Raw genomic sequence first — 57,671 nt, forward strand, 5'->3', positions numbered from 1 at the left:
ATCAGGTGAATTAAAGATGACATAATTGTATTTATATTCCATATTTTAAAAATTACATTTTGAACTGGCAGGTAGTATTGAACCACATTCCAAAGGAACTACCTATATTGCCAGTTGCCATTTGGGTTATTTTACAAAGGTGTTTATATAGTAGCTATCTTTTGTACATCCTCACCAGTTAACCACATGCGCATAAGAATTTTATATTGATAAACTTTTTCATACAATCTAAAAAGTTTTAAATCATCGAGCATTAACAATACTTAGAGCCAAACTCCTTGATTGTATCGACAATCAAGGTTAAGTCATCGAGCGAGAGGCTTTGATGCATCGGCATGCAAAGAGTGTTGTCGACCGCATAGTCTGCATTAGGACAAGATGCATGAACACCATAGCCTGGGACTCTGTGAAGCGGGAAGTAGCGATAAGTAGTGTAAATTCCGCGGTCGCGCAGGTATTTTGCCAGCTCATCTCGCTTACCGTTCTTAACCTGAATGTGATAGAAATAATATGACGTAGTACAACCTGCTGCTATAGGCAGAGGCAGGTCTAGCCAATTGACATTTTTAAGGTTTTCGTTATAGAACTCGTGAACTTTTGAACGTGCTTCCATAAAGGACGGCAGTCTCTTGAATTGCTCAAGAGCCATGGCTGCTGTCACATCATTCATGATGGCACGATGGCCGAATGAACTGATATCGAACTCCCACCACTTCTGAGCTACACTGTTCTCATATCCGCTTTTGGCTTCAAGTCCGAAATAGAGCCACTTCTCAGCTCGCTCTCGTAATTCAGGGTCTCTGAAATGTAAAGCTGCACCATCGCCACAAACAAGAATCTTCATGGCATCAAATGACCACATGCCGATGTCTCCGAATGTTCCTAATGCCTTTCCTTTGTAGGAAGAACATACTCCTGCTGCACAATCCTCTATAACCTTCAGATTGTGGGCATCAGCCAATGCCATAATCTCGTCCATCCCACAAGCAATTCCTCCGAAGTGAAGAAGAAGTATTGCTTTTGTTTTGGATGTAATGCACTTTTCGATGTCTTCAGCACGAGCATTAAGTGTGCGTGGGTCAACATCACAAAGAACCATCTTTGAGCCGTTGGCACAAACTGCATTGCCAGCTCCGACAAAACTGATAGTAGGAAGGATGACCTCATCACCTGGTTTGATGTCGCAAAGGTGCATAGAAGAGAATAACCCTTCGCTACAACAGTTTGTTGTCAGCACTCTATTTGCAGTCGAACCGACGTGTTCAGCCCATTTCTTCTCAAACTCGTTGACGAGTTTACCTTTTCCAATCCAATTGGAATCGAAAACCTCTTTGATGCGGGCTAATTCCTCCCCCCCTAAAGTAGGTTGAAAAACATTAATCATGATAAATAAAATTTAATATTTACATATACCTATGTATTGATTTTGAACATCTTAAAATCTTTATCGATGTCGAAATTCAATCAATTTCTGTAATCTCTTGTACAACATATCTATGGTAATACAGGTAACGAATACAATGGCACATTGCAGGAGTGCCACTCCAATCATATAAGGAGTGTTGAAATAATCGATATTGTCGAACACTCGTTTCCAAAACCATGGATAGACATTTGGATTTTCTGAAATCAAATATACCGCAAACGCACTTTGAGCAAGTAAGTTGATAATAGTAGATGTGTATTCATCTTGCTGAAGAGCAAGAACAAGCCTAATGCACCTATAATCGGCAGGACTGCAAACCTTCCAATGAAGTGGAGACCCAAAAGAACTCCGTAATCATCACAAATATGCAATTGCCTACCTCTCCGAAATATTGCGTAAGCTGAATGAAAACTTTGTTGATAAGATTCGTATTACCTGGTGTTAGTTCCCACGAACCGTGTCCTCCCCAGTAACTTAATACTATTCCAAACATTGCCAGCAAGCGCAACAGTTCTATCCCAGATTGTCTTTGTTGTCCCATTTTATTTCTTTCTGAACTTGTTTATAATAAATGCTAAACTGCTATCTCTTAGGATGTATTGCATGAACAGATATATAACTGAACATACCAATACTTGACATATCAAAGTCATCCACAGAGGGAGTTCTATGAGAGACAGAAGATAGCCACAAACTAACATTATTATGGAAGAGAAAACGGGTTTAATCAAATCTTTAGTTCTCTCAATCAAAGAGTAGTTATAGACTTTATCACTGATAACACATAGCATAAAATTGCCAGCAAACTCGACTACAACATAGCCTATTGCAATAGCGAACACTCCGTATGGAATCATCAAGACGAGGGATAGCAAGTTGATTGCCAAAAGAATCATTTCATAATACAACCCTATCTGGCTTTTCCATAAAGAGAGATACACTTGTTTATCTACAGATGTTATGATACCTGGAATTCTAAGCAAACAGAACAGACTTAAGAATGGAGCACACGGTAGCCATTTATCTGTTAGGACAATTAAAATCAATGGCTTTGATACAAGCGCCACAAGAAGCAGAACAGGTATCATCACAAATGCCGACATACTGACGGAACGGCGAGCCATCTCCTTAATGTGACTTTTATCGTCTTGTGATCTGGAAAAGACAGGCAATAGGACTGATGATATTGAAGTATTTACTACTTGAGTAACAAGACCAGAGTAAGTATATGCCCGGTCATAATACGCAAGTGTAGCAGGCTTGTAAACCTTTCCTATGGTCATCGTACGGATAGTGTCGCCTCCTGCACTTACAAGGTTAGTTCCTAATATCTTAAGGCTGAAAGAATACAATGCTTTTGCGCTTTGTTTTGAGAATCCAAGCCTCAAACGTATTTCTGGAAGCATATTCATAAATATGACTATTGCCAGAATATTCGACAAAACGTAACAAATAAGTGCCCATACTCCACACCCTAAATAGGCCATAGTTATACCTATGACCGCTGATATAGGAGTGGCAAGCAAACTACGGACAAACATAGTTTGGAACATCATTTTTCTCTGCAATAATCCGCTCTGTATGGAATTGAAGGAGTATAAGAACAATGCTATACCCATTACTCTGATTGGCCACACAAGTTCTTCCATATTGTACCACGAATTAATCACGGGTGCCATAAGAAACAAGCCTACATACAGAATTAATGCCACCAAAAGACTAAGCGTAGTCAATGTGGATACATCTATCTCTGATAGGTCTTTCTTCTGGACGACTGCGGCTGACAGCCCACATTGCACAAAGATACCAAGATAGTTGACTATAGCGGTAATAATCGCAAGGCTCGCAAAATCTTCAGGCATAAGGAGACGGGCGAGGATTATCTGAACCAACAAACCTATTCCTTGCACCATTATCCGTTCACCTGATTTCCACAATAATGAACCTATTATTCCATTAGCCTTTGCCATATATCATTAATACAAAGAAACCTCAATATCAAAAGGGGGAGTAAAGTCTTTTAAACATTCGTGTTGTGTGTCTTTCTCGGATAGAATTACTTTGTCCATCGGTATACACCAATCAATACCAAGGCTCTCGTCCTTAATGGAGATGCCGCCATCTGCCTGTGGTGCATAGAAGTTGTCGCATTTATACTGGAAGACAGCGGTTTCACTGAGAACAGCAAAGCCATGCGCAAAGCCTCTTGGTACAAAGAACTGGCGATGATTATCTTCCGTCAACTCCACAGCAACGTGATGTCCGTAGGTGGGTGAGCCTTTGCGGATGTCAACAGCTACGTCAAGAACTTTACCTCTGACACAACGGACTAATTTGGATTGAGTGAACGGAGGTAACTGAAAATGAAGGCCTCTCATTACCCCATAGCTGGACATACTTTCGTTGTCCTGTACGAATAGTATTGGTTTACCATATTGGGGTATAGCAACTTTTTCATCAAACTCTCGTTGTGAGAAGGATTCGACGAAATATCCTCTTGAATCCTTAAACACTTTGGGTTCAATGACAACTACGCCTTCAATGGTAGTTTTGATTACGTTCATTACTTTTCAGTATTAATAATACTTAATCTAACGATGTCTTCATACTTCCCTTCGGCATTGAGAGCCTCATCTTTAAGAATAGCTTCTGCAGAGAATCCTGCGTTCTTAAGCAATTCTACTTCGTCGGGATACTTATAGAATACGTACGAATACACCTTATGCATACCATATTCCGTGAAAGCTTTATCAACAAGCATACGAATAGCCATACTCTGGCTATCTGGTGTCCACTCTGTATCTGTACTGGTGAAAATACACAGCTCACAACGCTTGTTGGTATAGTCCATATCCTTCAGATATACAGTTGCAATAGGGTATGCTACGATAGGGAAATCCTCATTCAAGCGTTCCACCATGAACTGCTTATATTTGCCAGTCTTCACAAAATTCTCATAGAACTCTTTATTTGATTCTTCAGTAATTGTTGCTCGACTGAGACAATGGTTAATCACTCTTTCGTCATTACGCCACTTTACAAGATGAACTCCATCTTGCAATGTGATTGGTCTTAATACTATTTTCATATTTCAATTATCATATTTCATCTTCAAAAGAACGATGACACTTGTCCTCAATAGGAGTACTTTATCAACTGCACAAATGCTATGCTTCCATTTTTTAAAGTCTTCTCGCAAAATTTGCGATTACCATTGGAGTTATTTGATAGATTGATTCATCGTGTTTTGTTTTTATCATGGGTCATAGAGATAGACACTTGATTTATCAATCCTTATCCCAAAATTTGCTTAACATCTTGGTTTTGATGAGTCTTGAAAGGCAGCACAAAGTGGTTTGCAATCAATGCCTGCACACCGAATGCGGAAGCCCTACCTTTATCTCTTTTAAAGTTACAAATTATATCCATATATAGATTTATATTATAATTCTCGTGACACACTAAGCGTCCATTTCTCCTCAAAATTTCTCTAAACTATTATGAAACAAACCGTCAAGAACTAAAGAAATAAAAACATTTTAACTTAACATTCATTTGTTATAATACCCATTGTACCACTCCGCAAACTTACACAGTCCTTCACGCAAAGGGGTCGATGGTTTGAAGTCGAAATCTTGCACCAAGGGTGTTGTGTCTGCATAAGTGACAGGAACATCACCGGGCTGCATGGGGACGAGTTCCTTGTGTACCTCAAAGTCGTATTCAGCTGGAAGCACACCAGCGCGAACGAGTTCTTCTTGCAGGATGGTGACAAAATCCAACAGGTTCTCGGGTTGGTTATTGCCTATATTATATATGGTATAGGGAGGAACGGGCAGACCGTCCTCACCTGTTCTTCTTTCGGGAGCGTGTCGCATCACTCTGACTACTCCTTCTACTATGTCATCAACGTAAGTGAAGTCACGCTTGCAGTTGCCGTAGTTGAATATTTTAATGGTCTCGCCTTTCACGAGTTTGTTCGTGAAACCGAAGTATGCCATGTCTGGACGACCGGCAGGACCATAGACAGTGAAAAAACGAAGACCTGTAGATGGGATATTATATAATTTGCTGTAAGCGTGCGCCATCAGTTCGTTGCTTTTCTTGGTGGCAGCATAGAGGCTGACAGGATTGTCCACCTTATCATCGGTGGAATAGGGTATCTTCTTGTTGCTACCATAGACAGAGGAACTGCTGGCATAGACCAAATGCGCTACCTCATGGTGACGGCAGGCTTCCAATATGTTGTAGAAACCGATGAGGTTGCTCTCGATATAGCTGTCGGGGTTAGTAATGCTGTAACGTACACCTGCCTGTGCGGCGAGGTTGACTACCACATCTATCTTGTTTTCGGTGAAAACATTCTCAATGAGTGCTTTGTCGGCGATGCTGCCTTTGAGGAACGTCCAATCCTTAGACAGACTGTCTATTTCCGTCAGACGTTCGTATTTGAGATTGACATCGTAGTAATCAGTAATAGAGTCGATGCCGATAACTTTGATATTGTCAAAGTCTGTTAGTAACCGTTTCACCAGATTGCTGCCGATGAAACCTGCGGCACCTGTGACAAGAATAGTCTTGCCTTTCAAATCTATATTGTATTCCAACATGAAACTAATCCCTTTTAAAAATGTCACGCGTATATACTTTCTCCCTCACGTCGTCCAAGCACGCATCGTAGCGGTTGGCAATGATGGCTTGCGACTGCCGCTTGAAGGCATCGAGGTCGTTGACTACCTTACTACCGAAGAAAGATTCCCCGTCCACCAGGGTGGGCTCGTAGATAATGGTCGTGGCCCCTTTGGCTTTGATGCGCTTCATGATGCCCTGAATGGCCGACTGACGGAAATTATCGGAGTTGGACTTCATCGTCAAGCGATACACGCCAATAATCACCACCTTCTCCTTTTCAGCTTCCCAATTCGCACTCTCATGGTAATAGCCGGCCTTGTTCAGCACTTGGTTGGCAATGAAGTCTTTGCGGGTTCTATTTGATTCCACAATGGCAGACATCATGTTTTGGGGAACATCTGCATAGTTGGCCAACAACTGCTTTGTGTCTTTCGGTAGGCAGTAGCCGCCATAGCCGAAGCTGGGATTATTGTAGTGCGTACCAATACGTGGATCAAGCCCCACACCGCTGATAATGGCTTGTGAATCCAAGCCCTTCATTTCAGCGTAAGTGTCCAATTCGTTGAAGTAGCTGACACGCAGGGCAAGGTAGGTGTTGGCAAATAGCTTCACAGCTTCTGCCTCCTTCATACCCATGAACAAGGTATCAATTTCTTCCTTTATCGCTCCCTCTTGCAAAAGTTTTGCAAATATCTTCGCATATTCCTCTGCATCGGAATTGCCGATAGATTTAATGGCTATATTCTCCTCATCGAACTCTTTTCCATCAATGATCTTTGGATAGCCTACGATGATACGACTGGGATAGAGGTTGTCGTAGAGTGCCTTGCTTTCGCGAAGGAACTCAGGCGAGAAGAGCAGGTTGAAATGCTTACCTTTCAATTCTGGTTTCAGCTGAAACAGTTGGGCATATTTCTTATAAAGCGACCGTGTATAACCAACAGGAATAGTGCTCTTGATAACCATAACGGCATCAGGGTTCACCTCCAACACCAAGTCTATTACATCCTCAATATGATGAGTATCGAAGAAATTCTTGACAGGATCGTAATTAGTGGGGGCAGCTATGATAACAAAGTCCGCATTCTTATAGGCTGCTTTCCCGTCAAGGGTTGCGGCCAATTTCAAATCCTTTTCCGCAAAGTATTTTTCGATATACTCATCCTGTATCGGTGACACACGACGGTTTATCTTCTCTACCTTTTCGGGTATCACATCCACAGCCACCACATTATGATGTTGTGACAATAGTACTGCCATGCTGAGACCGACATAGCCTGTACCGGCAACGGCGATTTTCAAATCTTTGTATTCTTGCATATCATATTGATTTTTTTTCACAATTAATTAGTTGTTGTTACAACAACCGTAAGCATTCAATTTAGGGCATACCCCTTTGAAAGGGCACACAAGTGTGCCCTAAACAGAGTTTTGTTAATTAATTGGTTTTAAATTTAACATTTGCATGTAGCCAAAGCGATTTTGTCAAGGACCATGTGAACATAATCCCTGCACCCGTTGAAGATATTTTTGAAAATAAATTCGATGAAATTCCAAATAGAAATACCATGAAGCTTCACTATTCCAATCACACTGTGATAAGTTGCAGCCATTTCAGCTCCTGCGTCACTATCGTAATGAAGCGAACTGTTTCGTTGAGTAGTCAGCTTTCGAATGGTTCGCTCAACTTCGTTATCCAAACTTTTTAATAATCTGGTGGAAGGTGGAATCAGAATCTTAAAGGTAAAACAAAAAAGAAGCGGTGGCTTCCGTAGCGACAAAGACGCCAAGGACTTTATGGCGATACATTCAGTCACCTATACGGCAAAAAAGAATCAATATTCACGTTGGTATGCCGTTTTAGCATTGGTCCGATAGGCCAATCGATAAATCGTACCCTTACTTACGTATTCGTATAGATGAGTAGTTACTTGACACTCAAAACGAGTTAAGAATCAATAAAAGCGAGGTTCAATAATCACAATACCCTTTTATGGCAGTTTCTATTATATTCATTATTGGTCTGCAGCTAATTCATCAATTACTTTTAAAAGGTACTGCCCATATTGGTTTTTCAACATAGGCTGAGCCAATTTCTTCATCTTATCAGAATTAATCCAACTCTGGCGAAGAGCAATACCCTCCAAACAGGCTATTTTCAACCCTTGACGTTTCTCAATCACTTCGATAAAGGTACTTGCTTCACTTAGAGAGTCGTGAGTACCTGTGTCCAACCAAGCAAAGCCACGCCCCAAAGTCTGTACTTTCAATTGTTTTTTTTTCAGGAAATACTGATTCACAGTTGTGATTTCTAACTCACCGCGAGCAGAAGGTTTTATGTTCTTAGCAACTTCCACAACCTTATTAGGATAAAAATAAAGTCCAACAACGGCATAATTGCTTTTAGGCACTTTAGGCTTTTCTTCAATGGAAAGACAATTACCTCTTTTATCAAACTCCGCAACCCCATAACGCTCCGGATCATTCACCCAATAACCAAACACTGTTGCCTCTTGCTTTTCATCAGCAACACGGACTGCCTCTTTTAACATAACCGAAAAGCCATTGCCATGAAAAATATTATCACCCAAAACTAAACATACTGAATCATCACCAATAAACTTCTCTCCAATAATAAAAGCTTGTGCTAAACCATCAGGAGAAGGTTGTCCCGCATATTCAAATCGCACTCCATAATCAGAACCGTCACCCAGCAAACGTTGAAAGCTGGGTAAATCATAAGGAGTGGAGATAATCAAGATCTCACGAATCCCTGCCAACATGAGTACAGAGATAGGATAATAGATCATCGGCTTATCAAATATCGGAAGCAACTGCTTACTGACTCCCTTGGTTATCGGATATAAGCGAGTGCCAGAACCACCGGCCAAAACAATACCTTTCATAATTAAAACTTAAAGGGAATTCGATTGATTTTTAACTATTGGCATACAGCCATAACAGTTGGTTGTTGATTGGCAGCAAAGATATATATCATTTTTGAGCCCTAAATTGAGTGCTTACAGATAAGTATCTTACTCAGAAATCACTATCTTTCGTTCATCCCAATTTATTCTTCAACATACTCCCACGGATAAGGATTATCCACCACAGTCTGAAACTCGTTGATAGCCTCTTGCTGTTCAGTAGTAAGTGACACCGAATCCCAAGAAGCGATAATTGCACGGGCTTCGTCAGCCAAAGGCTCGTCGAATACCTCACCATAGCAGGCGGTAAGCAGGCGGAGCTTCAATAGCGAAGCGGGAAGAGTATCGAGGATATCCCAGCAACGATCCAATATTTCCTGGATATGTTCGCGCTTTTCTCCGTGGTCGATGAACGATGCGTTGTAGCCCATCAGGAGAGCGAGACAGACAGAGGCCTGCTCTTCAACCGTAGAACCTTTGATACCGGAATTATACAATGTTGTGGTCAAGCGGTAAACTTCATTGTTACGGCGGGACAAGTCATCGCTGTAAATGGGACTCCCGTCCATGCCCAAATACATCAGGTCGTGCGCGGCACGCTGAAGGGAAGCTACTTCTTCGGAAAGAGTCATAATAAATTTGAATTATGAATTATTTGATTACTTCTATAAGATCAGGATGAATGGTGGCCATGGCAACTGCTATGACACCTTGTATAGCAATGACCACGCGACGATCCCGGGCGCCTTTCACTTTCAGGAAAACACCTTCCTGGCCCTCGAAGTCACCACCCGTGATACGGACTTTGGTTCCTTTGGACAAGTTGAGTTCATCGGGTTGAAAATATAGGAGGTGGTCATTGTAAGTGCCGGCTACAGCGATGAAGCGCTGCATTTCATTGTCGGGGATAATTATCTTCTTGCCGCTACGGGTATCGGTGATATATTGCAAATAAGCAACCATAGACTTGACACGCTTCACTTCGGAAGGACAAGCATGAATAAAAATCAGGTTGTGAATGATAGGAACCAAAACACGGACTTTTTTCCCTTTCTTTATACTTATCTTGTATTGCATGGGAACAAAACAGCCCAAGTTCTCTTTCGCAAGCAACCGCATAGCGTCAGTCTCACGACGGTAGGTGGCACGCATAGCGAACCATATTTCGGTCTCTTTCTCCACTTCCATTATTCGATTATTTCAGAAAAGGACATTCTCCCGGGGCTTTGAACTTCTTGCACACACTTGAAATTCAATCACTTGCGAGTACTTTATGTAATATACGGCAAGCTTTGTACTCTCTTGCCACGGTTTCTTGCAGTTACTCATTACCTATCTGGTAAGAAACTATAAACGAACGAATTACACTAAAAAAACGTGTTTTTAAACGTTCGTCTGATTGAACACTGTTTTTGTATTCATTTATTCATTATCGAGAAATAAAATCAGACAGATAAAAAAAAGATTTTTATTCAGAAGTATCTGTTTGGCAATTAATACATTAAAGCAGAAAGTCAAGAGTGTAAATCATTTTTTTTATTAAACATTTTGCTATTATGAAAATAGCCCTTATCTTTGCGTTCAAATAAACGAACGTTTTTTGAAACATCCCTCCTCTGCCAAACTATCGCATTATAAATCATCAATTTACCGACAAAAAGAAATCAAATTCCACAATTTATCCTGTATTTGCAAGTTTACTAAATTTTTCGTCCATACCTTTGCCATATTTTACACAAATAAAAATCACTAAAATTAAAAAGAGTATGAACTACGAAAACAAACAACAAGAAGAAAAAAAAGAAACTCAAAAAAAACAAAACAGACAACAAGCAAACTTCTGACAATAAAAGACTTAAGTCAAACAGGGGACGAAAAAAGGAGAAACCTATACAAGGGATTGTTTTGAAACACTACGAATGCTTAAAGCTACTAATCACACTCTATCAAAATGGAGCAATGGGTATAAAAAAAGAGACATCACAAATTGCGTTAGCCCGATATATAAATGACAAAAAACTATTAGGGAATATTCGAAACGGAATATTCATTCCATTGAAGCTCAGCACCATTCTAAAGGAAATAAACACCATCTGGAACGAAACGCTACAAGATAAATCCATTGGCATAAAATAGACAAGAAAACATACCATGAATTATTATACTCCAACTTAATCGGCAAACACTCTACCTTCGAGCCGTAAACAATTTATAAACTTTAAAATCGTATATGTATGAAACGAAAAAAAAGGCCGGCATCACAAAGTGAAGCCATGAGACTAAAATGGAAAAGACGTATCGTCTTCGAAAAAGGATACACCGAGTCGTGCGCAGAATGGATGGCGGAACGCCTGGAAGCGTTATTGGATCACATGCAATATGGACATGCGGCAGTGGCTTACCGAAAACAGAACGGGAGTTTCCAACTGGCGAAAGCAACACTGATTTATTACGAAGCGGAGTTCCATAGGGAATATGATCCCACAGAAGTAGAGGGGGCGGTTGTGTACTGGAATGTGGACGAACAGCGGTGGACGACGTTTCAAATGGAGAATTTCATGGAATGGAGACCGATCGTATAGGGGAGGCACCACAGATTACACAGATTTTCACAAATGAATTATTTCTATTTTGAGGAATCAGGAGAAAACGTCTTTGGGAATCCGGTGTAATTTGTGGTAAATATCTTATTGAAAGTACAAACAACTAATCTAAAAAACAATATGGCGACAACATACGACGGGATCAACTATTTCCCGATAGGCGTAAACTTCATGGAAGAGAACGCAATGGAAGTGATAGAAGCAAAATACGGAATAAAGGGCCCGGCAATTGTGCTGAAACTGATGTGCAAGATTTACAAGGAGGGATACTACATACGGTGGGATGAAGAACAGTGCCTGATTTTCGCAAACAAAGCAGGGAGGGAAGTGCAAACAGAAGAGGTGAAGGGAATCATCAAGATTCTGTTCATCAAAGGGATACTGGACGAAAACAGTTATCGGGAAGACGGAATACTGACTTCGGAAAGCATACAAAAGGTATGGCTGGAAGCTACGAAGCGAAGGAAAAGAGAACTGTCGGAGCTCCCCTATCTGATAGTAAAACCGGAAAAGGAAAACGGAAAACCCGATGCTCCTTCTACACCACAGGAAACTCAGCAACCGGAGCTGTTCAAAGAGGAAAAAACACCTGTTAACCCGAAAAACGTAGTACATCATGTAGCCGTTGACGCAAAAAATGCATGCGATTCCAGACAAAGTAAAGTAAAGGAAAGTAAAGGAGAGGAAAATAAAGAATTACCCCCCTCAGCTCCCCCCAAGGGGAAGGAGGAAGAATGGAAGGAGGATTCTGCTTCTCTTCCGATACCGGGATACGCCTTCAATACAATGACGCACAATTACTCGGGACTGATAGACACGCTAAAGAGATTGAGCGTTACCGACACCGGGGAAGTAAACTCCATACTCAAGCTGTCGGACTATGGGAGAAAGGGAACGACGGTATGGAAACTGATTGCAAACACTTGCTGGAGCGATATAGGGGCCAAAGGAAGATATCTGATAGCGGCGCTAAACAAGGCGAAAAGAAGATAGCAGGGAGTGTCAGTCCCCGATTTGTAGTTGACAAAAAAACAAGTATACAGGCTTTTATCCCAAAAGGGATTCAGTGAAACAAAGAAGTAAAGAGTGTGCTTAACAAACTAAAACACAGTGTTTTTAAAGCACAAGATTTCTCTCGCCCAAAGCTTTGTTTTAACGCAACGTTAAAGTTTGTTCTTTAAATGCAAATAGCAAGTGTTTTAAATGCAAAAGGCTTGTTATTTGCACACAAGAATAAAATAACGGAGAAATGGCGTTAACAATGTTAATTGAGGGTAAGTATTCTCACATAAAATTATACCAGTTTCTTTTTCTTCCTGTAGTTTTCACGAAACTCTTTGGGTGAACATTCTTTCTTCTTCTTGAAAATCCGATTGAAATTAGAAAGATTATTAAACCCGCATTCATAACAGATTTCAGCAATAGACATAGTAGAATCAACCAGCAGGCGGGCAGCAAACCCCAAACGAATATCAATGATATAGTCCGAAAGATTCTTACCGGTACGCAATTTAAAGAAGCGACTGAAAGATACCGGAGTCATTCCTACCATATCGGCCAGCTGATTCAGGCGGATCTCTTCCTGATAATGGGCATTAATATATTCCTGCACCTTCTGTACGCGACGACTATCCGAATGAATGCCGATTTTAGCAAAAGAAGAACTTGACAACGTACGAGCTTCTTCGTTGAAAAGTGACAGTTCGTAAAGGATAGTCAGGAATTTGATAACAGCATAAAACCCCTGTTTCTCGGATGCCAGGGTATCGAGCAGAGGATAGATTTTAAGGATGGCCGACATCGGAAAACAAAGACCTTTCTGAGCTTTCTCAAGCATATCACGAATGGAATCGAACTGATTCTTATTGATAAAGCTTTTAAAAAAGAGATCGGAGGAAAACTGGATCGTTATTTCACGGATCTCTTTTGAATGGCAATCGTGCTGCTCCCATACATGTTCCAGGTCTTTTCCAGTAATCAGAACCAAATCATAATCACTGATCACTTCTGCCGAATCGCCGACAATGCGACGTACTCCGGCGGCTTTCTCCGTAAAGTTCAGCTCAAACTCGGCATGGTTGTGAATGGGATAGGTAAACTCCGTTTTATACCGTTCGGCAATATAAAAACAATCCTTGTCAGACAACGGAGTGATCTCCCGGATAATGTTGCTTTGTAGTGCATTCATAGCTAATATAGTATTATTAGCTACAAATATAATACACTTTTTTAATTTCTTCTACTCCACTCCCTAAAATCTTCTCCCGTAGGATTCTGGAATACACGTAATCCGAATTCCGGAATAATGGCAAGCAGATGATCGAATACATCGGCCTGGATTCCTTCGTAAGGTACCCACTCTTTCACAGCAGAAAAAAAGTAAAGTTCGACCGGAATACCTTGTTCGGTGGGCTGAAGATAGCGTACCATGCAAGTGAGATTTTTATTCACGTCGGGAAGACTTCTCAGGTAGTTCGTCAAATAGGCGCGAAACACGCCAAGATTGGTCTGGCGTCGCCCATTGACCAAAATAGAGTTGTCTATGTGATGTTCTTTATTATACTCTTTCACCACCTTCTCGGTCTGCTCCACATAATCGGTCAACAATTGGATTTTCTTATATTTAGCCAGCATTTCGGGGGTACAGAATCTGACACTGTTCATATCGATATTGATAGAACGCTTCACACGCCGCCCACCGGACTCCTGCATACCCCGCCAATTCTGAAAAGAATCACTGACCAGCAGATAGGGAGGAATGGTAGTGATGGTATTGTCCCAATTGCGCACCTTCACTGTATTGAGCGTCACTTCAATCACCGTACCGTCGGCTCCGTATTTGGGCATAGCAATCCAGTCACCTACTTTCAACATATTATTTGCAGAAAGTTGGATGCCGGACACAAATCCCATGATACTGTCTTTAAACACCAACATCAGGATGGCAGCCGAAGCACCAAGCCCGGTGAGTAGCACCATCGGAGATTTATCTATCAATACACTGATAACAACAATTCCTCCAATGAAAAATAGTATCACTTGCGCTGTTTGCAACAAACCTTTCAATGGTCGATCACGAAACTGCTCTCGCTCACTGTATACATGATAAACAGCCGATAGAAATGCGCTGATAAAACGTAGAAAAACCGCAATGATATAAATCATGCAGATACGACGAATAAAATCGAGGGCACTTACATTTGGAATTGCCAAAGGAATCAACACATAAATAATAATGGGGGGGACAAGATGACTGAGATAAATCAGTACTTTACGGTCGAATACAATATCATCCCAGGTTGCCTTGGTCTTTTTCACTAATTTAGCAACCACTTTCAAAAGGATATGACGGCAAATAAGGTCAGCCAGAAAGGCAACACCGATAATCAGTATCAGTGTTATAATAGGACCTACTTCATTGCTGTTAAATCCCCAGGAAACGAATAGGTTATTTATCTTTTCGGTTATTTGTTCCATATAAAAACTCTTTAATATCTTCTTTCAACCATTGATAGAGGTATAAATCTTTGTATGCACTGTTTTTGCGGAGCATTACTTCCACATTCACCTGACTGTTCTGATAACAAGTCAGTTCGTTATGAAATTGTTCATTGTGTTCTGCCAACTTCTTGATTTCCTGTTCACGCTCGCGCCTTAAAGCCGTACAGACGGGAGTCAGCACTTTCATCACTACATTATCCATAATATGATGCCCTTGAACAAACAAATAAGTAGTATCAGGAAGTACTCCGAGCCTTTCAAGTTCGGCCGATAATCTGTCAATCTCTTCGAGCCCCTGCGGAAAGCGTGTAGACAATTCGGACAACTTAGCTGTAACCGAACGTCTCACCACTTCCAGAGAACGTTCCGGATGTCTCAGGCTAACATCGTGCAAGCGAACACAGCCATTAAACTCACTCATGGAAAACGTATAAGTATCATGGCGGCGATAAAACCAGACAGACCATAGGAAAAGCGGATAAACGATCCGGGAGTATCGCTTCATAAACTCGTTGAAATCAATGAGGTGACGGTCATTCAAAGTTGCCTGTACACAAACCTCATGCAAGCTGTCGGCGTAACAATGATAGTTCTCAATGGCATAGGCATAGGTTTGAAAAATATATTTGTTACGGTTAATCTTACGCGAGGTGGAGGTAGCTCCCTGCAACAGAAAGTCATAGTCACTATCTACGCAAGCAATCAGGCTTTTCCCGAGCTCAGCGGTATTGAGAGTATTCATCAACACCATCTTCTTGCCTTTGGCCAACGATGTTGCGGAAGGAAGCATCACTTGAAAATAATGTTCTTCGTCCTCAAACTCTTCAAGCAGGGTACGCCAGAAAGCTACATCATCATAACTCTCAACATAAGCAACGATTCGGCGGCGTGCCTTTTTAGAGTACAGCTTATGGGCTGCACTGAAGTAGGAAGAGGTCAGATTATCTTTAAGACTAATTGCCATAGGTCGTGTTTTGGTTAAATGCTATTTATAACTGGTTGCAATATCACTGACTTCGGTTACTGCATCGAGCCATCCCTCCATGATGACTGCAGGCGAATGAGTGGTAAGTATAATCTGTACATTCGGATTCAGTTCACGGATCATCGCAATCAATCTTTGCTGCCATTCGATGTGCAATGAAGCTTCGGGTTCGTCCATAAACAAAACGCAATGGGCATTGTCCTGTACAAGTACGGTAAGCAGGATCACCAACATCTGTTTCTCACCGGAAGAAAGCTTATAAGGAAACAGAAGTTCACCATCCTGATAAAAAGCAATATCATTGCGTTTACGGTCTATTTTTTTACGGGTATAGCTGAACAGTTCATCGACCATGTCTTGAAAACGGCGCTTGGCTACTGAAAGAGTAGCTGCTTTGCCGCGCTCTTCTTCGTTATTACTACTCAGCAGATCGATCATCTTATTGCCGATATTGACCTGGTAGTCAAGGTAGCGGCGCTGTAACAGGTAAAGTTGCCAGTCGAGCTCGGATTTCACATTCTTATCTGCCATACGGGCTGTGAAGTCTCCCATAATAAGCGGACGATCGTAACTGCGGATCACGTCATACGGAATGTAAGTAGCTTCCGGATTATCAAAAAAGACACGTACCCCGTTTTTTTCATCGCTCTTTACTTCGCCTGATAACTGTTCAAGATAACCGACCGATCGATTCAGGATAGTAGTTTTTCCTACTCCATTGATACCGGATAGTATATTGACATCCGGACGAAGGTCCCAGACTATGTTGAACCGGTCCCATAATCCGTTTATTTCAATTCGTTTGATATAATTGGCTGATAGTTCCATAAATGGTTGCATTTAAATTAAACAAATATAGAAAATTCAAACGATAAATTAGTTACTTTTGCATCAGTTTTCAATAAAGGTAACATTCGGTATGGAGATTGATAAGAATCTGAAAGGACATGCACTGGCATTTACGGCCAACGTGATGTGGGGATTAATGTCCCCTATCGGCAAATCGGCATTGACAGAGTTCTCGGCACTTTCGGTAACCACCTTTCGCATGGTAGGGGCGGCAGCAGCTTTCTGGATACTTTCCGCTTTCTGTAAACAAGAGCAGGTAGGGCACCGTGACATGCTGAAAATTTTCTTCGCTTCTCTGTTCGCCCTTGTTTTCAATCAGGGAATATTTATATTCGGCCTGTCTCTCACTTCTCCGATAGACGCATCTATCGTAACAACGACTTCACCTATCATCACCATGATTGTGGCAGCTATCTATCTGAAAGAACCGGTTACAAACAAAAAGGTATTGGGAATTTTCATTGGAGCAATGGGAGCATTGATCTTGATTTTAAGCAGTCAGGCGACAAGTGCAGGAGGAGGAAGCATCTGGGGAGACTTACTTTGTATGATTGCCCAACTCAGCTTCTCTATCTACCTGACCGTATTCAAAGGATTATCCCAACGCTATTCGGCCATCACAATTAATAAGTGGATGTTTATTTATGCATCTATATGCTATATCCCTTTTTCTTATCAGGATATAGCGGGCATCGAGTGGAACAGTATTTCGACCGCTGCCATTTATCAGGTACTTTATGTGGTACTATGCGGAAGCTTCATTGCTTACATCTGCATCATGACTGCACAAAAACTGATGCGCCCTACAGTAGTAAGTATGTATAACTATGTGCAACCCATTGTTGCTTCCATAGCGGCGATCTTAATGGGAATCGGAAGCTTCGGCTGGGAAAAAGGAGTTGCGATTGCATTGGTATTTCTTGGAGTCTACTTTGTGACTCAAAGTAAATCGAAGGCAGATTTGGAAGGTGTGTCATAACTCACCACAGATTACACAGATTTACACAAAATGATTTTAATCTACTGACAACCAATAATAATTATCTGTGTAATCTGTGGTGAATACGAATTTTGACACCTCTTCATCGTTATTTCAGATCTTCGAAATAAGTATCGAGTAAGCTCTTGGCAGCAACAAAAGAGGTGAGATTTCCCTTGAGCACCTGTTGCTCCTTTTCTTGCAACATCGATTCAATCTTGGCATTGTGATAAAAGCTGTCACGTAACTGTTCATTGATGCTCTCATACATCCAGTATTTGCTTTGTTCGTTACGACGATATTCAAAATAGCCATTACCTTTCACAAAATCGATGTACTCGTACACCATATCCCATATTTCCTTTACTCCAAGATTATAGAATCCCGAATAAGTAAGTACACGCGGTGTCCATCCGGAATCCGGAGCCGGGAAAAGATGTAAAGCATTACGGAATTGCGCAGCCGCCAACTTGGCTTTGTCAATGTTATTGCCATCAGCTTTATTTATCACAATACCGTCAGCCATCTCCATAATCCCTCTTTTGATACCCTGTAGTTCATCTCCCGTACCGGCCAACTGAATCAACAGAAAAAAATCGACCATTGAATGAACTGCGGTCTCACTTTGTCCCACTCCTACAGTCTCCACAAAGATCTTATCGAACCCTGCAGCTTCACATAGAATAATCGTTTCACGAGTCTTACGGGCCACTCCTCCCAACGAACCGGCAGAGGGACTGGGGCGTATAAATGATTTAGGATGTACAGAAAGCTGCTCCATACGGGTTTTATCACCCAAAATACTTCCTTTGCTGCGTTCACTACTCGGATCAATAGCTAAAACAGCTAACTTACCTCCTTTTTCAAGAACGTGTAATCCAAAGACATCAATCGAAGTACTTTTACCGGCTCCCGGCACACCACTGATGCCTACACGAATCGAATTACCGGAATAAGGCAGACATCTTTCAATGACCTCCTGTGCGGTAGCCTGATGTTCGGGACGCACACTTTCCACTAAAGTTACAGCCTGGCTCAGAATCGTCACATCCCCTTTGACAATGCCCTCCACAAACTCATTAACCGACAACTGGCGTTTTTTTACTTTTCGCTTCAGATAGGGATTTACAGATGACGGTTGTTCAATGCCTGCATTCACAACCAAACCTTTATATGCTTCGTTATTTTCAGGATGTTCCATGGCAGATATTAATTATGTGATTCGTTACTCGTAGCTTTTACATCGATCTCCACTTTCGGCTGTACCGGATCATTGGTGATCATCAGAATTCGCAAGTGTCTCTTCTTCTTTCCAAGGTTCTTTTTCAAGACAGTCACTCTCAGGCGGGTACTTTCGCCCGGCTGCAGTATAGTTTTCTTCAAAGCAACACCTACCGCAGGATTGAATACTTGCAGTTTACTGATCTGCAAAGGAGACTTACCTGTGTTAGTGATAACAATGTCATGTCGGGCTTTGTTTTTCTTAACCAAAACCCGGCTTAAATCAATCTTGGATTCGGACAGACGAATAGCAGGAGCTAAAGCTTTATCTTGCTCGGTCATTCCTGAAAAGTCAGGAAGAAGTATTGCTGACACGGGGATTTCATTTTCCTCACTCACTTTATCACCGGCAAAGCGAGCCAGATAAACAGAAGACTGAGTCAAACCTAAATCCATCAGTTGTTTGGTATCAAGTGTCAGGGTAATGGTTCCTTTCTTACCTTTCAAAAGGACGGTAGGATTAGTTTCCATTTTCAGATAAGGCGGAAGATGCATCAATACAGGTTCGTATGGACGATCGGAAAGATTGACTACCCCCAATGTAATGACCGGTTTCTCTCCGCTGTGTACATCAGGAAAATCTATATCTGTACGGTCAATCCGGATTTGTCCGATTGCATAGGGATGGGTTTTAGTAAAATCCTTGATCTCCTGAACCACCTCTCCATCGAAGTTCAGATAAACCAAACCAGGCTGCGCATTGCTGTAAATGCCGATCGATTTATTGAAATGCCCCAACGCTTTTGCATCAAACGTAGCACTAACCGTTCCTTTTTCTCCGGGAGCAATCGGAGTTTTCGTCCAGTTAGCAACCGAACAGGCACAAGAGGTAGTAACATTAGTCAGTACCAAAGGTTTATCACCAGTATTGGTAATAGTATACTCTACAGAAACCGGACGCTTCCATTCAATCTGTCCGAAATGATGGGTCTCCTTATTAGAAGAGATACGAGGTTGAGCTACAGCCGATAAAGTAATAGTAAGTAAAGTAAATATGAAGAGTAAACTACGTTTCATTCGTTCCTATTTTATTATTGTTAGTTGTTTAAAGTACAAAAATAGGAGTTTTCGTCGAGAATCTGCCACTGATTACATATTTTTAAGCACAGGACATAGTGACGTTCTTTTTAGTATACGCTCTTAAAACAACTATCTACTACTATCCATTATAATAGATATCATTTTCTCGTATTGTTGCCATGACTGCTTATTACGCAAAGGATTTCCCAACCATATTACTTTATTTGACTGGTCTATAACGAAATCTTGATACAAAGGGCTATCAAATATTCCATTTTCTTTCTTAAAACATCCCAATGAATCGAAAAAGACCGGATAACTAACATGCATCTGCCGGAACACTTCATTAACAACAAAAGTATCTTTTTCGTGTACAACCATAAGAATTCCTGTATGTGCGTCCAGTAACTGACGCTTATTGGTTTTCATATACTGCATCTTACCTAAAGCACAAGGTGTACAATTTCCGGAATCAACATAAGATATCAATAAAAACCGGTCTTTAAAAACCTTATTACCAATCACTTTGAAGCTTTTATCGGGAAAAACAATTTCTTTCCCGATAAAAGCTTCAAAGTCCGTATGCACGTTTTTCTTTTTACCACAGGATAGTAAACCAATGACGCAAAGAACTAAACTTAAAATACCGAGCTTTCCCATCAACGACTTCGTTTACCAAGCCAAGAAACGTCATAAGCCCAAATCGTATCTTCTTTGTCCTGAGCGTACAAGATATCATTTTGAGGATTTAAAGTGATCCAAGAGGCCGCCTTATCCAACTGTATCTTATATACAGGCCGCCCTTCCCAATCGAAGACATGGACAGTCTTTGATTTAAAAGGATACTTACCTCCCATTTCTGCCTGATCAATATAAAGGGCAAATATATATCGTGAATTCACAGCCGCACTTGTATAGTAATAGCGTATGCACTCAAGATTTTGTTCTATATCACTGAAGTCAAGCGTATCATCCATCCTGTACCCGACTTGTTTTCCTGACTTCACATCTAATATGGTTATCTGGGCAACCCGCTGCATGGCAATGGCCACTTTAGTCTGATCCGGATGTATATAACTATGATTAGCGTAAAACATGCCACTCAGAACATCATATTTATCATCCTTCAAAATAACCGGTCGGTTGAACAACTTATATTCCTTCACTTTATTCTCTAAAGAATCTTTATACAAATAAAATTTGCGCGGAATATACTCTTTACCTTTGGAATACTGTTCTTCACACTGATTTTGCCCTAATATATATCCATCTTTCAAAAAGAACAGGGTAGTAGCAGGATAAACAAAATATTTATTCCAATCCATGGGAATAATGGTATCGCAAACAGTGACTCCTGTTTCTATAGACTTTGTAATATTCAGCAACCTAGCTGATTTAGTATTATCTCTGACCCATAACTTCAATTCGCCGTTCTCCCTTACAAACTGCTGAGAGTTTTTAAAAGATAAATAGTCATTTGGCCCTTGCCCTTTGGGACATAAAGAAGCGATATGTTTGCCACTATTCACACAAAATACATACATCCAGCAATCACTATATTTATGCGAAGTAAAAAACAATAATGAGTCATACGCTAATACTGAACCATCATAAATATCTTCAAGCTCTACTTTTACCGGAGACAACAAAGTATCGTTATCAAACGATTTGATAACTGTTATATCACCATTAAAGTAAAGATCCGTCTCTTCTTTACAAGCAAAAAAAACAAATCCGACCATGAAAAGGATTAAAATAAACCTATTCTTCCATTTATTTTTTAAAACCATCATTCTAACATTTATTAGTTAACTATCTCGTACAATAAAGAAAACTATATATCCAATCTTTGTGGCCTTCGGTAGTACCAGATGGACAACGGTAAATAACACTTTCGGTAGTTCCTGAATTACACACCAAATAATATTCTCCCGTAGTATCATCTTTTGTAAATTCACTGGAGCTTACACACTTTTTTATCGTAGCTGATGGATTATCCTCATTCCCTATACCATCGCCTTCAGCATTGGCAAGAGATTCAACATTCGCCAATGCAATATCTTTGGCGTTCTTTTTATTATCTACGGATTTAAGAAACACAACTCCTGCTAAAGCGGAGAAACAGAGCACTGTTAGAATAGTAAATAAGATTTTTGTTTTCATAAATAATAAATTAAAAGTTTAACAATCACATTCTGCAAAGATAAGTTTTCTTTGTAACAAAAACCATTTTAATGAAAAATATTACAATGTAATTCAAATATTATAAACTAAAAACAAAAAAAAGAAATGCAGATACTTACATAATCCAAGCATCTGCATTTTAAAAATATAGAGTTCTATTTACTGAGAAACTTCGTAACGGGCAGAAGCTGAGTGGGCTGCATATTCGGGTGCATAGGCACTCTGAATAGTAGCAATTCCTGTTTCGTAACTTCCTGCACGATCGACACGGTAACTATACTCTAAAACATAAGTTCCTTTATTTAAGGTATCGAAAAAGAAATCAGTTGAAGCATCTTTTACTGCTACATAACAACCGACATCACCAACATTGCGATATCCGGACAGGACTTCAATCGGTTCGAGACAGGCAGCACGCTGGTCTTTCAACTGTATAAAATCCATCGTACGATCAAGACGGACAGTCAGACGGACTACCACTTTATCACCAACCTTTAACTGAGTCTTACCAATAATCGGTTGCAACTGACGATTGTTATGAGCAATCGTTTCCACATATAATTTCTTATCTACATCCAGACCGCTCCCTTGGCGAACTACTTTATCAAGACTCTCTTCGAACTGTGCATATACTGCTCCCCAGGCAATACCCGGATCTCGTTTTTCAACAATAATCTCAGCGGCATCTACGGTCTTTCTGTCCGTAAAAGTCCTCCGAACATAGCCCAATCCCGGAACAATCGTTTTGGCAGGACTTACCGTTTCCAACACTTCATTGCCAAGAACAATACGGACATCTCCTTGATTATCCAGTAAATTAGTTCCATTGTAAAGCAGAGCATAAACAGCATCTGCAGTAGCTACCGGAGAATCCCATTGCTGGGTCTGTTTCTGCTTTAAAAGCCACATTTTCATTTCTTCAACAACCTGTGCATCCTCTCCCACTCGTTCAAAAGCTTCCATTACATCCACATGGGCAGGTACTTTCAGGTTATTCCAAGTATATGGACTGTCGGCTGTATCAAAAAACATACCCTGGTCATCTGTCCGAGTGAGATATTCTTTAAGGGATGCCATAAACTCCTGAGCCTCTTTCACCTTGCCTACTTTCTGCAAGATAATGGCCGACCAAGCTTTTTCGGTTACAGACTGCTGAGACAATGACGGAGCAACTCTTGAAAGGAAATAGGTATATGCTTCTTTCATGGATACCGGCACTTTTTCGTCAGAAATAGCAACCAGATAGAGATACTTTAATGCACTTCGTGAAATTCCTTGTGATTTACTGCCGTTTTTTTCGGCTTCACGAATAGAACGATATTCCTGTAAGGCCTCTTTATGAAGATAGTTGAAAGCCGACCGTTGCATATTCAAGGCTGCGCCTTCCAGTGGTTTTCCTGTAAGCAGGGCTATACGTGCATTCTGCTCCACAATAAAATCGGTAACAAAAAGACTACCGTCCATTCCTTTATACCAACTCCACGAACCATCAGGTAATTGGAGTTCCTGTAGTTTCAGTAAGGCTGCTGCATTATTATTACGGATATTATTCAAATCGAATAGAGTGGCAATGCGTTCTTTTTGTTCGCTTTCCGAGGTAGCTTCCATCACCCAGGGAGATTCGGAAAGAAGGATATTCTTCACTTCCTGATTCTTTTCCAAATTACTCAGGAAAGTTTCTTTGGTGCCTCCCCCGAGTTTCCAACTGTCAAAAATAGCTCGAATACGTGGTTGGGCATTCATTATGTAAGAGGCCATTGTGTTGGCATACCAGGAAGTAGCCCATGAAATGGCATCATCATTTCTGGGTTGCGACAACGCTGGCAATGCTTGTACGGCATACCAAGCCGGATTGGCAGTAAACTCAACGGTTAAACGCCGGTTGGTTGCAGTCTTGCTATGATGATTGAAAAGGTCTGCTAAAGAGAAAGTACGCGTTTGTTCACCACGGACAGGCATAGGCAAGGTCTCTGTCAGATTCTCTTTATTGCTGAGAACCGGAAGCAGGTGTTGTTCACCATCGCTGAAATTGCCTCCTTCGGCTATCATCCGGCATCCCAGAACTTCATATTTATCAGTAACCGTAAACAGGAAATCCACCCCGACAGTCTGTCCGGGCCCGGCATTAAATTTCTTTTGCTGGGTAGATATCACCTGATCCGTCATAGGATTGAAAAGCACAAGTTTCACTGTACCCGACATGCTTTTACCTGTGAGATTGCTGACAGAAGCAGCGATGGAAGTATGGTCTCCCACTCGGACAAACCGCGGCAGATTTGGGGTAAGCATAAACTCTTTACTGGTAACAGCAGTAGCATTTATCTGACCCGTCATCATATTCTGTGTGTGGGCATAACCACGGAAATTCCAGGTCGTAAGGCTTTGCGGCATACGGAAAGAGAAGCTGACCTCACCCTGAGCATTGGTATGAAGTTGCGGATAGAAAAAAGCTGTTTCAGCAAAGTTGGTACGTAACTCTATATCTGCAGCCCCATTCACAGCCGGATGGTCTGCCTGATTTACAGCCCCCGCATCTTGTGAAACAGAAATCAACTCGGATTCAAAAAGGACATCGTCTGCGACCTCGCTTTTCATTTGTTGTTTCATAGCTCCCATTCCACGCATACGAGCATAGCGGGTAACCGGAGCGGCGTCATTGGTTATCGACAACACCTCGGCAACAGCATATCCGACAGGAGGTAATACAAAATGATCGTAACTGAACGAAGGTACTTTCAAACTACGCTGACGGAAACCAAAATAGAAATGGTTCGAATCTGCATAGTCCCTCCTCCAATGGGAAACAGGAACGGAAAGATGATAATATAGCTGCAGAGACTGGTCAGCTTTCCAGATTTTATCCAGTGAAGCATCGTACATGGTAGCCAACATCTCGGCCAAAACCGGTGATCCTTGTGGATTCCGAATCGTCAGCTTCCATTCCTCTTCCTGTCCGGGACGTAATTTGTCACGGAATACATCCCAGCGTATATTCAAAGTATAATCGGGCAAACGCTTTGTCAGACTTACTTCCTGTTCGTAAACTATTCCTTTACGAACAAATGCAAAAGTAATGCCCAAACCATTTCCATAAGCTTCCCGATAAGGATACTCAAAACGGACAAGCGAATCGGACAAATGAAGAAGTTTGCTCTCCAGATGCTTGTTACCACTGAATACATCCATAAGTACATAAGCATCCTTTTCGGAAGTTCCAAAGTAGAACAGTGCAGGATGTTCTGCATCAAACCGGGTATTTACCTCATAATACCATAAAGGCATGGACACCGGTGGACGTTTATCATTCAAAGCGAAAAGGATCACAACCTTTTCCGTTTCTGATTTACGTCCCTGGGTATCTGTCACAGAAGCCACAAGTTTATAAGCACCGGAAGGTAGTGTTTTCCAGTCGGACAATAACGTCTCTTCATTGGATCTGAACGAACCTGAAAGGATTGCCTGAGCAGAAACTTTCTGATCTTTCACAGCTTTGGATTCCTCATAATCTGAAATAGAGAACAATTGATAACTGCCTTCGACGGCAACCGGTTTACGTTCCAGATTATTTACCTGAAAAGTAGCTTTTATGGAATCGTCTTTACAGATAAGTCCGTTTATATCGGCAAATAGCAGCAAGGAAGTCTTTCCGGCCCGCAGGCTGATTTCCGAAGTCTGCGTTTCGCCCGCAACATTCGTGACCGAAACCTGTACTTTATAGTCATAATAGGAAGAAGTGTCATCACCATCGTCAAGGTCGGAGCCTGAAGTATCGGGTTTTAGGTCAACAGGGAGCTCAAAATTTCCATCTGCCCCCAGACGCACGGTGTCAGAAGCCAATATGACGGGGTTCACTCCCCACATCCGCCAAGAACAAAGGGAGCGGGTTATGGTATAAGTAACCGGAATATCCTGTAAAGGCACACCGCTGAAAGTCTTCACATTCCCTTTCAATTCGACACGGTCTCCTAAACGATAACTTTCAGTCACCGGCTCAAATGTAATGTCAAATGTAGGACGTTTATAATCTTCAACCTGAATGGTACGGAAACCATTTTGGGTATTCAGGCTGAAAGTGCCGTTCAAACAAACGGATGGTAATACGAATTCAGCGGTAAAAGAGCCGAAATCACTGGTACGCAACTTCTTTGTACCCACTTCCTGCCCATTGGCATCTGTAAGTGTCAGTGTATATTCTCGCCCGGCAAGCACATGGGCAGAATCCGGATACTGTTCATAAGCAATCCCTTTCACATAGACAGTCTGTCCCGGGCGGTAAAGAGAACGATCGGTAAGCAAAGTTACGGCAGAAACCGGCTTTGTATCATCTGTAAAGTTATAATTCCCACCCCATAAATAGATTTGAGGCATAGCCGTATCGGCTCCTTTGGCAGCCGTCAGGTATCTGTACTCTCCTGATGAAGCAAACTGTGCTTTCCCCTCAGCATTAGTGGTAGCGGTCAGAAGCTGTTTGTTCTGTCGGTCGAAGACTGAAAGTAGAACCCCCTCTATAGGCTTCCCACTCATATCATCGAGTACAGCTACCTCACTTAGCTTGGAAGGCAAAGAGCGGGTCAGCACTTTGAAGCGAGTGGAAGACAGAAACTTCGCAGAATTAGAACGAACCTCAGCATCCGGAACAATACGGAGGGCATAGAGGCCTGTTTCAGGAGCTTTCATATGAAATATAGAGTCTTGCATTTTATAGTCACCAGATGGGAAAAGGACATAATGCACCGACGAAAGCAAGCGCCCATGTTTCTTTAAGAATGTTTCATCAGGTACTTCCACTGCATTGGGGCGAGCCGGCAAATTGATCGCATACAACTGAACAGCGAAACTCTTCAGATTCTTAAAACTGACTTTCAAGTCGAATTCCTCACCGGGATAAACCGCTGACGGGGTCTGCACTGTAAAATCCGGGCTCAGGATATCCTGCTTCAGCTCTTTCAAGGCATTAATACGGTGATAAGCCGGATAGCAGGAAATGGCCTCATCACACAATTGCAATCCAGAAGCAGGTACGCCGGCGTTCACTGCCTCCTGGGCCTTAAGTAAATAAACCTCGGCACAAATGTCACGTGACTGGTTCTCGGCAATCAGTTTATTCAATGCTGCCAGATAAGGATCTTGCGTCAGCCCGATTCTACCTTCGGGAGCATGATAAGGACGAAAACCGGGATCGGTGCGCCTTTTCCACTGCAGATAATCCAAGTTAGTAAGCAACAGAGCGTCCGGATTATCGGTCCGGCGATATGAATCCATCATGTGTCGATAAATCCCTTCGATACGTGCATTTATCAGAGAATCACTGCCCAACCCGGATAAACTCTCTAATGAAGCAATGGCACGGGAAGCTAAAAGATGATACATATCATGATGATAATAATCACTTGTTACCCCCAGCTCGACAAAAGGAATGTAACTTCGGGATGAAGTATCGAGCAGTAACAGGGAATCCTGAAACGTTACGGCTGTTTCTGACATCACTTTCGTTACAAACTGATTTTTACTCCACTCCCGAATATCATTTGAGGGAGTCACTTCCTCCAAATCTGTACGGCGGTTTAGTTTCCAACGATTTTGAGAAGCATAATCGGCATACATACTGCCGATAAGCGAATGCAGAACCGCACGGTCCAGTGGCTTATCTGTAGTTTTCACCCACTGCTCTAATCCGTTCAACGACACATAGAAACTATCCGGAGTGATCTCTTCCCTGAATCTCATCTGCCAGACATAGGCTTTCAGCATTTGAGGAGAGTTCTTCTCAATTTCAGCTTTCTTATAAATTTCACCGGTCAACCGGACGATAGTCTCGGGCAAGCTTTTCTGTTGGGCCTGCTCCACTTGCTTCCATAACTTATCGTATGATTGGGCATGTGTCCATGACATCATTCCCATAGAAAGTAACACGATAATACAAATCAGTCTAATCTTCATATCTTAAAAGTTTAAGTATCAATACATAATTAACAAAGTAACAAAATAAAGTTTAAAGATCTGTTCTTTTTCTTATAAAAAAAGAGAACAGATCGGGCATATTTCCATAACCAGCAAGAGTAAAATTAAGGTCTTTTAACGTAAAGTCAAATACTTGTAACTACTCAGATCTATTTTTACCACAATCAATAAAAACATTAAAATTCTGATTTTTCTTGAAGGATCACGAACTAAACAGCTGTATCCGTCCCTACTCTTAAAACCTTGTATCCAAATTTATTATAATGAATCTCCGTTTATTTATCCCGGTCCGCATACCCGATCCCGGGTGGCGGGGATGGGACAAAGAACGGAGCATTTCGGACTAAACAGCAAAGGAAAACAAAATGCTCTAAACAGACTATCCGGTTAATCAATACGCTTCTCAGTATTGTATATCAGCATCTTAACATTTGAAAGACGATGGAAGATACGGGTGGAAGATGGAAGATCGAAATGATTTTTTGTAGGAACCTTCTTGAAGTATATGCTGGCGATTGCCGCATGATTATTCAATGGAAAAAATCCGAGGTGAAACGAATTCTCGTCTTGGGCAATGCACCTCATGGGCCAATGGGTGAAGTAACTCCCCAATAAAAAAGTGGGGAACACTTTTATTTAGTGTATCCCCACTTCATCATTTCATTTCTGCCGGCTTCTCTTAAACATCTTTCCAGCAGATGCATTACTACTTTTTTCATTGCTTCAAATACTAATAATAATTACCTTAATTAATAAACACACATCGAAAACCTAAAGGGGAGAACGCTTAAAGCGTTACATATCCCCAGATGTTAGGATTGGCATTTGCCAAATTCTTTAATAAACTTCTTACAATCTTCATAATCTTTTTACCTAAAAAAACTGTTACCTAAAAACTATGTTATCCTAATTCTTATGTTTTACAGCACAAAAATAAGGCCTAAATAGATACGTTGTACTCAAAAAGGGAAGAAAAATATGTTTTAAAACATATTTCTTGATGTATATCAAGAAAATTGGTTTCTATTGGCAATCATATGACAAAACCGGACATAAATAAAGTCAGAAAGGCAGGTTGCCATTGACAATTCTGCATTTGGATGACAAGTCGTCATGAAACAGGAAAACAAAAAGAGAGCCTTAAAAAAGAAGAGAGGCAAACGCTTGTAACGCTTGCCCCTCATTCGTATATTCGCTGATGAACCTTTATTTAATCGGTGTCTGTTCTAACGTAGCAACCAGAAAATCATAGAATTTCTGCACAGTCGGAATCAAGGCTCTTTCATCAGGAGAGTGCGGTGAACGCAGTGTAGGACCAAATGAAATCATATCCAGTCCAGGAATAATAGCCCCAATGATACCGCATTCCAACCCGGCATGAATAACTTTCACTTCCGGCTCTGTACCAAACTGCTTTTTATAAGATTCTTTCATTGCATGCAGAATCGGAGAATCGATGTCGGGTTGCCATCCGGAATATCCTCCCGTCATCTCCACTTTCATACCCGCCATAGAAAAGCAACATTCAAGGCTGGTAGTCAGACATTCTTTCATGCTGTCGCTGGAACTACGTGCCAGAATCTTGAAAGAAGCTTTTCCACCACCAATATTAATGATTGCCAGATTTGAAGAGGTTTCTACTGTATCGGGAATTGTAGGAATCATTCGCATCACACCATTCTGACAAGCAAAAATAGCATCGATCAGATTATCCTGAATCTCTTCAGGTACTTCTCCTGCAGGCAGTTCTACCCGCTCGGCAGTGAAGCTGATAGGAGTTTCGATTGCTTTATACTCTTCATTGAAAATATCTTCGCAATACTTCACTAAACCCAATAGTTCTTCTTCATTTTCAGCGGGGATAGTTACTACTGCATGGGCTTCACGAGGAATGGCATTCCGCATATTTCCACCTTCCCAAGTTGCCAGGCGAGCTTCATAACTTGCTACAGCTTCACGCACAAAACGTACCAGTAATTTGTTGGCATTGGCACGTCCCTGATTGATTTCCAGTCCGGAATGACCGCCACGAAGACCTTTTAAACTTACCTTAATGGCAATATCACCATCTTCCGGAGCCACTTCCTTATACTCAAGAGATGCGGTAACGTCCATACCACCGGCACAGCCGATATAAAGTTCACCTTCGTCTTCAGAATCGAGATTAAGCAGTATTTCTCCATTCACAGTACCCGGTTTCAGACCAAAAGCACCAAACATACCTGTTTCTTCATCCTTTGTAATCAAAGCTTCCAACGGTCCGTGTTTCAGATTCTGATCTTCAAGAACAGCCATGATAGCAGCTACTCCCAAACCATTATCGGCTCCAAGTGTAGTACCTTTAGCTTTCACCCATTCACCATCTATATAAGTTTCAATCGGATCTTTCTCAAAATCGTGAACAGTATCATTGTTTTTCTGTGGTACCATATCCATATGTGCCTGAAGGATTACTCCTTTTCTATTTTCCATCCCCGGAGTGGCAGGTTTACGGATAATCACATTGCCGGCTTCATCTACAAAGGTTTCCAAGCCGAGACCTTTACCGAAATTTACCAGAAACCCGGTAATTTTTTCCATATGTCCCGACGGACGCGGAATCTGCGTCAAAGAATAGAAGTGCTTCCATACATTTTGTGGAGCTAAATCAAGAATTGTGCTCATAAATGAATTATTTATAGGTTTTAAATCAATTTCTAAAGGTCAAAGCTACTAAAAAGAATGGAAAAGAAAGAATTACCGGAAGAAATTCAAATAAAAAAAGTTCAAAAACCGGATTTACAGATTAAATATGTATAGCAATAACACACATATTGTTTTAAGTCAGCAAAGCGCATTTCCTGAAACACAATTGTTATCAGCAAATATTATTTTCGTCGGAGAAAGGAAATAGCCGTCAACCCGTAAATGCCTAATAAAACGACCAATAAGGTTTGAATGCCATGAACGATCAATGCAAATATTCCGGCATCTGTCGCATTTACCCCATAAAGCATCATCATGGTGATCACTGCAAAATGCCACGGACCGGCTCCATTCGGAGTAGGAACAATTACGGCAAATGTTCCTCCGACAAACATGACCAATGCAGCAAGAAGTCCCAGATGTGCCGTAAAAGCAAAACAATAGAAAGTGAAATAAAAATGGAGAAAATAGCTGAGCCAAATCAAAAAACTATAAAGCAGGAAAAGCGGAAGATTTTTCACATTCCGCAGTGACATAATGCCTTCACAAACATTCAGTACAACTCCTTTCACTTTTTCGAAAAAAGAAAGGGTACGAATCAAATAATAAAATAGCACAACAACTCCTATTCCACAAAACAGAATGATATAGAACCAAACAGACGTAAGTAAATGCATCAATGAAGGAATCTTCGTACCGGTTTGTTCAAGAAAGGTGACAAATACAGGCATTTGCAACAAAACCGTGATACCGGTAATCAAAAGAATAGTCAGTGTATCTACCAGACGTTCGGTTACCACAGTACCTAAAGATTTAGCAAAGGAAACATCATCGTATTTTGCAAGTATCCCACACCGGCTCACTTCCCCTACCCGCGGCACCACCAAACTGGCTGCATACGAAATGAAAATGGCATTGACGCAATCACTTCTTCGGGGAAACGCTCCCAAAGGTTCCAGCGTCTGACGCCAACGCCAACCACGAAACACTTGTGCCGATATGCCGAAAAGAAGTGAAAAAGCCATCCACCACCAGTTTGTGCCGTGTTGCAAAACCTCCGCGGCTTTTACAAAATCGAAGTCACGATAGACCCAATATAAGATAAAGCCTCCCAAAACCAATGGTAAGATAAGTTTCAGTGCCTTTTTTATTAGTTTCTTCATCCCTAATTCTTTATTCTTCATTTAAAAGAATTACCTTTGTCTGCTGCAAAAGTAGTTATTTAGTTGATAAATGAAATTAGTAAAGCCTAAAAAGTTTCTCGGGCAACACTTCCTGAAAGACCTGAAAGTGGCACAGGACATTGCCGATACAGTAGATACATTCCCCGAACTGCCGATTCTGGAAGTTGGGCCGGGAATGGGTGTGCTCACTCAGTTCCTTGTCAAAAAAGAACGGTTGGTAAAAGTGGTGGAGGTCGATTATGAATCAGTAGCCTATCTGCGAGAAGCCTATCCGTCACTGGAAGATAACATCATTGAGGATGACTTCCTGAAAATGAACCTGCAACGTTTATTTGACGGAAATCCGTTCGTATTAACCGGAAACTATCCTTATAATATATCCAGCCAGATATTTTTCAAAATGTTGGATAACAAAGACCTGATTCCTTGCTGTACAGGAATGATCCAAAAGGAAGTAGCCGAACGCATTGCGGCCGGGCCGGGCAGTAAAACATATGGCATTCTCAGCGTTCTGATACAAGCCTGGTATCGGGTAGAGTATCTTTTCACTGTAAGCGAACATGTGTTCAACCCACCTCCAAAAGTGAAGAGTGCAGTCATACGAATGACACGCAACGAGATACAAGACCTTGGTTGTGATCCGAAGCTATTCAAACAGGTAGTGAAAACTACTTTCAACCAGCGTCGAAAGACATTACGAAACTCCATCAAACCGATCTTGGGTAAAGATTGCCCGTTGACAGAAGACGCTCTATTCAACAAACGCCCTGAACAACTCTCGGTACAGGAGTTTATAGACCTGACAAACCGGGTGGAACAAGCGCTGAAGTCCCCGATAGAAGCAACTTCTCAAAAAGAAATTCCCAATGGGGAAGCCGGATTATCGGACTGAACAAACGTAGTATACTAAACGTGACTTCCTCGATTTACAGGAAGCAGGTAAGGATGTAATTATGAACGAAGAATACATTGACAACGTAAAAGAGCTTATCGGAGAAAAAGATGCCGATAAAGTAAAAGAGCTTCTTATCGATCTGCACCCTGCTGATATAGCGGAGTTGTGTAACGAATTGAATCCGGAAGAAGCCCGCTTCGTCTATCGATTACTTGATAATGAAACTGCCGCGGACGTACTTGTAGAAATGGACGAGGATGTTCGTAAAGAGTTTCTTGACATCCTGCCATCAGAAACCATTGCCAAACGTTTCGTTGACTATATGGATACGGACGATGCCGTAGATTTGATGCGCGAACTGGATGAAGACAAGCAGGAAGAGGTACTTTCGCACATTGAAGACATCGAACAGGCAGGAGACATTGTCGACCTGCTGAAATATGACGAAAATACCGCCGGTGGTTTGATGGGTACGGAAATGGTGACCGTCAACGAAAACTGGAGTATGCCCGAATGCCTGAAAGAAATGCGTCAACAGGCAGAAGAACTTGATGACATCTATTATGTATATGTGATAGACGATGACGAACGTCTTCGCGGAATATTTCCACTGAAAAAGATGATTACGTCACCCTCTGTATCCAAAGTTAAACATGTGATGCAGAAAGACCCTATCTCCGTACACGTAGACACACCTATCGATGAAGTGGCACAAATTATCGAAAAGTATGACTTGGTTGCTATCCCGGTTCTCGACAGCATCGGCCGGTTGGTAGGACAGATTACCGTCGACGACGTCATGGACGAGGTTCGTGAACAATCGGAGCGCGATTACCAATTGGCATCCGGTCTCTCGCAGGATGTAGAAACGGACGACAATGTACTTCGTCAGACTACAGCCCGCTTGCCCTGGCTATTAATCGGTATGATTGGCGGCATAGGTAACTCTATGATATTAGGTAATTTTGATTCTACTTTTGCCGCACATCCCGAAATGGCTCTTTACATACCGTTAATTGGCGGTACGGGTGGAAATGTGGGAACCCAGTCATCGGCACTTGTCGTACAAGGCTTGGCAAACAGTTCTCTCGATGCTAAAAACACGTTCAAACAAGTCAGCAAAGAAGCTGTAGTTGCATTGATTAATGCCACAATCATCTCTTTACTGGTATATACCTATAATTTCATTCGTTTCGGTGCAACGGCCACTGTTACTTATTCGGTATCCATCAGCCTGTTTTCAGTAGTGATGTTTGCCTCCATCTTCGGTACTCTGGTTCCAATGACACTGGAAAAGATGAAAATAGATCCTGCTATAGCTACAGGGCCGTTTATTGCCATTACAAATGACATCATTGGTATGATGATGTACATGGGAATTACGGTGTTATTATCGTAAAAAACAGCTATAATGAAAAAAAATAAAGGAAAATAGTATGAAGTAATCATTTTATTTCATTAATTTGTGACCTAATGGATTTAAGGACAAATCCTGTTTTCCTAAAAACGAATATACAATGATGGACTCTCATGACACTAACCAACCTTTGAAACAAGGGGAATTAGAAGAAGAAAAAAAAGCAGTTGAGGTTTCTGAAGAGATTACAGAAACTCCGGCTGAAGAAACGATTGCTGAAAAATCAACCGAATCAGGTTCAAAACTGAACACTAAAGAAGAAGTGCTGTCCCGATTAAAAGAAGTTGCCCAAGATGCTGAAAATGCAAGTAAACAGGAGCTGGATGGTTTAAAGCAGACTTTCTATAAAATTCATAATGCCGAACTCGAGGCTGCGAAAAAGTTATTCGTAGAAAATGGTGGTGCCGAAGATGAATTTATTGCACAGCCTAACGGTGTAGAAGAAGAATTCAAAAGTTTAATGGCAGCCATCAAAGAGAAGAGAAGTGCTTTGGCTGCTGAGATTGAAAAACAGAAAGAAGAGAATCTTCAAGTCAAGCTGTCAATTATCGAAGAATTAAAAGAACTGGTGGAATCACCCGATGACGCCAATAAATCCTACAATGAATTTAAAAAGCTACAGCAACAGTGGAATGAAGTAAAGCTGGTACCACAGGCTAAAGTAAACGAGTTGTGGAAGAATTATCAACTGTATGTTGAGAAGTTCTACGATATACTAAAACTGAATAATGAATTCAGGGAATATGATTTCAAGAAGAATCTGGAAATCAAGACACACCTTTGTGAAGCTGCAGAGAAACTGGCCGACGAACAAGATGTAGTCTCCGCTTTCCATCAATTACAGAAACTACATCAAGAGTTCCGCGATACCGGCCCGGTTGCCAAAGAATTGCGTGACGAAATATGGAACCGCTTCAAAGCTGCCTCTACTGCTGTCAATCGTCGTCATCAGCAACATTTCGAAGCATTAAAAGAGAGCGAACAGCATAATCTGGATCAGAAAACAGTTATTTGCGAAATAGTAGAAGCAATCGAATTCGATCAACTGAAAACATTTGCTGCATGGGAAACCAAGACGCAAGAAGTAATCGCCCTGCAAAACAAATGGAAAACAATCGGTTTCGCTCCACAGAAAATGAACGTGAAAATCTTTGAGCGTTTCCGTAAAGCTTGCGACGAGTTCTTCAAGAAAAAAGGAGAATTCTTCAAGTCTCTGAAAGAGGGTATGAATGCCAATCTGGAAAAGAAAAAAGCATTATGTGAAAAGGCAGAAGCTCTGAAAGATAGTACCGACTGGAAAGAAACAGCCGAAGTCTTGACTAAACTACAAAAAGAATGGAAGACAATCGGCCCTGTTTCTAAAAAATATTCGGATGCAGTTTGGAAACGTTTTATCACTGCATGTGATTACTTCTTTGAACAAAAGGGCAAAGCCACCTCTTCCCAACGTTCTGTAGAACAAGAAAATCTGGAAAAGAAAAAAGCAATCATAGCCCAATTAACCTCAATTGACGAAACAACAGATGCTGATGAAGCAAGCAAAGAAGTTCGTGAATTGATGAAAGAATGGAATAATATCGGGCATGTTCCTTTCAAAGAGAAAGATAAGCTTTATAAGCAATATCACGGTTTGATTGACCAGCTTTTCGACCGATTCAATATCAGTGCATCGAACAAGAAACTGAGTAATTTCAAATCTTCTATCGGTAATATTCAAAGTGGAGGTTCGCAATCTATTTATCGTGAACGCGAAAAATTGGTTCGTACGTACGAGAACATGAAAAACGAACTCCAGACCTATGAAAACAACTTGGGCTTCCTCACTACCTCTTCCAAAAAAGGAAACAGCCTTTTGACCGAAATTAATCGTAAGGTAGAAAAGCTCAAAGCTGATCTGGAATTGGTATTGCAGAAGATAAAGGTAATTGATGAATCAATCAAAGAAGAATAAAGGAAAATAATTTTTAGTTCTATGTAAAGCGAATCAGGAGGCATAAGCCGCTTTGATTCGCTTTTTTTATATACGAAAATTAGAGATAGGAAAGAATACCAACAAAGAGAGCGAAGTTTTATATAAAAACTTCGCTCTCTTTGTTGGGCTATCTGGACTCGAACCAGAAATGACAGGACCAGAATCTGTAGTGTTACCATTACACCATAGCCCAATGTCGCTTAACGATTCACATTCTTTGTTTCTCGTTTGCGGTTGCAAAGGTACAAAGTTTTTTTTAATCACAAATACTTTTCGCTCTTTTTTTGCAAAAAAATATCTAATACGCCGGATTCCAAAGAGATGCATCCCTAAAAAAAAACAAAAAATGAAATAGATTTAGCATATAACTTTCCTTGATACAATAAATCAGCGTATATTTGTAAAAAATATCACGTTTATGACAGGAAAACAAAGAATGCCCCTTCCTTGTTATAAACAGAAACTAAACATTGATTATTTAATTTCAACCTATAAATGAACGAAACGAAAGTATTAATAGAAAAGATAACCGAAGGTATACAAGAAAAAAAAGGTAAAAACATTGTCATAGCAGATCTGACAAACATTGACGACACGATATGCCAATACTTTGTAATCTGTCAGGGGAACTCCCCCAGCCAGGTCGTTGCCATCGTAGATTCCATAAAAGAATTTACCCGAAAAGGTGCCGGCACTAAACCCTCTGCCATCGATGGACAACGAAACGCAGAGTGGGTAGCTATGGACTTTTCTGACGTATTAGTACACGTATTCCTGCCGGAGGCCAGAAACTTTTATAATTTGGAGCACCTGTGGGCAGATGCCAAACTAATTACTATTCCCGACATTGATTAATCTATCAGTATGGACAATAACAGCAAGAAAACCAACAATAAAGTAAATATGCCCAAGTTCAATCTGAACTGGATGTATATGATTATCGCCCTGATGCTTTTAGGGCTGTATTTCGCTAACGGAAACAGTTCTGTTAACAAGAACATCTCTTATGATGAATTCCAACAATACGTACGTGACGGGTATGTCAGTAAAGTGATTGGCTATGATGACAACACAGTTGAAATTTATATTAAGCCACAGTACGTAGGAGCTGTATTCAAACAAGATTCTACACGTGTAGGCCGGAATCCGATGATTACCACCGAAGCTCCTTCACGCGAAAATCTGGATAACTTCCTGCAAAAGGAAAAAGAAGAAACACATTTCGACGGTTCTGTCAGCTATGATAAGAAGAAAGACTACTTCAGCGCAATACTTTGGAATGTGCTGCCTATTGTCTTCCTGATTGCCTTGTGGATATTCTTCATGCGCCGCATGGGCAGTGGTGCCAGTGGTGGAGCAGGTGGCGTATTCAATGTAGGAAAATCGAAAGCACAGCTCTTTGAGAAAGGTGGATCCATCAAAGTGACATTTAAAGATGTAGCCGGACTGGCAGAAGCCAAACAGGAAGTAGAAGAGATTGTCGAATTCCTGAAAGAACCCCAGAAATATACGGATTTGGGAGGTAAAATTCCTAAAGGCGCCTTGCTGGTAGGCCCTCCGGGAACAGGTAAAACATTGCTTGCAAAGGCTGTAGCCGGTGAAGCCAATGTACCTTTTTTCTCTTTGGCCGGTTCCGATTTCGTTGAAATGTTTGTCGGTGTAGGTGCATCCCGCGTACGCGACCTTTTCAAACAGGCTAAGGAAAAGGCTCCCTGTATTGTTTTCATCGATGAGATTGATGCCGTAGGACGTGCCCGCGGCAAGAATCCTGCGATGGGCGGCAATGATGAACGTGAGAACACGTTGAACCAGCTGCTAACTGAAATGGACGGTTTCGGCTCAAACAGCGGTGTTATTATTCTGGCAGCCACTAACCGTGTGGATGTACTCGATAAAGCATTACTCCGTGCCGGACGATTCGACCGGCAAATTCATGTAGATTTACCGGATCTCAACGAACGTAAGGAAGTATTTGGTGTGCATTTGCGCCCCATCAAGATAGACGATACAGTAGATGTAGATCTGCTTGCCCGCCAGACCCCCGGATTTTCGGGAGCTGATATTGCAAACGTATGCAACGAAGCAGCCCTGATAGCTGCACGACATGGAAAGAAATTCGTAGGCAAACAGGATTTTCTGGATGCTGTAGACCGTATCATCGGTGGACTTGAAAAGAAAACCAAAATCACCACGGAAGCCGAACGCCGCTCTATTGCTTTGCATGAAGCCGGACACGCAAGCATCTCTTGGTTATTGGAATATGCCAACCCATTGATTAAGGTAACCATCGTTCCTCGTGGACGCGCATTGGGAGCTGCATGGTATCTGCCGGAAGAAAGGCAAATTACCACCAAAGAGCAAATGCTCGATGAGATGTGTGCCACTCTGGGCGGACGCGCAGCAGAAGATCTCTTCATTGGCCGCGTATCCAGTGGAGCTGCCAATGATCTTGAACGTGTGACCAAACAGGCTTATGGTATGATCGCCTACTTGGGAATGAGTGAAAAGTTGCCGAACTTATGCTATTATAATAATGATGAGTATTCGTTCCAACGTCCGTATAGCGAAAAGACTGCCGAACTGATTGACGAAGAGGTGAAAAGAATGGTTAACGAACAATATGAACGTGCCAAACAAATCCTCTCGGAACACAAAGAGCAGCACAACGAATTGGCGCAGCTACTGATCGATAAAGAAGTAATCTTTGCCGAAGACGTAGAACGTATCTTCGGTAAACGTCCTTGGGCTTCCCGTTCGGAAGAGATCATGGCAGCCAATAGCAAACAAGAAAATACCGCCCACTCTACGGATGGAGAAAATACCGATACTCCACAAGCAACAGAGTCTCAAGAAGACAATGCGCAACAAGAACCGGCGGCATCACAAAACTAAAAATGTAACAGCACCTTGAAAAACAACTTTTTACAACGCGCCATAACAGGAATATTATTTGTAGCCATCATAGTGGGTTGTATACTGTACGATCCACTGGCTTTCGGAACACTTTTCGTTATTGTCAGTGCTTTGACCATACGTGAGTTCGGCCATCTTGTCAATCAATCGGGGGAAGTAGCCATCAACCGGACCATCACCATGCTGGGAGGAGCTTATCTGTTCCTTGCTCTCATGGGATTCTGCATCGATGCTGCCGATTCCAAAATATTCATTCCTTATCTGGTATTGCTCATTTACCTGATGGTAAGCGAATTATACCTTAAGAAAAAGAATCCGGTACTCAACTGGGCTTATTCCATGTTGAGCCAGATGTATATCGCTCTCCCTTTTGCTTTACTGAATGTACTCGCTTTCCAGAATGATCCGGAAACAACCAGCGTCTCTTATAATCCGATATTACCGCTTTCTATATTTGTATTTCTATGGCTGAATGATACGGGCGCCTACTGCTTCGGCTCTCTGTTTGGCAAGCATCGTTTATTCGAACGTATTTCTCCGAAGAAGTCATGGGAAGGTTCTATCGGCGGCGGTATCGTAGCCATTGCCGCTTCGTTTGCATTTGCCTATTTCTTTCCGGTCATGACTTGGGCTGAGTGGGCCGGGTTGGCACTGGTCGTTGTTATTTTCGGAACTTGGGGAGACTTAACGGAGTCACTTCTGAAACGTCAATTGCAAATTAAAGATTCTGGAAGCATTTTGCCGGGACACGGTGGTATGCTCGATCGCTTCGACAGTTCGCTTATGGCCATACCGGCAGGAGTTGTCTACTTATATGCACTGACCCTGTTCTAAAATCGATAAAAAAATAATAGCCGCAAATAAAAACGGGCTACAAACGTAAAGCATCTCGCAGAATATAGCGAAACTTCCATTTGTAGCCCGTTATTTACAACTCACCCTTTTTACATTACCTGAACTTCGTTTGAAAGCTCTATATTCTTTGCACCCTCGGGTATCGGCTGTTCTTTTACATCAAAGACTACCTCAACTTCTCCGTTTTCAACAGAATTCAGTTTCACTTTAATGCCTTTCTTACCGGTCAGATCCAACGAATTCAAATTAAAAGATACCGCACCGTTTAAACAACGCTTAGTCACATCACCATACGTATTATAACGATATTCCAAATGGATATACCCGTCATCACCATCTTTAGCCATGTTTCGCGTATCGCGAACCAGACTGAAGCGATGTTTTTCTTTGGCCGGTAAGCACTGGCGAAAAATGATGTTCAGATATCCGCCTCCAATCCACATCATATCTTTATATACAAGAACAGGGTCATTGCCTATTTCCGCTTCATTGTCGGCAGTCAGGTCCTCTATTTGTTTAGTCAGGACGTCATAGTTACACTCTACTTTTACCCCATGATCGTATCCTTCATAATTATCATAAAGAGGATTGAAATAAGTAATCACACGCTGTCCGTCTATCGGCCTATAGCCCGGAATCGCAGTCGCAGCAGGCCAAAGACTTCCCCAATGGTCGGCATTCAGTGCATAAGTATCGCCACCGACTACCCGGACTGTAGCCCAGTCTCTTGCTATATCGCCCAATGAATAACCGTCACCGTCATCACACGACTGCAATGCCGGCAGTATCAGCGTCAGCATTGCCACCCAAAGTAGTTTAACTCTTTTCATATCTATTCTTAATTTATTCCTTTTACCTTATAAATAAAAAAACCGGGCATTTACTGCACCGGTTTCTGTCCTATTATTGAATAAAAAACTATTTTTTAAGCAATTTCACCATTTCGCGTGCAGCATGCCTCGGGGCTCCTGCCGGTCCGAGCAACCGTGCCATTTCTTTATAACCATCCAACATTTTCCGTCGATAGTCTTCTTGAAACAACAAACGTTTCAGCTCGTTCCGCATATTCTCCACCGTCATCGTATCAGCCACCAATTCCCTGACTACTTCCCGTCCGGCAATCAAGTTGACCAACGAGATAAACTTCACCTTCAAGATATGTTTCCGGAGGAAAGACACCAGCTTCCCTACGGGAGTATGATAGCAAACCACTTGCGGTACGCGGAAAAGTGCCGTCTCAAGAGTGGCAGTTCCGGATGTCACCAAAGCGACATCCGCCTGTTGAAGCAAGCGGTAAGTCCGGCCAAAGATTACTTGCAGATTTGTCCCTTTTACGAATTCAGCATAGTATTCCGGAGAAATGCCGGGAGCGGCAGCCAGCACAAGCTGATAATCCGGAAAAGCCGAGGCTGCCCGGATCATATCGGGGAGATTATCCTTAATCTCCTGCTTCCGGCTTCCGGCAAGCAAAGCAATGATAGGCTTATCCGCTAACTCATTATCACTGATAAAATCGGCAAATGTTTCCGGATTTGCAGCCTTGAAAGCGGTAACTTCATCCACCGTCGGATTACCAACGTAATGAATCGGGTATTGATGCCCCTCAAAAAACTCAACCTCAAAAGGGAGAATGGAGAAAAGCTCATCTACATCTCTTCTTATATTTTTGATGCGATATTCTTTCCATGCCCAAATCTTGGGAGAAATATAGTAATAAACCGGAATCTTCGTTTTCGCATGCACAAACTTGGCAATATCGAGATTAAAGCCCGGATAATCCACCAAAATAACAACATCCGGCGACCATGCCACGATGTCCTCCTTACATCTCTTCATGTTGGCAAAGATGGTTCGCAGATGCAGCAATACAGGAATAAAGCCCATGTAAGCCAGCTCCTTATAATGCTTCACCATCGTTCCTCCTACAGCAGCCATCATATCACCGCCAAAGAAACGGAATTCAGCCCGCGGATCCTCCTCTTTCAGTGCAGCCATCAAGTGAGAAGCGTGCAAATCGCCCGAGGCTTCGCCAACAATCAGATAGTATTTCATAATTCCCAGGATTTCAATTCGTCCATAAAATGATAAGCAGTCATATCCACTACCGTCGGTGTGATGGCTACATATCCGTTGGCCAACGCCCAATGATCGTTCTTCTCGTTCTCCGGTTCGTGATCGATAAACTCTCCGGTCAGCCAATAATAATTCGTATCGTCTCTCCGTGGACAGGCCTGCCACTCTCCGCTCCAGTGCCCTTTGGCCTGTTCGCAGATTTTCACTCCCTTCAGTTCCGGAGTATTGGGAAAATTCACATTGAGGCAAGTCAGTGGCGGAAGTCCCTTCTCAAGAACCATTGCCGCTATTTTCCGCACATAAGGTCCTGCAGCATCAAAATCAGCTCCGGGGGCATGATCACAAATAGAAAACCCGATAGAAGGAATTCCGTTAAGGCAACCTTCGATTACAACCCCCATCGTGCCGGAGTAGTGTACATTGGTAGCAGAATTGTCACCATGATTAATCCCACCGACAACCAGATCGGGTTCACGGTCAAGTATCTGATTTCGTGCCAGTTTTATACAATCGGCCGGCGTACCGGAACACTTATAAACAGTCAACCCCACATCTTTTTTCAATAACTGATAATGCACCGGCTGTGTCACCGTCAGTGCACATCCACTGCCGGAACGGGGGGCGTCAGGAGCCATTACTACGATTTCGCCCAGCGGACGAAGAAATTTAATCAGTTCACTAATACCTTTTGCCATAATACCGTCGTCATTGGAAACGAGGATCAAAGGCCTTTTATTTTCCATACAATCTTACCTTATCTATTATTTTATGTTTTCGAAATGCACAAAAGTAGCAAAAAGAACTTGTATCGACAACAGAACCAAATAGGAAAGCGAAGGTCTATTAATATTGTATTCACAGCAGATAAGAAACAAGAGTAGAAAACATCCGGATGTTATTGTGAAGAACATCCGGATGTTATTAGATATAACATGGGGATCTTGTTATCAAAAACATGGGGATGTTTTATCAGCTAACTCTTAATGGAAGTCTTGAAACCATCTGATGGTTAGCCATGCAGACTACCCGTTTACAAATCTTAATCTTCTGCAAGTGAGTAAAAAAAGGAATTGATATTCAATTTTAATACGTATATTTGCGAGCTAAAAAGAGAAAAAATGCCCGTATCTCGCCTGGCAGTTATTAACAAAACAGGTGACTTATCAACAGATTAAGCAAAGTTTCTATTTTTTAGTAGGCGCTCTGAGGATTTATCACTTATTTCGCTGCCAATAAATTTAGATAATATGGGAAAAATAATTGCTTTGGCCAATCAAAAAGGTGGTGTAGGAAAAACAACGACTACGATTAACCTCGCAGCTTCGCTGGCTACGCTTGAAAAGAAAGTACTGGTTGTTGATGCAGACCCACAGGCAAATGCCTCTTCCGGATTGGGAGTCGACATCAAGCAATCCGAATGTACTATCTACGAATGCATTATCGACAGAGCCAACGTACAGGACGCTATTCATGACACTGAAATTGATTCGCTGAAAGTCATTTCATCGCACATCAATCTGGTAGGCGCCGAAATTGAAATGCTAAATCTCAAAAACCGCGAAAAGATACTGAAAGAAGTGCTGACTCCGTTAAAGGAAGAGTATGATTATATTTTGATAGACTGTTCTCCTTCGCTGGGATTGATCACAATCAACGCCCTGACGGCAGCAGACTCGGTGATTATCCCCGTACAGGCAGAATACTTTGCCCTCGAGGGAATCAGCAAACTGCTGAATACCATCAAGATTATCAAATCAAAACTGAACCCGGCACTCGAAATAGAAGGCTTCCTGCTGACGATGTACGACTCACGCCTGCGCCAAGCCAACCAGATCTATGACGAAGTGAAACGCCACTTTCAGGAACTGGTGTTCAAAACCGTCATCCAGCGCAACGTGAAGCTCAGTGAAGCACCCAGTTACGGACTGCCCACCATCTTATATGATGCAGAATCTACCGGAGCAAAAAATCACCTGGCACTGGCTAAGGAACTAATAAGCAGAAATAGTAAATAAACGAAGATATGGCAACACAAAGAAGAAATGCATTAGGCCGCGGGCTCGACGCCCTGCTCTCCATGGAGGAGGTGAAAACCGAAGGTTCTTCGTCTATTAACGAAATAGAACTGTCGAAAATCTCCGTCAACCCCAACCAGCCACGTCGCGAATTTGATGAAACGGCACTGGAAGAGTTGGCCGATTCGATCAGGGAAATAGGAATTATCCAACCCATCACCCTGCGCAAAGTCTCGGACGACGAGTACCAGATCATTGCCGGGGAACGTCGCTACCGCGCTTCACAGAAAGCCGGACTGGACACGATTCCTGCATACATCCGCACAGCCGATGATGAAAACGTGATGGAGATGGCGCTGATAGAAAATATACAGCGCGAGGATCTTAATTCGGTAGAAATCGCACTGGCTTACCAACACTTGATAGAGCAATATGACCTGACACAGGAACGGTTAAGTGAACGTGTCGGCAAGAAACGCACAACCATTGCCAACTATCTGCGTCTGCTCAAATTGCCTGCACCGATACAAATGGCATTGCAGAACAAACAGATAGACATGGGACATGCCCGGGCATTGATCACACTGGGCGACCCGAAACTACAAGTTAAAATTTTCGAAGAAATTCTGGAACACGGATACTCTGTCCGCAAAGTAGAAGAAATAGTAAAATCACTGAGCGAAGGAGAAGCCGTGAAGAGCGGAACCAAAAAGATTACCCCGAAGCGGGCCAAACTGCCCGAGGAATTCAACATGCTGAAACAACATCTATCGGGATTCTTTAACACCAAGGTACAACTGACTTGCTCTGAAAAGGGCAAAGGGAAGATCAGTATTCCTTTTAGTAATGAAGAGGAACTGGAACGTATCATGGAAATCTTCGACTCACTGAAGAAATAAATGACGAAAAAAAGTAAAACATATCAGCTATACATTGCCCTGCTTCTCTGTTTCTTTCAGGTAGCAGGGATTGATGTGTATGCACAGGAGCCTGTAAAAACAGTCCAGGATTCCATCTCTCCGGTCCGCGAGGCTCCTAAAGCACGGGCACGCCGCCATCGTGAACCGGTAGTTTCTTCGCCGGTCGCCGACAGTGTGAAAGTGAATAAAGCGGTTATCCTCCCGCCGATAGACAGTTTGGAAAACCGGAAACCCGCCATTGTTACGGCAGACAGCCTCGAGGAAGTCAACCGGCAGAACCTGGAAAAGATAGAAACACCTGTCATTCCGTCAGTCGTAAAGACAGATAGCCTGCCGCCTCCCATCATGCCTAAAAAAATGTTCGTACCTAACCCAACAAAAGCAACCTGGTATGCCATCGTGTTTCCGGGTGGCGGACAGATATATAACCGCAAATACTGGAAACTACCTATTATATATGGTGGATTCGCCGGATGCGCCTACGCATTAAGCTGGAACGGGAAAATGTATAAGGACTATGCTCAAGCTTATATGGATATTATGGACAATAATCCAAATACGAACAGCTATCAGGATTTACTTCCGCCGAATCACAATTACACCGATACCCAGCTGAAAGATATACTCCGCAAACGGAAAGATACGTATCGCCGTTATCGTGACCTCAGTATATTCGCTGTCATCGGCGTGTATCTGATTTCCGTTATCGACGCCTATGTAGACGCGGAGTTATCCAATTTCGACATATCACCCGACCTAAGCATGAGGGTGGAACCTACTATTATAAATAATAACCCGTTACAACCCGGCAGTAAGTCGGTAGGCGTGCAATGCAGCCTCAGATTTTAACCCATGAAGATTGAACAAATAAGAATGAAGAAATTAGCAAACTATTGCCCCCTGATTTTATTGTTTTTGTTTGCCACCCCAAAGGTAAACGCACAGAGTGTAGACGTAGTGATTCGCGACAACGGCAAAGAACGCCAGGAAAGCATCGAGCTTCCGAAAAGTATGACTTATCCCCTCGATAGTCTGCTCAACGACTGGAAAGCCAAAAACTACATTGACTTAGGAAAAGATTGCAGTACGGCGGAAATCAATCCGTTGTTCAGTGACTCCGTATATATCGACCGCTTATCGCGTATGCCGACCGTAATGGAGATGCCATACAACGAAATCGTACGTAAGTTCATCGATATGTATGCCGGCCGCCTGCGAAATCAGGTATCTTTTATGCTGAGTGCCTGCAACTTCTACATGCCTATCTTCGAAGAAGCTCTCGATGCGTATAATCTGCCATTGGAGCTGAAGTATTTACCTATCATCGAATCGGCTCTGAACCCGTCGGCAGTATCACGCGCAGGTGCAGGAGGTTTGTGGCAGTTCATGATAGGAACCGGCAAAATGTACGGGCTGGAATCGAACAGCCTGGTGGACGACCGTCGTGACCCGATAAAGGCAACTTGGGCAGCAGCACGCTACCTGAAAGATTTATATGATATTTATCATGACTGGAATCTTGTGATCGCAGCATACAATTGCGGACCGGGCACCATCAACAAAGCCATCCGCCGTGCAGGAGGAGAAACCGACTATTGGAGCATCTATAACTACTTGCCCAAAGAAACAAGAGGATATGTACCGGCATTTATAGCAGCCAACTATGTAATGACCTATTACTGCGATCATAATATCTGTCCGATGGAAACCGATATTCCGGAAAGCACCGATACGATTCAGGTAAACAAAAACCTTCACTTCCAACAGATTGCCGACTTGTGCAATGTTCCGATGGATCAAATCAGAAGTCTCAATCCACAATACAAAAAAGAGATAATTCCGGGTGAAAGCAAACCTTATACTTTGCGCCTTCCACAAAACGCCGTAAGTTCGTTCATCGATCGCCAGGACACTATTTACGCCCACCGTGCCGACGAATTATTCAAAAACCGACGTACAGTAGCCATTAAAAATGACAGTCCTGCTTCCAGAAGGAAAGGTAGCTCTGCCAAAGCAGGCAATGGTACACCTACATATTATAAAATCAAAAATGGAGACACCTTGGGAGCTATTGCAGCAAAATATGGTGTACGCGTAAAAGATCTTCAAAGTTGGAATGGACTGCGGGGAACTAACATTTCCGCAGGAAAACGTTTGAAAATATACAAATAAATCCCCTTTCGCTTGCCTGATGTTTAAATTTGATTATTTTTGCAGAAAAGGAACGAAAGGACTAAATTATGGACACTGAGAACCAGAAAGAAATAGCTGAAGAGCAAATGATTGAACAAGCTTTTCAAGAATTGCTGAACGATTATCTTGCTACCAAGCACCGTAAACGTATTGAGATTATAACCAAGGCCTTTAATTTTGCCAATCAGGCACATAAAGGCATCAAACGACGCTCCGGGGAGCCTTATATCATGCACCCCATTGCCGTCGCAAAAATCGTATGCAACGAAATCGGGCTTGGTTCGACTTCCATTTGTGCTGCCCTTTTGCACGATGTCGTAGAAGATACCGACTATACGGTAGAAGATATCGAAAACATTTTCGGAGCTAAAATCGCACAAATTGTCGACGGGCTAACTAAAATTTCCGGAGGTATCTTTGGTGACCGCGCTTCGGCACAGGCAGAGAACTTTAAAAAGCTCCTGCTCACCATGTCCGATGACATCCGGGTGATCTTAATCAAAATAGCCGACCGTCTGCACAACATGCGTACCCTCGGCTCTATGTTACCCAACAAACAGTATAAGATCGCAGGCGAAACATTGTATATTTATGCACCTCTTGCCAACCGCCTGGGACTGTATAAGATCAAAACAGAGCTGGAAAACCTCAGTTTCAAATATGAACATCCTGAAGAATATCAGGAAATTGAAGAAAAGCTGAACGCAACAGCGGCCGAACGTGACAAGGTATTTAATGAATTCACCGCCCCGATACGAAAGCAACTGGATAAGATGGGACTAAAATACCGTATCCTGGCACGCGTGAAATCAATCTACTCCATTTGGAACAAAATGCAAACCAAGCATGTTCCCTTTGAAGAAATTTATGACCTGCTGGCTGTACGAATTATCTTCGAACCACGCAATATGGAGGAGGAACTGAATGATTGTTTTGACATCTATGTCTCAATCTCTAAAATCTATAAACCCCACCCCGACCGCCTGCGCGACTGGGTGAGCCACCCGAAAGCCAATGGATACCAGGCACTGCATGTCACCTTGATGGGAAACAACGGACAATGGATCGAGGTCCAGATACGTAGCGAACGGATGAACGATGTAGCCGAACAAGGATTTGCCGCCCACTGGAAATATAAAGAAGGAGGAGGCAGCGAAGATGAAGGTGAATTGGAAAAGTGGCTGCGTACTATTAAAGAAATACTCGACGATCCGCAACCGGACGCCATCGACTTCCTCGATACAATCAAATTGAATTTATTTGCTTCGGAGATTTTTGTCTTCACTCCGAAAGGAGAGCTTAAAACCATGCCACAGAACTCTACTGCGCTGGATTTTGCATTCTCCCTGCACACAGATATAGGAAGCCATTGCATCGGCGCCAAAGTCAATCATAAACTGGTGCCCCTAAGCCATAAATTACAAAGTGGAGATCAGGTGGAGATACTGACATCCAAGTCGCAACGTGTACAGCCACAATGGGAAGTATTTGCCACTACTGCAAGGGCAAGGGCAAAGATTGCAGCTATTCTGCGTAAAGAACGAAAAACCTTCCAGAAAGAAGGAGAAGAATTGTTGAACGAATTCTTTAAGAAAGAAGAGATCCGTCCGGAAGCAGCTATCATCGAGAAGTTATGCAAACTGCATAACATGAAGAATGAAGAAGAATTCCATGTAGCCATCGGCAACAAAACCATCGTATTGGGAGACGCCGACAAGAATGAACTGAAGGAGAAGCAAAGCAGTAACTGGATGAAGTATCTGACTTTCTCTTTTGGCAACAACAATAAAGACAAACAGCAGGAAGAAAAAGAACCGCAAGAAAAAGAGAAGATTAATACCAAACAGATTCTTAAACTGACGGAAGATGCCCTGCAAAAGAAATATATCATGGCCGAATGTTGTCATCCCATCCCCGGTGACGACGTACTGGGATATATGGATGAAAACGACCGCATCATCATCCATAAACGCCAATGTCCGGTAGCGGCTAAGTTAAAAAGCAGTTATGGCAACCGTATCATTGCCACAGAATGGGATACACACAAGAAACTTTCTTTCCTGGTATATATTTATGTAAAAGGCATAGATAATGTAGGATTACTGAACGAAATCACGCAGGTCATTTCACGCCAACTGAACGTTAATATCCGAAAGCTGGACATGGAGACCAATGACGGCATTTTTGAAGGAAAAGTACAGTTATACGTGCACGATGTGGAAGACGTAAAAGCCATTTGCAACAATTTGCGCAAGATTCCAAATATAAAGTCAGTGACACGTGTAGAAAACTAATGAACCATCAGCGATGAACGATAACAGGAGTACCAACCTGCGTTCATCGTTCCTCTCCGTTCGTCGTTGAAAATCTATCAAGGGCATTCCTCATTCCAAGCAGTTCTTCTCTAATCTGCTTAAGACGATTGATAATCTCAAAGTTCCGGATTGTTGCCTCTCTATTATCTTTCAATTTTTGGCGGGCTCCGGGTAAAGTCATCCCCCGTTCCTTCACCAAGTGATAAATCAGACGGATGGTTTCTACATCCTCTTTCCGGTATTGGCGCACCCCACGGCTACCCTTTTTAGGGGCAATTTGCGGAAACTCCTTCTCCCAAAAACGAAGCAACGACTCATTGACATCGAACATCTGGGCAACTTCACTGATAGAGTAATATAATTTCAGATCCCTTTCTGTATTTTGCATAATTCTCTTTTTGTTTAGTCAAACACTTTACCGTGGTTGGCGGCTATCTGAATCATACGTTCATAATCTTCCGCACTTAAATCCATGAAGTAATAATTAACCGGATTCACCACTTGCCCCTTGACATGCACTTCGTAATGCAAATGCGGTCCGGTGCTCTTTCCGGTGCTTCCCACTCCGGCAATCACCTCACCGCGTACCACTTTTTTACCCAGTTTAGTACGAAACTCCTGCAAATGAGCATAACGGGTACGATACCCGAAGCCATGATCAATCTCAACAGTATTGCCATAACCGGTCTCCCACCCCATTTTCACCACTGTCCCGTCACCAGTGGCATACACATCCGTCCCGGGATGAGCAGAAAAGTCCATACCGGCATGAAACTTCGTCGTTCCGTAAATAGGGTCGATACGTGTACCATAGCCGGAAGCTGTCTTCCGAAGATCTTTATTAGATATCGGCTGGATGGCAGGAATACACTTTAACATCTGGTCATGATTTTTACACATCGCCACCACATCGTCAAACGACTTGGATTGTATATAAAGTTGCTTACTCAGCACGTCCATCTTCTGAGTCGTATTAACCACCAGTTTTGAGTTGGCCATATCCATCAGTTCTTCATAACGGTTCGTACCGCCATAGCCCGCCTGACGAATGGCCGGTGAAACGGGATCGGCCATAAAAATGACCCTGTAAAGGTTATCATCACGTTGCTGAATGTCCTGAAGCACTCCCATTGCTTCGTCAAGACGACGAGAAAGAACATTATATTGTGCCAAAAGTTGGCTATTCTCTTTCCGCAACTCCTTCTCTGAAGGAGAACCGAAAATCAGTAACAATATAATGAAACTGCCGGCCCCCAGCCCCATCCCGATAAAAAGACGGCGGAGAATGCTCAATGCCCGTTGTCGGACAGTCGGATAAATCCGGTCATAAGTCTGCGTTTGCGGATTATAGATATAGTAAACTTTGCGCATCTTATAAATATTTCGCTTGTTAATACGGCAAAAATAATAAAAACAAGCTATCTTTGCACTGCTTTTTTCAGAATATTAACCTCAACAATAGATATATAGAAGTATGTTGACTGCAAAAGAAACCAGAGATTCGTTTAAGAATTTCTTCGAGTCAAAAGGACATCAGATTGTTCCTTCGGCTCCGATGGTGATTAAAGATGACCCTACCCTGATGTTTACCAATGCAGGGATGAACCAGTTTAAAGATATTATTTTGGGTAACCACCCGGCGAAATACCACAGAGTCGCGGACTCGCAAAAATGTCTTCGCGTAAGCGGAAAGCACAATGACCTTGAAGAAGTGGGACACGATACGTATCATCACACCATGTTCGAAATGCTGGGTAACTGGTCATTCGGCGATTATTTCAAGAAAGAAGCCATCAGCTGGGCATGGGAATATCTGGTAGATGTATTGAAGCTGAACCCGGAACACCTGTATGCCACGGTGTTCGAAGGAAGCCCCGAAGAAGGGCTGGAACGTGATAACGAAGCAGCTTCCATCTGGGAACAATTCCTTCCCAAAGACCATATCATCAACGGCAACAAGCATGATAACTTTTGGGAAATGGGTGATACAGGCCCCTGCGGTCCTTGCTCGGAGATCCACATCGACCTCCGCCCGGCTGAAGAACGTGCTAAGATTTCAGGACGCGATTTGGTGAACCATGATCATCCCCAGGTAATAGAAATCTGGAACCTCGTATTCATGCAATACAACCGCAAGGCCGACAGCAGCCTCGAACCGCTACCGGCAAAAGTTATCGATACCGGTATGGGATTCGAACGTCTTTGCATGGCTTTGCAAGGTAAAACATCCAATTACGACACTGACGTATTCCAGCCACTGATCAAATCAATCGCTCAAATGGCGGGAACAGAATATGGCAAGAATGAGCAGAACGACATCGCTATGCGTGTGATTGCCGACCATATCCGTACTATCGCTTTCTCAATCACCGACGGACAATTGCCGTCGAATGCCAAAGCCGGTTATGTGATTCGTCGTATCCTCCGCCGTGCCGTTCGCTACGGATATACATTCCTTGGACAGAAACAAGCGTTTATGTACAAATTGCTTCCGGTTCTGATTGACAGCATGGGTGATGCTTATCCGGAACTGATTGCTCAAAAAGAGTTGATCGAAAAGGTTATCAAAGAAGAAGAAGAATCATTCCTACGCACTTTGGAAACCGGTATCCGCTTGCTCGACAAAACCATGGCGGACACAAAAGCCACCGGAAAAACAGAAATCAGTGGCAAAGACGCCTTTACGCTGTATGATACGTTTGGTTTCCCGCTCGATCTGACAGAACTGATTCTGCGTGAAAACGGCATGACAGTAAACACAGTGGAATTCGACGCCGAAATGCAACAGCAAAAACAACGTGCACGCAACGCCGCTGCCATTGAAACAGGCGACTGGATTATTTTGAAAGAAGGCACAACAGAATTCGTAGGGTATGACTATACAGAATATGAAACCTCTATTCTGCGTTATCGCCAGGTGAAACAGAAAAATCAGACTCTGTACCAAATCGTATTAGATTATACCCCGTTCTATGCAGAAAGCGGTGGTCAGGTAGGTGACACCGGTGTATTGGTAAGTGAGTTCGAAACTATTGAAGTGATCGACACTAAAAAAGAAAACAATCTTCCGATACACATAACAAAAAAACTTCCCGAACATCCGGAGGCTCCGATGATGGCTTGTGTAAACACCGACAAACGTGCAGCTTGTGCAGCCAATCACTCTGCCACTCACTTACTGGACGAAGCACTCCGTGAAGTATTGGGAGAACATGTTGAACAGAAAGGCTCCTTGGTAACTCCGGATTCTCTGCGCTTCGACTTCTCTCACTTCCAGAAAGTAACGGATGAAGAAATCCGCAAAGTGGAGCATTTGGTAAATGCAAAGATACGTGCCAATGTTCCATTGCAGGAACATCGCAACATCCCTATCGAAGAAGCTAAAGAACTGGGGGCAATCGCCCTGTTCGGTGAAAAGTATGGTGACCACGTACGTGTTATCCAGTTCGGCTCCTCCATTGAATTCTGTGGAGGTACTCACGTTGCTGCTACCGGAAACATCGGTATGGTAAAAATTATCTCTGAGAGTTCAGTAGCTGCCGGCGTACGCCGTATCGAAGCATATACCGGAGCCCGCGTAGAAGAAATGCTGGATACGATCCAGGATACTTTGAACGATTTGAAAGCTCTTTTCAACAATGCTCCCGACCTTGGCGTAGCCATTCGTAAGTATATCGATGAAAACGCAGGGCTGAAAAAACAGGTGGAAGACTTTATGAAAGAGAAAGAAGCCGCCGTCAAAGAACGCCTGCTGAAGAATGTACAAGAGATTAACGGCATAAAAGTCATTAAGTTCTGCCTGCCGATGCCCGCGGAAGTAGTGAAGAACATCGCTTTCCAACTCCGTGGCGAAATTACAGAGAACCTATTCTTTGTAGCCGGAACAGTTGATGCCAACAAGCCAATGCTGACGGTCATGATCAGCGATAATCTGGTTGCAGGCGGATTGAAAGCAGGTAATCTGGTAAAAGAAGCTGCCAAACTGATTCAAGGTGGCGGTGGCGGTCAACCTCACTTTGCGACAGCCGGCGGTAAGAATCCGGACGGACTGAACGCTGCTGTTGAAAAGGTACTGGAACTGGCAGGTATCTAAAAAGTCCCGACTCTCCACGAGAAGGGAACCACGCTGTCCGAAAGTTTCCATATAAAGCTGGAAGTCAGATCAAACCTCATAGTCTCCCGAGTAAAGAGCCCGGTATTGTGCCGGGCTCTTTCTATTTCATTCCCCCTTCATCGGACGCAAATATCATAAACTCACTTTATCCAATGGCAAAGCATTATTTACCGACTTCATAAGTATATATCTTATATGGCTCCTGTGTATTCAATGCATACAACCGACCGTCGGGAGAGACAGTAAAATTATCATAGATTTTATCAAATAAAAATCTCTTTTTCAGTTTTCCCTCCCAATCCCATACTTGCAATTCCGGTATTGCTCCTTCACTATATATTACTTTCTCAGTAACTCCTTGATAAAAAAGAACGTAAATTGCATCATCAGTAGCCACAGCCTTGCGCCAATAAGGATACACACTTTGTTCCCTGAACTTTTCATACGTATTATGCCTGTCCGGAATATCCTGCAACCTAATTTCCTGCAACAGCTCTCCCTTTATACTATACTTTCGTATAAGATTATGATACAAATAAAAATCCAATATAACCTTCTTTCCCATTTTTCCCGCTGTAAACTTATAATCGAATTTTGCTTGCTCCATCTTCTCTAAATCCGTAGAAGGATAATCTCCAAAAGGGGTAAATTCCCCTTTAGAATATATGAAATGCTCTTTACCCGAAGCTCCATCCGTTTTACCGCTCATGATATAATGCCCATGATCCAATCGAACCAGCTGATTTATTGCATCCGAAACGGCTATCGGAATATTATTTAGTATACAAATGCCCCTGTTTTCAATCTTGATTTCTCGTTCTATATCAGAATCTAAGATAAAGAAACTGGAATCGGAACTTGTAAAGTAATCAGCGCGGGGACGAATCAGCTCATTGGGGCCTCCGCCTATATACCCCGATGAAAACTCATACTTCAAGCTGTCTGACGTCCAGAAAGAAAGTGTCGGATTGTTTTTTACCTCAACCAATATCAAGTGATGATCAAAATAAAAAAGTCCGCGCGGATATAAGATATTGGTAGAATCTAAGTCAAATTCACGAAAAGAACAGAGTCCCAACTCCGCATCATTCAAACTTATTTCCTTAAAATGGGGAGAGGAGCAACCTGAACATAATATCATTGGCAATATACATGCCCAAAAACAAATATATTTCATACAATTTCTTTTTGAGGAAGAAAAAGTGTTTTTTGATGTAAATCACCTTTTTCCCGAAATTAGTTTTTCATAGTCCTGTTACTATGGTTGCAATAATAGCAAGAATAACCCGGAAAAGCAAGAATTATCTTTTTTATTCTACTCCCACTACGCGGCTCTTTCATTTACCCCGCCTTCTTCTCATACAAAAAACACGTTTCGATCTTCCATCTTCCACCTTTTAGAATGCATATCGTTGATTGTGAGATGTATATATTGATGGAAGATGCGGTTTTTATACCATTTATCTTCCACCCCCATCTTCCACCCGCTGTTTTAGGGGAAATTTCAGTAGTAACGGTTTGGAAAACAAATGGATATATCCAATTTCTTATCCGTTTATCTCTCTAAAAGCATTTCATTTCCCTTACTCTCTTTAGTGCAAATGGTCGGATCTTTATCTCAGCCCGGGTATGCGGGCTCATCGGCCCGGGCATGTGGGCTCATCAGCCCAGGTATGCGGGATGGGATAAAGAGTTGTATGATAATGGTTAATCTGCTGGATTTCTTCGGTAATAGTCGGCCGGATTCTTTCTTAAAAAAGAAACAACGAAGCACTGCTTCCGCATCGCTGTGTGCGAATGGAAGGTTTTGTGGGGGAGGCAAGGGAGGAAGACGGTTGTTAAATGAAAGAGCCATGCTCCCACTATTACAATAACGGAGAAGAGTGGGCAGACTCAGCCTCATCCGAGATTCTTTATCGCCCGAAATTCTTTTGGAGAGATACCTGTATTCTTCTTAAAGAAATGTGTCAAATAGGATTGATCCGGAAAATGCAGTTGCTCAGCTATCTCTGTTACAGATAGACGGGGTTCATTCAACAGTACCTTTATTTCAGCCACCAACTGTTCATCAATAAGCTGCTTGGGTTTCTTTCCATCTAAATGCCGAACTGTAATTTTATGCAGGTAACGAGACGATATACAAAGTTTTCCGGCATAAAAAGCTACCTGATGTTCATGCATACTATATTCGCGGATCAATTGCATAAACCGGTGGCAGAGTAATTGAGTACGGCTATATTGCTTGCTGACAGCCAACTTTTCCGGAATCGTATTAAACAGCCACATGAGCAAACTTTGCAAAAAATTGTGCTCTTGTTGTCCTCTGAACTGCGGCATCGGTTCGGTAAACAACATTTGTGCCATATCCATCCACAAATTGATCTGGCGCCAAGTCTTCTGACTTCGTTCGTCAGCAGTATGGCGGTAACAGGGATGTTCGTGAGTATAATTAAAGTAGGGTGTATCAATAGGTAACATGGCATTTAGAAATGCTTCTTTAGGAAACATCAACATTTTCACCTGCAAATCTTCGGAAGCTTCAAGCACTTGCAGCAAGCTACCGGTCAGGAAGATCAGTTCTGTCTGTTCATTAAATATATATTTCTGCACACCGGTAGAGACAACGGCTTCCCCCCGCGTACAAATCAGATAGATACCACACCGGAAATGATATGGAGTCGATATCAAAGAAGTCAGATCGGTCTCTTCATATCGGATCGTTTTCGTATCGGCAAGCAATTGGTCTGTTTTCATAAAAGTCTGTTTTAGGCAACAAATGTAGGTTTATTTTTTGTATTCGGACTATTTTGTTCTGAAAACAACATATTTTGTACAGATTAGCCTACGTCCGGTTCCTAACAAATGAAGTAATTTTGCGACTGTATTGATCAAAGAGAATAGCAATGACTGACAGACAGAATTCCAGACGGTTCTTATTATTATTTTTAGGTGTATTAAGTGCCTTCGGTCCTTTTATAATGGATATGTATTTGCCTACCCTGCCAGCTATGGCAGATTTTTTCCAGACTTCATCTTCCATGGTACAATTAGGACTCACAACCAGTATGATTGGTTTGGCTGCCGGACAATTAATCTTCGGTCCCCTGAGTGACAAGTACGGACGGCGTTCTCCATTACTTCTGGCTATGATTCTGTTCCTGCTCGCTACGCTGGGATGTATCTTTTCACACACCATTTCACTATTTGTGGTATCCCGATTCTTACAAGGCATTGCCGGAGCAGGTGGTGTCGTGATTTCCCGCTCCATAGCTACCGACGAGTATTCGGGACACCAACTGGCCGGTATGCTCGCCATTATCGGGGGAATAAACGGAATTGCTACAGTCGTTGCCCCCATCGGAGGAGGTATTCTGGCCCAGATAACAGGCTGGCAAGGCATTTTTATCTGCTTATTCCTTATGGGAGTGGCTCTCCTATCCGGAAGTCTGCACCTGAATGAGTCACTTCCGACAGAACACAGACAGGCTGTGAGTTGGCAAGCCCTATACCATCGTTTTTGGGAAGTCCTCCGCAACCGCCGTTATGTTGGCTACGTCCTGCAATATGGCTTTACCATGGGAATATTGTTTGCCAATATCTCTTCTGCACCATTCATCATGCAGCAACACTACGGACTCTCTCCCCTATCGTTCAGCCTCTGCTTTGGAATCAATGCGATAGCAATGGTTATCTCTTCAGCAATATCGATAAAATTGCCTACTATGGAACGGGCTTTATATATAGGAAGCCGGGGCATGTTGTTAGTATCTGC

At 42.3% G+C, this 57,671-nt stretch carries 48 protein-coding genes, 1 tRNA gene and 1 pseudogene (2 of these 50 running past the window's edge); 18 read left to right on the forward strand and 32 right to left on the reverse strand.

Going from position 1 to position 57,671, the window contains the following annotated elements; all coding sequences use genetic code 11:
• The 9 genes and pseudogenes from JZY04_RS07090 to JZY04_RS21245 form a co-directional block, all read right to left on the reverse strand.
• Positions 1 to 42, reverse strand: partial view of a hypothetical protein gene (locus JZY04_RS07090; RefSeq protein WP_122141597.1) — the start only. Its footprint begins 969 nt before the window's first position; the window shows 42 of its 1,011 coding nt (coding positions 1-42); it begins with the start codon at positions 40 to 42; its stop codon lies beyond the left edge, outside the window.
• Positions 43 to 253: 211 nt separating this feature from the next.
• Complete coding sequence (locus JZY04_RS07095) at positions 254 to 1,384, reverse strand: DegT/DnrJ/EryC1/StrS aminotransferase family protein (RefSeq protein WP_014298569.1); 1,131 nt, start codon at positions 1,382 to 1,384, stop codon at positions 254 to 256.
• A gap of 337 nt (positions 1,385 to 1,721) precedes the next feature.
• Positions 1,722 to 1,967 carry a hypothetical protein gene (locus JZY04_RS21240; RefSeq protein ID WP_250717666.1) on the reverse strand — a complete coding sequence of 82 codons (246 nt, stop codon included), beginning with the start codon at positions 1,965 to 1,967 and terminating at the stop codon, positions 1,722 to 1,724.
• A gap of 1 nt (position 1,968) precedes the next feature.
• Positions 1,969 to 3,396, reverse strand: coding sequence for a lipopolysaccharide biosynthesis protein (locus JZY04_RS07105; protein WP_122141596.1), 1,428 nt, complete (start codon positions 3,394 to 3,396; stop codon positions 1,969 to 1,971).
• A gap of 6 nt (positions 3,397 to 3,402) precedes the next feature.
• Positions 3,403 to 3,990 carry a dTDP-4-dehydrorhamnose 3,5-epimerase gene (gene rfbC / locus JZY04_RS07110; RefSeq protein WP_014298567.1) on the reverse strand — a complete coding sequence of 196 codons (588 nt, stop codon included), beginning with the start codon at positions 3,988 to 3,990 and terminating at the stop codon, positions 3,403 to 3,405.
• Complete coding sequence (locus JZY04_RS07115) at positions 3,990 to 4,514, reverse strand: GNAT family N-acetyltransferase (protein WP_122130257.1); 525 nt, start codon at positions 4,512 to 4,514, stop codon at positions 3,990 to 3,992. The genes rfbC and JZY04_RS07115 overlap by 1 nt, the downstream gene beginning before the upstream one ends.
• A 463-nt stretch (positions 4,515 to 4,977) precedes the next feature.
• Positions 4,978 to 6,036: an NAD-dependent epimerase/dehydratase family protein gene (locus tag JZY04_RS07120; protein ID WP_122141594.1), complete on the reverse strand. Its 1,059-nt coding sequence runs from the start codon at positions 6,034 to 6,036 to the stop codon at positions 4,978 to 4,980.
• Positions 6,037 to 6,040: 4 nt separating this feature from the next.
• The gene (locus JZY04_RS07125; protein WP_122141593.1) at positions 6,041 to 7,378 is read right to left on the reverse strand and encodes a nucleotide sugar dehydrogenase; all 1,338 of its coding nucleotides are present in this window, start codon (positions 7,376 to 7,378) and stop codon (positions 6,041 to 6,043) included.
• Between the two features lie 134 nt (positions 7,379 to 7,512).
• Positions 7,513 to 7,755, reverse strand: a pseudogene (locus tag JZY04_RS21245) (IS66 family transposase); the annotation flags it as partial.
• Between JZY04_RS21245 and JZY04_RS07130 the strand changes: the two are divergent.
• Positions 7,733 to 7,936, forward strand: a complete 204-nt coding sequence (locus JZY04_RS07130) for a hypothetical protein (RefSeq protein WP_181996237.1) — start codon at positions 7,733 to 7,735, stop codon at positions 7,934 to 7,936. The pseudogene JZY04_RS21245 and the gene JZY04_RS07130 sit on opposite strands and share 23 nt — an antisense overlap.
• Before the next feature lie 137 nt (positions 7,937 to 8,073).
• Here the strand turns inward: JZY04_RS07130 and rfbA are convergent, their stop codons facing one another.
• From rfbA to upgY, 3 genes are all read right to left on the reverse strand, one after another.
• The gene (gene rfbA / locus JZY04_RS07135; protein ID WP_122141592.1) at positions 8,074 to 8,964 is read right to left on the reverse strand and encodes a glucose-1-phosphate thymidylyltransferase RfbA; all 891 of its coding nucleotides are present in this window, start codon (positions 8,962 to 8,964) and stop codon (positions 8,074 to 8,076) included.
• Positions 8,965 to 9,128: 164 nt separating this feature from the next.
• Positions 9,129 to 9,617 (reverse strand): UpxZ family transcription anti-terminator antagonist, encoded by a 489-nt coding sequence (locus tag JZY04_RS07140; protein WP_032537211.1) that lies wholly within the window; start codon positions 9,615 to 9,617, stop codon positions 9,129 to 9,131.
• 19 nt (positions 9,618 to 9,636) lie between these two features.
• On the reverse strand, positions 9,637 to 10,173 hold the full coding sequence (upgY, locus tag JZY04_RS07145; protein WP_005818364.1) for a capsular polysaccharide transcription antiterminator UpgY: 537 nt from the start codon (positions 10,171 to 10,173) through the stop codon (positions 9,637 to 9,639).
• Between the two features lie 1,046 nt (positions 10,174 to 11,219).
• Here upgY and JZY04_RS07150 point away from each other — a divergent pair.
• A complete protein-coding gene (locus JZY04_RS07150) occupies positions 11,220 to 11,567 on the forward strand; it encodes an SH3 beta-barrel fold-containing protein (protein WP_122141590.1) in 348 nt (115 codons plus the stop codon).
• Between the two features lie 141 nt (positions 11,568 to 11,708).
• Positions 11,709 to 12,581 (forward strand): DUF4373 domain-containing protein, encoded by an 873-nt coding sequence (locus tag JZY04_RS07155; RefSeq protein WP_122141589.1) that lies wholly within the window; start codon positions 11,709 to 11,711, stop codon positions 12,579 to 12,581.
• Between the two features lie 301 nt (positions 12,582 to 12,882).
• Here the strand turns inward: JZY04_RS07155 and JZY04_RS07160 are convergent, their stop codons facing one another.
• The 4 genes from JZY04_RS07160 to JZY04_RS07175 are packed head-to-tail and all read right to left on the reverse strand — an operon-like array spanning position 12,883 to position 16,902.
• Positions 12,883 to 13,776, reverse strand: coding sequence for an AraC family transcriptional regulator (locus tag JZY04_RS07160; protein ID WP_005775503.1), 894 nt, complete (start codon positions 13,774 to 13,776; stop codon positions 12,883 to 12,885).
• A 41-nt stretch (positions 13,777 to 13,817) separates the two neighbouring features.
• Complete coding sequence (locus tag JZY04_RS07165) at positions 13,818 to 15,065, reverse strand: mechanosensitive ion channel family protein (RefSeq protein ID WP_005775502.1); 1,248 nt, start codon at positions 15,063 to 15,065, stop codon at positions 13,818 to 13,820.
• Positions 15,037 to 16,053, reverse strand: a complete 1,017-nt coding sequence (locus JZY04_RS07170; protein ID WP_005810390.1) for a DUF4435 domain-containing protein — start codon at positions 16,051 to 16,053, stop codon at positions 15,037 to 15,039. Before JZY04_RS07170 ends, JZY04_RS07165 begins: the two co-directional genes overlap by 29 nt.
• A 21-nt stretch (positions 16,054 to 16,074) precedes the next feature.
• A complete protein-coding gene (locus JZY04_RS07175; RefSeq protein WP_005810392.1) occupies positions 16,075 to 16,902 on the reverse strand; it encodes an AAA family ATPase in 828 nt (275 codons plus the stop codon).
• A gap of 91 nt (positions 16,903 to 16,993) precedes the next feature.
• Between JZY04_RS07175 and JZY04_RS07180 the strand changes: the two genes are divergently transcribed.
• Entirely contained in the window at positions 16,994 to 17,902 is a 909-nt protein-coding gene (locus JZY04_RS07180) for a DMT family transporter (RefSeq protein WP_005775500.1), read from the forward strand.
• A 109-nt stretch (positions 17,903 to 18,011) separates the two neighbouring features.
• Here JZY04_RS07180 and meaB read toward each other — a convergent pair whose 3' ends face one another.
• The 6 genes from meaB to JZY04_RS07210 all read right to left on the reverse strand — a co-directional run bounded on the left by meaB (position 18,012) and on the right by JZY04_RS07210 (position 28,327).
• Positions 18,012 to 19,103 carry a methylmalonyl Co-A mutase-associated GTPase MeaB gene (meaB, locus tag JZY04_RS07185; protein ID WP_005775499.1) on the reverse strand — a complete coding sequence of 364 codons (1,092 nt, stop codon included), beginning with the start codon at positions 19,101 to 19,103 and terminating at the stop codon, positions 18,012 to 18,014.
• A gap of 8 nt (positions 19,104 to 19,111) precedes the next feature.
• Entirely contained in the window at positions 19,112 to 20,200 is a 1,089-nt protein-coding gene (locus JZY04_RS07190) for a DUF1573 domain-containing protein (protein ID WP_022012231.1), read from the reverse strand.
• Positions 20,201 to 20,332: 132 nt separating this feature from the next.
• Entirely contained in the window at positions 20,333 to 20,863 is a 531-nt protein-coding gene (locus tag JZY04_RS07195; RefSeq protein WP_044300159.1) for an oxidoreductase, read from the reverse strand.
• A complete protein-coding gene (locus tag JZY04_RS07200; RefSeq protein ID WP_122141588.1) occupies positions 20,863 to 21,996 on the reverse strand; it encodes a BF3164 family lipoprotein in 1,134 nt (377 codons plus the stop codon). Before JZY04_RS07200 ends, JZY04_RS07195 begins: the two co-directional genes overlap by 1 nt.
• A gap of 19 nt (positions 21,997 to 22,015) precedes the next feature.
• The gene (locus JZY04_RS07205; RefSeq protein WP_044300161.1) at positions 22,016 to 22,366 is read right to left on the reverse strand and encodes an NVEALA domain-containing protein; all 351 of its coding nucleotides are present in this window, start codon (positions 22,364 to 22,366) and stop codon (positions 22,016 to 22,018) included.
• Positions 22,367 to 22,546: 180 nt separating this feature from the next.
• Positions 22,547 to 28,327, reverse strand: coding sequence for an alpha-2-macroglobulin family protein (locus JZY04_RS07210; RefSeq protein ID WP_122141587.1), 5,781 nt, complete (start codon positions 28,325 to 28,327; stop codon positions 22,547 to 22,549).
• Between the two features lie 462 nt (positions 28,328 to 28,789).
• On the opposite strand from JZY04_RS07210, the gene JZY04_RS07215 reads away from it, so the two are divergent.
• Positions 28,790 to 28,963 carry a hypothetical protein gene (locus JZY04_RS07215; protein WP_220577423.1) on the forward strand — a complete coding sequence of 58 codons (174 nt, stop codon included), beginning with the start codon at positions 28,790 to 28,792 and terminating at the stop codon, positions 28,961 to 28,963.
• A 591-nt stretch (positions 28,964 to 29,554) separates the two neighbouring features.
• Here the strand turns inward: JZY04_RS07215 and JZY04_RS07220 are convergent.
• Together JZY04_RS07220 and JZY04_RS07225 are read right to left on the reverse strand one after the other, a co-directional pair.
• The gene (locus JZY04_RS07220) at positions 29,555 to 31,012 is read right to left on the reverse strand and encodes an aminoacyl-histidine dipeptidase (RefSeq protein WP_005810418.1); all 1,458 of its coding nucleotides are present in this window, start codon (positions 31,010 to 31,012) and stop codon (positions 29,555 to 29,557) included.
• Positions 31,013 to 31,215: 203 nt separating this feature from the next.
• A complete protein-coding gene (locus JZY04_RS07225) occupies positions 31,216 to 32,217 on the reverse strand; it encodes a lysylphosphatidylglycerol synthase transmembrane domain-containing protein (RefSeq protein WP_122141586.1) in 1,002 nt (333 codons plus the stop codon).
• A 49-nt stretch (positions 32,218 to 32,266) separates the two neighbouring features.
• On the opposite strand from JZY04_RS07225, the gene rsmA reads away from it, so the two are divergent.
• The 3 genes from rsmA (at position 32,267) to JZY04_RS07240 (ending at position 36,480) form a co-directional block, all read left to right on the forward strand.
• On the forward strand, positions 32,267 to 33,109 hold the full coding sequence (gene rsmA, locus JZY04_RS07230) for a 16S rRNA (adenine(1518)-N(6)/adenine(1519)-N(6))-dimethyltransferase RsmA (protein WP_122141585.1): 843 nt from the start codon (positions 32,267 to 32,269) through the stop codon (positions 33,107 to 33,109).
• A 61-nt stretch (positions 33,110 to 33,170) separates the two neighbouring features.
• A complete protein-coding gene (mgtE, locus tag JZY04_RS07235; protein WP_005775486.1) occupies positions 33,171 to 34,511 on the forward strand; it encodes a magnesium transporter in 1,341 nt (446 codons plus the stop codon).
• Positions 34,512 to 34,629: 118 nt separating this feature from the next.
• Complete coding sequence (locus tag JZY04_RS07240) at positions 34,630 to 36,480, forward strand: DUF349 domain-containing protein (RefSeq protein WP_005775485.1); 1,851 nt, start codon at positions 34,630 to 34,632, stop codon at positions 36,478 to 36,480.
• 143 nt (positions 36,481 to 36,623) lie between these two features.
• Here the strand turns inward: JZY04_RS07240 and JZY04_RS07245 are convergent.
• Positions 36,624 to 36,694: transfer RNA gene (locus tag JZY04_RS07245), tRNA-Gln, on the reverse strand.
• Positions 36,695 to 36,996: 302 nt separating this feature from the next.
• On the opposite strand from JZY04_RS07245, the gene rsfS reads away from it, so the two are divergent.
• From rsfS to JZY04_RS07260, 3 genes are read left to right on the forward strand one after another with little or no spacing between them, the layout of a single operon-like run.
• Complete coding sequence (rsfS, locus tag JZY04_RS07250; RefSeq protein WP_005775484.1) at positions 36,997 to 37,356, forward strand: ribosome silencing factor; 360 nt, start codon at positions 36,997 to 36,999, stop codon at positions 37,354 to 37,356.
• A gap of 48 nt (positions 37,357 to 37,404) precedes the next feature.
• Positions 37,405 to 39,393 carry an ATP-dependent zinc metalloprotease FtsH gene (gene ftsH / locus JZY04_RS07255; RefSeq protein WP_122141683.1) on the forward strand — a complete coding sequence of 663 codons (1,989 nt, stop codon included), beginning with the start codon at positions 37,405 to 37,407 and terminating at the stop codon, positions 39,391 to 39,393.
• A 15-nt stretch (positions 39,394 to 39,408) separates the two neighbouring features.
• On the forward strand, positions 39,409 to 40,248 hold the full coding sequence (locus JZY04_RS07260; RefSeq protein WP_005775482.1) for a phosphatidate cytidylyltransferase: 840 nt from the start codon (positions 39,409 to 39,411) through the stop codon (positions 40,246 to 40,248).
• A gap of 110 nt (positions 40,249 to 40,358) precedes the next feature.
• Here JZY04_RS07260 and JZY04_RS07265 read toward each other — a convergent pair whose 3' ends face one another.
• The 3 genes from JZY04_RS07265 to surE all read right to left on the reverse strand — a co-directional run bounded on the left by JZY04_RS07265 (position 40,359) and on the right by surE (position 43,085).
• Complete coding sequence (locus tag JZY04_RS07265) at positions 40,359 to 41,099, reverse strand: NigD-like protein (RefSeq protein WP_032537219.1); 741 nt, start codon at positions 41,097 to 41,099, stop codon at positions 40,359 to 40,361.
• An 88-nt stretch (positions 41,100 to 41,187) separates the two neighbouring features.
• Positions 41,188 to 42,321, reverse strand: a complete 1,134-nt coding sequence (gene lpxB / locus JZY04_RS07270; RefSeq protein WP_122141584.1) for a lipid-A-disaccharide synthase — start codon at positions 42,319 to 42,321, stop codon at positions 41,188 to 41,190.
• Entirely contained in the window at positions 42,318 to 43,085 is a 768-nt protein-coding gene (gene surE, locus JZY04_RS07275; protein ID WP_005775478.1) for a 5'/3'-nucleotidase SurE, read from the reverse strand. The genes lpxB and surE overlap by 4 nt, the downstream gene beginning before the upstream one ends.
• Positions 43,086 to 43,589: 504 nt before the next feature.
• Between surE and JZY04_RS07280 the strand changes: the two genes are divergently transcribed.
• The 5 genes from JZY04_RS07280 to JZY04_RS07300 all read left to right on the forward strand — a co-directional run bounded on the left by JZY04_RS07280 (position 43,590) and on the right by JZY04_RS07300 (position 49,764).
• Positions 43,590 to 44,357: a ParA family protein gene (locus JZY04_RS07280; protein WP_005784850.1), complete on the forward strand. Its 768-nt coding sequence runs from the start codon at positions 43,590 to 43,592 to the stop codon at positions 44,355 to 44,357.
• Between the two features lie 8 nt (positions 44,358 to 44,365).
• Positions 44,366 to 45,256: a ParB/RepB/Spo0J family partition protein gene (locus JZY04_RS07285; protein WP_005775476.1), complete on the forward strand. Its 891-nt coding sequence runs from the start codon at positions 44,366 to 44,368 to the stop codon at positions 45,254 to 45,256.
• On the forward strand, positions 45,257 to 46,126 hold the full coding sequence (locus JZY04_RS07290; protein ID WP_122141583.1) for a DUF5683 domain-containing protein: 870 nt from the start codon (positions 45,257 to 45,259) through the stop codon (positions 46,124 to 46,126).
• 24 nt (positions 46,127 to 46,150) lie between these two features.
• Positions 46,151 to 47,449: a lytic transglycosylase domain-containing protein gene (locus JZY04_RS07295; protein ID WP_005810436.1), complete on the forward strand. Its 1,299-nt coding sequence runs from the start codon at positions 46,151 to 46,153 to the stop codon at positions 47,447 to 47,449.
• A 68-nt stretch (positions 47,450 to 47,517) separates the two neighbouring features.
• Positions 47,518 to 49,764 carry a bifunctional (p)ppGpp synthetase/guanosine-3',5'-bis(diphosphate) 3'-pyrophosphohydrolase gene (locus JZY04_RS07300; RefSeq protein ID WP_122141582.1) on the forward strand — a complete coding sequence of 749 codons (2,247 nt, stop codon included), beginning with the start codon at positions 47,518 to 47,520 and terminating at the stop codon, positions 49,762 to 49,764.
• Between the two features lie 43 nt (positions 49,765 to 49,807).
• Here JZY04_RS07300 and JZY04_RS07305 read toward each other — a convergent pair whose 3' ends face one another.
• Both JZY04_RS07305 and JZY04_RS07310 read right to left on the reverse strand, forming a co-directional pair.
• Positions 49,808 to 50,173 (reverse strand): MerR family transcriptional regulator, encoded by a 366-nt coding sequence (locus JZY04_RS07305; protein ID WP_005775470.1) that lies wholly within the window; start codon positions 50,171 to 50,173, stop codon positions 49,808 to 49,810.
• 14 nt (positions 50,174 to 50,187) lie between these two features.
• The gene (locus JZY04_RS07310) at positions 50,188 to 51,156 is read right to left on the reverse strand and encodes a M23 family metallopeptidase (protein ID WP_005775469.1); all 969 of its coding nucleotides are present in this window, start codon (positions 51,154 to 51,156) and stop codon (positions 50,188 to 50,190) included.
• A 103-nt stretch (positions 51,157 to 51,259) separates the two neighbouring features.
• On the opposite strand from JZY04_RS07310, the gene alaS reads away from it, so the two are divergent.
• Positions 51,260 to 53,878, forward strand: a complete 2,619-nt coding sequence (gene alaS, locus JZY04_RS07315) for an alanine--tRNA ligase (protein WP_122141581.1) — start codon at positions 51,260 to 51,262, stop codon at positions 53,876 to 53,878.
• Between the two features lie 184 nt (positions 53,879 to 54,062).
• Here alaS and JZY04_RS07320 read toward each other — a convergent pair whose 3' ends face one another.
• Both JZY04_RS07320 and JZY04_RS07325 read right to left on the reverse strand, forming a co-directional pair.
• Positions 54,063 to 55,076, reverse strand: coding sequence for a BF3164 family lipoprotein (locus JZY04_RS07320; protein ID WP_101602584.1), 1,014 nt, complete (start codon positions 55,074 to 55,076; stop codon positions 54,063 to 54,065).
• Positions 55,077 to 55,798: 722 nt separating this feature from the next.
• Positions 55,799 to 56,653: an AraC family transcriptional regulator gene (locus tag JZY04_RS07325; protein WP_005818326.1), complete on the reverse strand. Its 855-nt coding sequence runs from the start codon at positions 56,651 to 56,653 to the stop codon at positions 55,799 to 55,801.
• 149 nt (positions 56,654 to 56,802) lie between these two features.
• Here JZY04_RS07325 and JZY04_RS07330 point away from each other — a divergent pair, with 149 nt between their 5' ends.
• A protein-coding gene (locus JZY04_RS07330) for a multidrug effflux MFS transporter (RefSeq protein ID WP_122141580.1) crosses the window boundary here: on the forward strand, positions 56,803 to 57,671 show its 5' portion. Its footprint extends 325 nt past the window's final position; only the first 869 of its 1,194 coding nucleotides appear in the window; it begins with the start codon at positions 56,803 to 56,805; its stop codon lies beyond the right edge, outside the window.

Origin of the sequence: Bacteroides sp. 11BF (assembly GCF_019633765.1) — a bacterium.
In the GTDB taxonomy this organism is placed as follows: domain Bacteria; phylum Bacteroidota; class Bacteroidia; order Bacteroidales; family Bacteroidaceae; genus Bacteroides; species Bacteroides hominis.

What these genes read in the sequence shown, in the direction of transcription:
- JZY04_RS07095 (WP_014298569.1), bottom strand. Translation starts at nt 1,384, where the DNA reads ATGATTAATGTTTTTCAACCTACTTTAGGGGGGGAGGAATTAGCCCGC.
- JZY04_RS21240 (WP_250717666.1), bottom strand. Translation starts at nt 1,967, where the DNA reads ATGGGACAACAAAGACAATCTGGGATAGAACTGTTGCGCTTGCTGGCA.
- JZY04_RS07105 (WP_122141596.1), bottom strand. Translation starts at nt 3,396, where the DNA reads ATGGCAAAGGCTAATGGAATAATAGGTTCATTATTGTGGAAATCAGGT.
- rfbC (WP_014298567.1), bottom strand. Translation starts at nt 3,990, where the DNA reads ATGAACGTAATCAAAACTACCATTGAAGGCGTAGTTGTCATTGAACCC.
- JZY04_RS07115 (WP_122130257.1), bottom strand. Translation starts at nt 4,514, where the DNA reads ATGAAAATAGTATTAAGACCAATCACATTGCAAGATGGAGTTCATCTT.
- JZY04_RS07120 (WP_122141594.1), bottom strand. Translation starts at nt 6,036, where the DNA reads ATGTTGGAATACAATATAGATTTGAAAGGCAAGACTATTCTTGTCACA.
- JZY04_RS07125 (WP_122141593.1), bottom strand. Translation starts at nt 7,378, where the DNA reads ATGCAAGAATACAAAGATTTGAAAATCGCCGTTGCCGGTACAGGCTAT.
- JZY04_RS07130 (WP_181996237.1), top strand. Translation starts at nt 7,733, where the DNA reads ATGGTTCGCTCAACTTCGTTATCCAAACTTTTTAATAATCTGGTGGAA.
- rfbA (WP_122141592.1), bottom strand. Translation starts at nt 8,964, where the DNA reads ATGAAAGGTATTGTTTTGGCCGGTGGTTCTGGCACTCGCTTATATCCG.
- JZY04_RS07140 (WP_032537211.1), bottom strand. Translation starts at nt 9,617, where the DNA reads ATGACTCTTTCCGAAGAAGTAGCTTCCCTTCAGCGTGCCGCGCACGAC.
- upgY (WP_005818364.1), bottom strand. Translation starts at nt 10,173, where the DNA reads ATGGAAGTGGAGAAAGAGACCGAAATATGGTTCGCTATGCGTGCCACC.
- JZY04_RS07150 (WP_122141590.1), top strand. Translation starts at nt 11,220, where the DNA reads ATGAAACGAAAAAAAAGGCCGGCATCACAAAGTGAAGCCATGAGACTA.
- JZY04_RS07155 (WP_122141589.1), top strand. Translation starts at nt 11,709, where the DNA reads ATGGCGACAACATACGACGGGATCAACTATTTCCCGATAGGCGTAAAC.
- JZY04_RS07160 (WP_005775503.1), bottom strand. Translation starts at nt 13,776, where the DNA reads ATGAATGCACTACAAAGCAACATTATCCGGGAGATCACTCCGTTGTCT.
- JZY04_RS07165 (WP_005775502.1), bottom strand. Translation starts at nt 15,065, where the DNA reads ATGGAACAAATAACCGAAAAGATAAATAACCTATTCGTTTCCTGGGGA.
- JZY04_RS07170 (WP_005810390.1), bottom strand. Translation starts at nt 16,053, where the DNA reads ATGGCAATTAGTCTTAAAGATAATCTGACCTCTTCCTACTTCAGTGCA.
- JZY04_RS07175 (WP_005810392.1), bottom strand. Translation starts at nt 16,902, where the DNA reads ATGGAACTATCAGCCAATTATATCAAACGAATTGAAATAAACGGATTA.
- JZY04_RS07180 (WP_005775500.1), top strand. Translation starts at nt 16,994, where the DNA reads ATGGAGATTGATAAGAATCTGAAAGGACATGCACTGGCATTTACGGCC.
- meaB (WP_005775499.1), bottom strand. Translation starts at nt 19,103, where the DNA reads ATGGAACATCCTGAAAATAACGAAGCATATAAAGGTTTGGTTGTGAAT.
- JZY04_RS07190 (WP_022012231.1), bottom strand. Translation starts at nt 20,200, where the DNA reads ATGAAACGTAGTTTACTCTTCATATTTACTTTACTTACTATTACTTTA.
- JZY04_RS07195 (WP_044300159.1), bottom strand. Translation starts at nt 20,863, where the DNA reads ATGGGAAAGCTCGGTATTTTAAGTTTAGTTCTTTGCGTCATTGGTTTA.
- JZY04_RS07200 (WP_122141588.1), bottom strand. Translation starts at nt 21,996, where the DNA reads ATGATGGTTTTAAAAAATAAATGGAAGAATAGGTTTATTTTAATCCTT.
- JZY04_RS07205 (WP_044300161.1), bottom strand. Translation starts at nt 22,366, where the DNA reads ATGAAAACAAAAATCTTATTTACTATTCTAACAGTGCTCTGTTTCTCC.
- JZY04_RS07210 (WP_122141587.1), bottom strand. Translation starts at nt 28,327, where the DNA reads ATGAAGATTAGACTGATTTGTATTATCGTGTTACTTTCTATGGGAATG.
- JZY04_RS07215 (WP_220577423.1), top strand. Translation starts at nt 28,790, where the DNA reads ATGGAAGATACGGGTGGAAGATGGAAGATCGAAATGATTTTTTGTAGG.
- JZY04_RS07220 (WP_005810418.1), bottom strand. Translation starts at nt 31,012, where the DNA reads ATGAGCACAATTCTTGATTTAGCTCCACAAAATGTATGGAAGCACTTC.
- JZY04_RS07225 (WP_122141586.1), bottom strand. Translation starts at nt 32,217, where the DNA reads ATGAAGAATAAAGAATTAGGGATGAAGAAACTAATAAAAAAGGCACTG.
- rsmA (WP_122141585.1), top strand. Translation starts at nt 32,267, where the DNA reads ATGAAATTAGTAAAGCCTAAAAAGTTTCTCGGGCAACACTTCCTGAAA.
- mgtE (WP_005775486.1), top strand. Translation starts at nt 33,171, where the DNA reads ATGAACGAAGAATACATTGACAACGTAAAAGAGCTTATCGGAGAAAAA.
- JZY04_RS07240 (WP_005775485.1), top strand. Translation starts at nt 34,630, where the DNA reads ATGATGGACTCTCATGACACTAACCAACCTTTGAAACAAGGGGAATTA.
- rsfS (WP_005775484.1), top strand. Translation starts at nt 36,997, where the DNA reads ATGAACGAAACGAAAGTATTAATAGAAAAGATAACCGAAGGTATACAA.
- ftsH (WP_122141683.1), top strand. Translation starts at nt 37,405, where the DNA reads ATGCCCAAGTTCAATCTGAACTGGATGTATATGATTATCGCCCTGATG.
- JZY04_RS07265 (WP_032537219.1), bottom strand. Translation starts at nt 41,099, where the DNA reads ATGAAAAGAGTTAAACTACTTTGGGTGGCAATGCTGACGCTGATACTG.
- lpxB (WP_122141584.1), bottom strand. Translation starts at nt 42,321, where the DNA reads ATGAAATACTATCTGATTGTTGGCGAAGCCTCGGGCGATTTGCACGCT.
- surE (WP_005775478.1), bottom strand. Translation starts at nt 43,085, where the DNA reads ATGGAAAATAAAAGGCCTTTGATCCTCGTTTCCAATGACGACGGTATT.
- JZY04_RS07280 (WP_005784850.1), top strand. Translation starts at nt 43,590, where the DNA reads ATGGGAAAAATAATTGCTTTGGCCAATCAAAAAGGTGGTGTAGGAAAA.
- JZY04_RS07285 (WP_005775476.1), top strand. Translation starts at nt 44,366, where the DNA reads ATGGCAACACAAAGAAGAAATGCATTAGGCCGCGGGCTCGACGCCCTG.
- JZY04_RS07290 (WP_122141583.1), top strand. Translation starts at nt 45,257, where the DNA reads ATGACGAAAAAAAGTAAAACATATCAGCTATACATTGCCCTGCTTCTC.
- JZY04_RS07295 (WP_005810436.1), top strand. Translation starts at nt 46,151, where the DNA reads ATGAAGAAATTAGCAAACTATTGCCCCCTGATTTTATTGTTTTTGTTT.
- JZY04_RS07300 (WP_122141582.1), top strand. Translation starts at nt 47,518, where the DNA reads ATGGACACTGAGAACCAGAAAGAAATAGCTGAAGAGCAAATGATTGAA.
- JZY04_RS07305 (WP_005775470.1), bottom strand. Translation starts at nt 50,173, where the DNA reads ATGCAAAATACAGAAAGGGATCTGAAATTATATTACTCTATCAGTGAA.
- JZY04_RS07310 (WP_005775469.1), bottom strand. Translation starts at nt 51,156, where the DNA reads ATGCGCAAAGTTTACTATATCTATAATCCGCAAACGCAGACTTATGAC.
- alaS (WP_122141581.1), top strand. Translation starts at nt 51,260, where the DNA reads ATGTTGACTGCAAAAGAAACCAGAGATTCGTTTAAGAATTTCTTCGAG.
- JZY04_RS07320 (WP_101602584.1), bottom strand. Translation starts at nt 55,076, where the DNA reads ATGAAATATATTTGTTTTTGGGCATGTATATTGCCAATGATATTATGT.
- JZY04_RS07325 (WP_005818326.1), bottom strand. Translation starts at nt 56,653, where the DNA reads ATGAAAACAGACCAATTGCTTGCCGATACGAAAACGATCCGATATGAA.